Source organism: Pseudonocardia sp. 73-21 (assembly GCF_001899645.1).
Taxonomy (GTDB): Bacteria; Actinomycetota; Actinomycetes; order Mycobacteriales; family Pseudonocardiaceae; genus Pseudonocardia.
Window position 1 is genome coordinate 1 of record NZ_MKVV01000058.1, and the last position, 55398, is coordinate 55398.

General features: G+C 72.3%; 57 protein-coding genes and 1 tRNA gene (1 of these 58 only partly in view). 27 read left to right on the plus strand and 31 right to left on the minus strand.

Annotated features, from left to right (window positions below):
* Positions 1-483: 483 nt before the first annotated feature.
* Together BGP03_RS18835 and BGP03_RS35985 are read left to right on the plus strand one after the other, a co-directional pair.
* The gene (locus tag BGP03_RS18835; RefSeq protein ID WP_299736868.1) at positions 484-933 is read left to right on the plus strand and encodes a hypothetical protein; all 450 of its coding nucleotides are present in this window, start codon (positions 484-486) and stop codon (positions 931-933) included.
* A gap of 932 nt (positions 934-1865) precedes the next feature.
* Positions 1866-2048, plus strand: a complete 183-nt coding sequence (locus tag BGP03_RS35985) for a hypothetical protein (protein WP_363094060.1) — start codon at positions 1866-1868, stop codon at positions 2046-2048.
* A 183-nt stretch (positions 2049-2231) separates the two neighbouring features.
* Here BGP03_RS35985 and BGP03_RS18840 read toward each other — a convergent pair whose 3' ends face one another.
* Complete coding sequence (locus BGP03_RS18840; protein ID WP_296371512.1) at positions 2232-3002, minus strand: isoprenyl transferase; 771 nt, start codon at positions 3000-3002, stop codon at positions 2232-2234.
* A gap of 173 nt (positions 3003-3175) precedes the next feature.
* Here BGP03_RS18840 and BGP03_RS18845 point away from each other — a divergent pair, with 173 nt between their 5' ends.
* Positions 3176-3799, plus strand: a complete 624-nt coding sequence (locus tag BGP03_RS18845; protein ID WP_296371580.1) for a hemolysin III family protein — start codon at positions 3176-3178, stop codon at positions 3797-3799.
* Between the two features lies 1 nt (position 3800).
* Here the strand turns inward: BGP03_RS18845 and BGP03_RS18850 are convergent, their stop codons facing one another.
* From BGP03_RS18850 to mca, 4 genes are all read right to left on the minus strand, one after another.
* Positions 3801-4400 (minus strand): hypothetical protein, encoded by a 600-nt coding sequence (locus BGP03_RS18850; protein WP_296371582.1) that lies wholly within the window; start codon positions 4398-4400, stop codon positions 3801-3803.
* A gap of 311 nt (positions 4401-4711) precedes the next feature.
* Positions 4712-6721 carry a thioredoxin domain-containing protein gene (locus tag BGP03_RS18855; protein WP_298799751.1) on the minus strand — a complete coding sequence of 670 codons (2010 nt, stop codon included), beginning with the start codon at positions 6719-6721 and terminating at the stop codon, positions 4712-4714.
* 13 nt (positions 6722-6734) lie between these two features.
* The gene (locus BGP03_RS18860; protein ID WP_296371516.1) at positions 6735-6983 is read right to left on the minus strand and encodes a hypothetical protein; all 249 of its coding nucleotides are present in this window, start codon (positions 6981-6983) and stop codon (positions 6735-6737) included.
* Between the two features lie 20 nt (positions 6984-7003).
* Entirely contained in the window at positions 7004-7906 is a 903-nt protein-coding gene (gene mca / locus BGP03_RS18865) for a mycothiol conjugate amidase Mca (RefSeq protein WP_296371518.1), read from the minus strand.
* Positions 7907-8406: 500 nt separating this feature from the next.
* Here mca and greA point away from each other — a divergent pair, with 500 nt between their 5' ends.
* Positions 8407-8901: a transcription elongation factor GreA gene (gene greA, locus BGP03_RS18870; protein ID WP_296371520.1), complete on the plus strand. Its 495-nt coding sequence runs from the start codon at positions 8407-8409 to the stop codon at positions 8899-8901.
* Here greA and ilvA read toward each other — a convergent pair.
* Positions 8891-10120, minus strand: coding sequence for a threonine ammonia-lyase (gene ilvA / locus BGP03_RS18875; RefSeq protein ID WP_298799752.1), 1230 nt, complete (start codon positions 10118-10120; stop codon positions 8891-8893). The genes greA and ilvA overlap by 11 nt on opposite strands.
* A gap of 83 nt (positions 10121-10203) precedes the next feature.
* Between ilvA and BGP03_RS18880 the strand changes: the two genes are divergently transcribed.
* A complete protein-coding gene (locus tag BGP03_RS18880) occupies positions 10204-10428 on the plus strand; it encodes a hypothetical protein (protein ID WP_296371522.1) in 225 nt (74 codons plus the stop codon).
* On the opposite strand, the gene BGP03_RS18885 is transcribed toward BGP03_RS18880, so the two are convergent.
* Both BGP03_RS18885 and BGP03_RS18890 read right to left on the minus strand, forming a co-directional pair.
* Positions 10425-11573: a cystathionine gamma-synthase gene (locus tag BGP03_RS18885; RefSeq protein ID WP_296371523.1), complete on the minus strand. Its 1149-nt coding sequence runs from the start codon at positions 11571-11573 to the stop codon at positions 10425-10427. The genes BGP03_RS18880 and BGP03_RS18885 overlap by 4 nt on opposite strands.
* A 45-nt stretch (positions 11574-11618) precedes the next feature.
* Positions 11619-12989, minus strand: coding sequence for a cystathionine beta-synthase (locus BGP03_RS18890; protein WP_298799753.1), 1371 nt, complete (start codon positions 12987-12989; stop codon positions 11619-11621).
* A 79-nt stretch (positions 12990-13068) separates the two neighbouring features.
* Here BGP03_RS18890 and BGP03_RS18895 point away from each other — a divergent pair, with 79 nt between their 5' ends.
* The 4 genes from BGP03_RS18895 (at position 13069) to BGP03_RS18910 (ending at position 16686) form a co-directional block, all read left to right on the plus strand.
* Positions 13069-13488 carry a PGPGW domain-containing protein gene (locus tag BGP03_RS18895; protein ID WP_296371525.1) on the plus strand — a complete coding sequence of 140 codons (420 nt, stop codon included), beginning with the start codon at positions 13069-13071 and terminating at the stop codon, positions 13486-13488.
* Between the two features lie 209 nt (positions 13489-13697).
* A complete protein-coding gene (gene shbA / locus BGP03_RS18900; RefSeq protein WP_296371527.1) occupies positions 13698-14351 on the plus strand; it encodes an RNA polymerase sigma factor ShbA in 654 nt (217 codons plus the stop codon).
* Between the two features lie 36 nt (positions 14352-14387).
* Complete coding sequence (locus tag BGP03_RS18905) at positions 14388-15293, plus strand: HNH endonuclease (protein ID WP_298799754.1); 906 nt, start codon at positions 14388-14390, stop codon at positions 15291-15293.
* 157 nt (positions 15294-15450) lie between these two features.
* Positions 15451-16686: an acetyl-CoA C-acetyltransferase gene (locus tag BGP03_RS18910; protein ID WP_296371531.1), complete on the plus strand. Its 1236-nt coding sequence runs from the start codon at positions 15451-15453 to the stop codon at positions 16684-16686.
* 69 nt (positions 16687-16755) lie between these two features.
* On the opposite strand, the gene BGP03_RS18915 is transcribed toward BGP03_RS18910, so the two are convergent.
* Together BGP03_RS18915 and BGP03_RS18920 are read right to left on the minus strand one after the other, a co-directional pair.
* The gene (locus BGP03_RS18915; RefSeq protein WP_296371532.1) at positions 16756-17565 is read right to left on the minus strand and encodes a Bax inhibitor-1/YccA family protein; all 810 of its coding nucleotides are present in this window, start codon (positions 17563-17565) and stop codon (positions 16756-16758) included.
* A gap of 96 nt (positions 17566-17661) precedes the next feature.
* Complete coding sequence (locus BGP03_RS18920; RefSeq protein WP_296371533.1) at positions 17662-18060, minus strand: hypothetical protein; 399 nt, start codon at positions 18058-18060, stop codon at positions 17662-17664.
* Between the two features lie 187 nt (positions 18061-18247).
* On the opposite strand from BGP03_RS18920, the gene BGP03_RS18925 reads away from it, so the two are divergent.
* Positions 18248-18658, plus strand: coding sequence for a hypothetical protein (locus BGP03_RS18925; RefSeq protein ID WP_296371534.1), 411 nt, complete (start codon positions 18248-18250; stop codon positions 18656-18658).
* On the opposite strand, the gene BGP03_RS18930 is transcribed toward BGP03_RS18925, so the two are convergent.
* Positions 18648-18911, minus strand: a complete 264-nt coding sequence (locus BGP03_RS18930) for a hypothetical protein (RefSeq protein ID WP_298799755.1) — start codon at positions 18909-18911, stop codon at positions 18648-18650. The two genes, BGP03_RS18925 and BGP03_RS18930, sit on opposite strands and share 11 nt — an antisense overlap.
* A 67-nt stretch (positions 18912-18978) precedes the next feature.
* On the opposite strand from BGP03_RS18930, the gene BGP03_RS18935 reads away from it, so the two are divergent.
* From BGP03_RS18935 to BGP03_RS18945, 3 genes are read left to right on the plus strand one after another with little or no spacing between them, the layout of a single operon-like run.
* Complete coding sequence (locus tag BGP03_RS18935) at positions 18979-19221, plus strand: hypothetical protein (RefSeq protein ID WP_296371535.1); 243 nt, start codon at positions 18979-18981, stop codon at positions 19219-19221.
* Positions 19218-19913 (plus strand): alpha/beta hydrolase family protein, encoded by a 696-nt coding sequence (locus tag BGP03_RS18940; protein ID WP_296371537.1) that lies wholly within the window; start codon positions 19218-19220, stop codon positions 19911-19913. Before BGP03_RS18935 ends, BGP03_RS18940 begins: the two co-directional genes overlap by 4 nt.
* 9 nt (positions 19914-19922) lie before the next feature.
* Complete coding sequence (locus BGP03_RS18945; protein ID WP_296371539.1) at positions 19923-20384, plus strand: OsmC family protein; 462 nt, start codon at positions 19923-19925, stop codon at positions 20382-20384.
* Here the strand turns inward: BGP03_RS18945 and BGP03_RS18950 are convergent.
* Complete coding sequence (locus tag BGP03_RS18950) at positions 20374-20937, minus strand: TetR family transcriptional regulator (protein WP_296371541.1); 564 nt, start codon at positions 20935-20937, stop codon at positions 20374-20376. The two genes, BGP03_RS18945 and BGP03_RS18950, sit on opposite strands and share 11 nt — an antisense overlap.
* A gap of 38 nt (positions 20938-20975) precedes the next feature.
* Between BGP03_RS18950 and BGP03_RS18955 the strand changes: the two genes are divergently transcribed.
* The 5 genes from BGP03_RS18955 (at position 20976) to BGP03_RS18975 (ending at position 24989) form a co-directional block, all read left to right on the plus strand.
* On the plus strand, positions 20976-22115 hold the full coding sequence (locus BGP03_RS18955; protein WP_298799757.1) for an acyl-CoA dehydrogenase family protein: 1140 nt from the start codon (positions 20976-20978) through the stop codon (positions 22113-22115).
* Positions 22116-22201: 86 nt separating this feature from the next.
* Complete coding sequence (locus tag BGP03_RS18960) at positions 22202-22960, plus strand: SDR family NAD(P)-dependent oxidoreductase (RefSeq protein WP_296371544.1); 759 nt, start codon at positions 22202-22204, stop codon at positions 22958-22960.
* Positions 22961-22989: 29 nt separating this feature from the next.
* Positions 22990-23808 carry a hypothetical protein gene (locus BGP03_RS18965; RefSeq protein WP_296371546.1) on the plus strand — a complete coding sequence of 273 codons (819 nt, stop codon included), beginning with the start codon at positions 22990-22992 and terminating at the stop codon, positions 23806-23808.
* Positions 23809-23905: 97 nt separating this feature from the next.
* Positions 23906-24091, plus strand: a complete 186-nt coding sequence (locus BGP03_RS18970) for a hypothetical protein (RefSeq protein WP_299736886.1) — start codon at positions 23906-23908, stop codon at positions 24089-24091.
* Between the two features lie 91 nt (positions 24092-24182).
* Entirely contained in the window at positions 24183-24989 is an 807-nt protein-coding gene (locus tag BGP03_RS18975) for a PhzF family phenazine biosynthesis protein (RefSeq protein WP_296371549.1), read from the plus strand.
* A 152-nt stretch (positions 24990-25141) separates the two neighbouring features.
* On the opposite strand, the gene BGP03_RS18980 is transcribed toward BGP03_RS18975, so the two are convergent.
* From BGP03_RS18980 to BGP03_RS18990, 3 genes are all read right to left on the minus strand, one after another.
* Positions 25142-25933, minus strand: coding sequence for a methyltransferase domain-containing protein (locus BGP03_RS18980; protein WP_298799759.1), 792 nt, complete (start codon positions 25931-25933; stop codon positions 25142-25144).
* Between the two features lie 232 nt (positions 25934-26165).
* On the minus strand, positions 26166-26627 hold the full coding sequence (locus BGP03_RS18985; protein ID WP_296371553.1) for a cupin domain-containing protein: 462 nt from the start codon (positions 26625-26627) through the stop codon (positions 26166-26168).
* Between the two features lie 81 nt (positions 26628-26708).
* Complete coding sequence (locus BGP03_RS18990) at positions 26709-27410, minus strand: Crp/Fnr family transcriptional regulator (protein WP_299736891.1); 702 nt, start codon at positions 27408-27410, stop codon at positions 26709-26711.
* Between the two features lie 471 nt (positions 27411-27881).
* Here BGP03_RS18990 and BGP03_RS18995 point away from each other — a divergent pair, with 471 nt between their 5' ends.
* A complete protein-coding gene (locus BGP03_RS18995; protein ID WP_298799760.1) occupies positions 27882-28052 on the plus strand; it encodes a hypothetical protein in 171 nt (56 codons plus the stop codon).
* Positions 28053-28127: 75 nt separating this feature from the next.
* Here the strand turns inward: BGP03_RS18995 and BGP03_RS19000 are convergent.
* Both BGP03_RS19000 and BGP03_RS19005 read right to left on the minus strand, forming a co-directional pair.
* Positions 28128-28201: transfer RNA gene (locus BGP03_RS19000), tRNA-Leu, on the minus strand.
* Between the two features lie 36 nt (positions 28202-28237).
* A complete protein-coding gene (locus BGP03_RS19005) occupies positions 28238-29626 on the minus strand; it encodes an NAD(P)/FAD-dependent oxidoreductase (protein WP_298799761.1) in 1389 nt (462 codons plus the stop codon).
* An 84-nt stretch (positions 29627-29710) separates the two neighbouring features.
* On the opposite strand from BGP03_RS19005, the gene BGP03_RS19010 reads away from it, so the two are divergent.
* On the plus strand, positions 29711-29968 hold the full coding sequence (locus BGP03_RS19010; RefSeq protein ID WP_298799762.1) for an AbrB/MazE/SpoVT family DNA-binding domain-containing protein: 258 nt from the start codon (positions 29711-29713) through the stop codon (positions 29966-29968).
* 7 nt (positions 29969-29975) lie between these two features.
* Here BGP03_RS19010 and BGP03_RS19015 read toward each other — a convergent pair whose 3' ends face one another.
* Together BGP03_RS19015 and BGP03_RS19020 are read right to left on the minus strand one after the other, a co-directional pair.
* Positions 29976-30662: a uracil-DNA glycosylase gene (locus BGP03_RS19015; RefSeq protein ID WP_298799763.1), complete on the minus strand. Its 687-nt coding sequence runs from the start codon at positions 30660-30662 to the stop codon at positions 29976-29978.
* Positions 30659-31612, minus strand: a complete 954-nt coding sequence (locus BGP03_RS19020; RefSeq protein ID WP_296375856.1) for a Ppx/GppA phosphatase family protein — start codon at positions 31610-31612, stop codon at positions 30659-30661. The genes BGP03_RS19015 and BGP03_RS19020 overlap by 4 nt, the downstream gene beginning before the upstream one ends.
* A gap of 73 nt (positions 31613-31685) precedes the next feature.
* Here BGP03_RS19020 and BGP03_RS19025 point away from each other — a divergent pair, with 73 nt between their 5' ends.
* Positions 31686-33473 carry an acyl-CoA dehydrogenase family protein gene (locus tag BGP03_RS19025; RefSeq protein ID WP_296375854.1) on the plus strand — a complete coding sequence of 596 codons (1788 nt, stop codon included), beginning with the start codon at positions 31686-31688 and terminating at the stop codon, positions 33471-33473.
* Positions 33474-33653: 180 nt separating this feature from the next.
* On the opposite strand, the gene BGP03_RS19030 is transcribed toward BGP03_RS19025, so the two are convergent.
* Genes BGP03_RS19030 through eno form a run of 3 tightly spaced genes read right to left on the minus strand, consistent with a single transcriptional unit; the run spans position 33654 to position 35939 of the window.
* The gene (locus BGP03_RS19030; RefSeq protein ID WP_296375852.1) at positions 33654-34151 is read right to left on the minus strand and encodes a DUF501 domain-containing protein; all 498 of its coding nucleotides are present in this window, start codon (positions 34149-34151) and stop codon (positions 33654-33656) included.
* A complete protein-coding gene (locus tag BGP03_RS19035) occupies positions 34148-34642 on the minus strand; it encodes a septum formation initiator family protein (protein WP_296375850.1) in 495 nt (164 codons plus the stop codon). The genes BGP03_RS19030 and BGP03_RS19035 overlap by 4 nt, the downstream gene beginning before the upstream one ends.
* A gap of 4 nt (positions 34643-34646) precedes the next feature.
* The gene (gene eno, locus BGP03_RS19040; RefSeq protein WP_296375870.1) at positions 34647-35939 is read right to left on the minus strand and encodes a phosphopyruvate hydratase; all 1293 of its coding nucleotides are present in this window, start codon (positions 35937-35939) and stop codon (positions 34647-34649) included.
* A gap of 159 nt (positions 35940-36098) precedes the next feature.
* Here eno and BGP03_RS19045 point away from each other — a divergent pair, with 159 nt between their 5' ends.
* The 4 genes from BGP03_RS19045 to efeB all read left to right on the plus strand — a co-directional run bounded on the left by BGP03_RS19045 (position 36099) and on the right by efeB (position 39824).
* Entirely contained in the window at positions 36099-36503 is a 405-nt protein-coding gene (locus tag BGP03_RS19045; protein ID WP_296375848.1) for a tetratricopeptide repeat protein, read from the plus strand.
* A gap of 129 nt (positions 36504-36632) precedes the next feature.
* Positions 36633-37463: an iron uptake transporter permease EfeU gene (gene efeU / locus BGP03_RS19050; protein ID WP_296375845.1), complete on the plus strand. Its 831-nt coding sequence runs from the start codon at positions 36633-36635 to the stop codon at positions 37461-37463.
* Between the two features lie 7 nt (positions 37464-37470).
* Positions 37471-38604: an iron uptake system protein EfeO gene (gene efeO, locus BGP03_RS19055; protein ID WP_298799764.1), complete on the plus strand. Its 1134-nt coding sequence runs from the start codon at positions 37471-37473 to the stop codon at positions 38602-38604.
* Positions 38601-39824, plus strand: coding sequence for an iron uptake transporter deferrochelatase/peroxidase subunit (gene efeB / locus BGP03_RS19060; protein ID WP_296375842.1), 1224 nt, complete (start codon positions 38601-38603; stop codon positions 39822-39824). Before efeO ends, efeB begins: the two co-directional genes overlap by 4 nt.
* A 149-nt stretch (positions 39825-39973) precedes the next feature.
* Here efeB and BGP03_RS19065 read toward each other — a convergent pair whose 3' ends face one another.
* The 6 genes from BGP03_RS19065 to BGP03_RS19090 all read right to left on the minus strand — a co-directional run bounded on the left by BGP03_RS19065 (position 39974) and on the right by BGP03_RS19090 (position 50335).
* The gene (locus tag BGP03_RS19065; protein WP_298799765.1) at positions 39974-40732 is read right to left on the minus strand and encodes a lytic transglycosylase domain-containing protein; all 759 of its coding nucleotides are present in this window, start codon (positions 40730-40732) and stop codon (positions 39974-39976) included.
* 137 nt (positions 40733-40869) lie between these two features.
* Positions 40870-41769 (minus strand): MazG family protein, encoded by a 900-nt coding sequence (locus BGP03_RS19070; protein ID WP_298799783.1) that lies wholly within the window; start codon positions 41767-41769, stop codon positions 40870-40872.
* A gap of 9 nt (positions 41770-41778) precedes the next feature.
* Positions 41779-42672 (minus strand): hypothetical protein, encoded by an 894-nt coding sequence (locus tag BGP03_RS19075; RefSeq protein ID WP_296375838.1) that lies wholly within the window; start codon positions 42670-42672, stop codon positions 41779-41781.
* A gap of 26 nt (positions 42673-42698) precedes the next feature.
* Positions 42699-43145 (minus strand): RDD family protein, encoded by a 447-nt coding sequence (locus BGP03_RS19080; protein WP_298799766.1) that lies wholly within the window; start codon positions 43143-43145, stop codon positions 42699-42701.
* On the minus strand, positions 43142-46693 hold the full coding sequence (gene mfd / locus BGP03_RS19085; protein ID WP_296375867.1) for a transcription-repair coupling factor: 3552 nt from the start codon (positions 46691-46693) through the stop codon (positions 43142-43144). The genes BGP03_RS19080 and mfd overlap by 4 nt, the downstream gene beginning before the upstream one ends.
* Before the next feature lie 378 nt (positions 46694-47071).
* Positions 47072-50335, minus strand: coding sequence for a S41 family peptidase (locus tag BGP03_RS19090; protein WP_298799767.1), 3264 nt, complete (start codon positions 50333-50335; stop codon positions 47072-47074).
* 68 nt (positions 50336-50403) lie between these two features.
* On the opposite strand from BGP03_RS19090, the gene BGP03_RS19095 reads away from it, so the two are divergent.
* Entirely contained in the window at positions 50404-51633 is a 1230-nt protein-coding gene (locus tag BGP03_RS19095; RefSeq protein WP_298799768.1) for a PQQ-dependent sugar dehydrogenase, read from the plus strand.
* Between the two features lie 50 nt (positions 51634-51683).
* On the opposite strand, the gene BGP03_RS19100 is transcribed toward BGP03_RS19095, so the two are convergent.
* From BGP03_RS19100 to BGP03_RS19110, 3 genes are all read right to left on the minus strand, one after another.
* The gene (locus tag BGP03_RS19100) at positions 51684-51956 is read right to left on the minus strand and encodes a DUF2277 domain-containing protein (protein ID WP_296375830.1); all 273 of its coding nucleotides are present in this window, start codon (positions 51954-51956) and stop codon (positions 51684-51686) included.
* Between the two features lie 74 nt (positions 51957-52030).
* On the minus strand, positions 52031-52702 hold the full coding sequence (locus BGP03_RS19105) for a PIG-L family deacetylase (RefSeq protein WP_296375827.1): 672 nt from the start codon (positions 52700-52702) through the stop codon (positions 52031-52033).
* A gap of 140 nt (positions 52703-52842) precedes the next feature.
* Positions 52843-53778, minus strand: coding sequence for an acyl-CoA desaturase (locus BGP03_RS19110; RefSeq protein ID WP_298799769.1), 936 nt, complete (start codon positions 53776-53778; stop codon positions 52843-52845).
* 151 nt (positions 53779-53929) lie between these two features.
* Between BGP03_RS19110 and BGP03_RS19115 the strand changes: the two genes are divergently transcribed.
* Positions 53930-55398: the 5' portion of a penicillin-binding protein 2 gene (locus BGP03_RS19115; protein ID WP_298799770.1), read on the plus strand. The gene runs 1 nt beyond the window's last position; only the first 1469 of its 1470 coding nucleotides appear in the window; the start codon lies at positions 53930-53932; the stop codon is cut by the window's right edge — 2 of its three bases fall inside, at positions 55397-55398.

Genomic DNA, 55398 nt, shown 5'->3' on the forward strand with positions numbered 1-55398 from the left:
GGGGTATTCGTGTGCTACGACCCACTTTCACCAGCGGGGTATTCGTGTGCTACGACCCACTTTCACCAGCGACTATCGGCGGTGGATCCAGGCTCAGCGGTGGCCGACGACCGCACGCCGCCGCGATCCGGCCGGGGACACCCCTACGAGTGATCCACAAGCCACCGACGGATGACGATCTCGTCGAGCCGGCCGGGCGCTGCCGTCGACGACGCCCGTCCACATGGTCACGGAGGGCGGGTGTGCACCCCAACTGAGCGACACGGCCGGAAGATACGTTCCCGTCTGCGTGACCGCATCTGACGTGCAGTAGCCGGAATCCGAGGTATCGCGCGGCACAACCCGTAGGGGTTAAGCCGAACGAGGGAGTAACTCCACGTACAGTATTCGTCACCCGATAGACGTACGGGGTTTGGTCACGCGCAGATCACCGCGCTACTTTCTTCGTGGCCGGTGGGGCTCCCCGTCATTCACCGGCACTGAATGGATGGGACTTCGGTCGATCCGCACGAAAAGCAAGAAACAACTGTGCTGAAGAAGGCTGGAATCATCGTGGCCGTCGCCGCGCCCGGCGTGCTCGCGGTCGCGCCGCTGGCTTTCGCCGGTGACAAGGGCGACTGGGGCCACGGCCACGACGGCCACGACGGCGCCTCCGCCCCCACCTGCACGTTCGCCAACGCTGCCGACAACAGCGGGAACTCGCAGTCCGCGTCGGGCGTCGCCACCCCGCTGCTGGGCATCCTGGACACCGCGGCCAACGCGAACGCCCCGGTCACCCCGCAGACCAACGCGCCCATCGGTAGCTGCGACAACCTCAGCGACCTGGTCGACGTGAATGCGCACGACAACCTGCAGGACAACAGCGAGACCGTCGACAACAGCAAGGACATCACCAAGTCGAAGTCCATCCTGGACTCGCTCAGCCTCGGCTGAGACCGGCCCATGTCGTCCGGGAACTCCTCCCCCGGACGACCACGGTGAGACAGGGGCCCGGGCCGCGACGGCCCGGGCCCCTGATCCGTCCTGACGCCCTGTCGTGGAAGGAAGTCCCGATGAGCACCCTCGGACCGAACTGCCGTCCTCGGCGCCCACCGAACTGCTCACCACCGTCGCACCCGACCCGTCGCGGCCTCCCGTGCCCGTGGTCTACCAGCCGGTCGACTCGACGGACGGCCTGTTCGGCGTCCGCCGCGGCAGCGTCCCGGCCGTCGCCACCCCCGATCTCCAGGGCCTCCCGGTGGCGGAGCAGCTGCCCGGCCTGGAGGTCGTCGGCATGCCCTCGTCGACGACGACCGCCGGCCGTCCCCGTCCGGCAGCGCGCTGTCGAGCTCGACGACAACGCCCTCCTCTCCGACATGGTGGCCTCGGCCCGGCAGTGCTGAACCGACCACTGCGCTCCCCGCGCGCCTCGACCCGGACCGCCCGAACACCGGCGGCCGGGGTCGAGGCGTGCCCGGATCTGACCGGTGGTGACCAACCGCCCGCTCCCGGGCGAAGATCACCAGAGTGACGCGGCTGGCGGCCGACGTCCGGCGGACCCGAGCTCGGACGCCCGCCGGAGGGAATCACGGGAACGCACAGCGACCGTGTCCGGCACGGACGGGAAAAGGTACGCCACAGTCGGGTGATCGCAGGTGACGGAGTGCAGGAATATGCGAATACCACCCGTTCGAACACCAGGGAAGGACCCTCAAGTGGGCGTAACCGAACGTACAATATCGGCCTCACCCGATAGGGGTATCGCATTTGACCGGCCCCCGGGCTATGAGGCCACCTTTGTCGTGGTCGGCGCGGCTCCCAGTCAGGCGTCGACATGATGGGAATCGGTTTCGGCCGGTCCACATGAGCAAATCTGGAGAAGAACTGTGCTGAAGAAGGCTGGAATCATCGTGGCCGCGGCCGCAGCTGGTCTGTTCGCCGTCGCGCCGCTGCCTCCACCTGCTCGTTCGGCAACGCCGCCGACAACAGCGGGAACGAGCTGTCCGCCGCCGGCGTCATCTCGCCGCTGCTGGGCCCGGTCACGCCGCAGACCAACGCACCCGTCCTGAACTGCAACAACGTCAAGGACGTGCTCGACGTCAACCTGCACGACAACGTGCAGGACAACAGCAAGTCGATCGACAACAGCAGGACCGTCGAGTCCTCGAAGTCGGTCTCCAGCCTGGCTGATCTCTGACGAGACCGGAAGGGCCCGAACCGCGTGCGGTTCGGGCCCTTCTGTCGTTCCGGGTTCAGGAACCGAACCGCCGGTGCCGTGCCGCGTAGTCACGCAGGGCGCGGAGGAAGTCGACCTTGCGGAACTCGGGCCAGTAGGCCTCGCAGAACCAGAACTCCGAGTTCGCCGACTGCCACAGCAGGAACCCCGACAGCCGCTGCTCGCCGGAGGTGCGGATGACGAGGTCGGGATCGGGCTGGCCGGACGTGTACAGGTGGGCCGCGATGTGGTCGACGTCGAGCACCTCGGCCAGTTCCTCGATCGACGTGCCCGACTCGGCGTGCTGGAGCAGCAGCTTGCGCACCGCGTCGGCGATCTCCTGCCGGCCGCCGTAGCCGACGGCCACGTTCAGTTCCAGACCCGGCCTCCCGACCGTGCGCTCGGCCGCGGCGGAGAGCCGGTGGGCCAGCGCCGAGGGCAGCAGATCCAACGCCCCCACGATCCGCAGCCGCCAGCGCGCCGTCGGGCCGCTCAGCTCGTCCACGACGTCCGCGATGATCTGCAGGAGCGGGTCGAGCTCGTCCGCGGGGCGGTTGAGGTTGTCGGTGGAGAGCAGGAAGAGCGTGACGACCTCGACGCCGGCCTCCTCGCACCACCCGAGCAGGTCCGCGATCTTCGCGGCGCCGACGCGATGACCGTCGTTGACGTCGGAGAACCCGGCGTCACGCGCCCATCTACGGTTGCCGTCGAGCATCAGGGCGACGTGCTGCGGCCGCTCCGCAACAGCGGTCAACCGTCGACTGATCCGCCGCTCGTACACCGAGTACAGCAGGTCCCGTACGCCCACGCCGCGACACCCTACGCCGACAGCGGCGGCGCACCGGCCGCGCGTCGCAACCGGCCGTGGCGGGGTTCACCCGCAGGACACCCATCGGCGGTGCGGGGTGCCGTAACCTCGAGTGCGTGACTGCCGGGTCCGTCGACTCCTCCGCCGCAGCTCCGCCGCTGGTCAAGCCACGGATGCGGGGCTGGCTCCACCTCTGGTCGTTCGCCGTGTCGATCGCGTCGTGCGCCACGCTGATCGCGGTGGCCGCCGCCCTCGTCGGCGGTGGCGCGGCACTGGCCGTGTCGGTGTACAGCGCCACGATCCTCGCGCTGTTCGGCACCAGTGCGCTCTACCACCGCCGTACCTGGCGCACCGCCCGGTCGCGGGCGATCATGAAGCGGCTCGACCACTCCATGATCTTCCTGTTCATCGCGGGCACCTACACGCCCGTCGCGGCGCTGGCGATGGATCCGGGCACGGCCCGGTGGGTGCTCATCACCGTGTGGACGGGGGCGTTGGCCGGCGTCGTGCTCAAGACCGCCTGGCCGCACGCCCCCGCGTGGGTCGGCGTGCCCATCTACATCGCGCTGGGCTGGGTGGCGGTCTTCGCCATCCCCGCGATGCTCGCCGGCGGTGGCGTCGCGGCGCTGGTGCTGATCCTCGTCGGAGGCGGCCTCTACACCGTGGGCGCGGTCTTCTACGGCACGAAGTGGCCGAACCCGTGGCCCCGCACCTTCGGGTACCACGAGTTCTTCCACGCGGCCACGGTGCTCGCGGCGATCTGCCACCTCGTCGCGATCTGGCTGATCCTCTTCTAGATCACTCGCCCGTCGGACCCTTGGCGCGCAGCTCGTCGACGCGGGCCATGGCCTCGCGCAGCTCGCCGAGCCACTCGTCGGCGTGCTCGCCGACCAGGCGCACGGCCCACGCGAGCGCGTCGGACCGGGAGCGGGCCACGCCGGAGTCCACCAGCGTGTCCAGCACGATCCGCTCGGGCTGCCGCAGCCGCGTCATCACCGGCACCGACGCCACCGTGAACAGCTCCACGGTCTCGCCCAGCTTCGCGCCCCAGGCCACCTTGCGCCCGTAACGGTGCTCGGCCTGGCGGGCGATCTCGATGCGCTCCTCGCGGGTGGTCTCGCGGAAGCGGGAGATCCGGCCCGACTCGGCCGCCGCGCGGTCGGCGCGTCCGGCCTCGGTGTCGGCGAACTCGCCCTCGAGCGCCGGGAGCTCCCCGACGACGAGCACCTCCTCGCGGTCCACCGTGACCTCCGGCGCCCCGACGAACCAGCCGTCGGGCAGCCGGCCCTGGAACCAGGCCGTGGCGTCGTCGACGTCCGGCAGGTCGGCCTGCTGCCACCCTCCGCGCCCGGGCCCGCGACCTCCGCGTCCACCCGGTCCGTGCCATCCCCTGTGCATGCGTCCCGACATGACGACCTCCGTTGCTCGGCCCCCGTGTTCGGAGCCAGTGATTACGAGATTACACAGCAACGGCGAAAGCGGAGCGCGCTCCGCTCACAGCGAACCCACCACCCCGCGAGTCGGCGGTTCCCAGCCCGCGAGTCGGCGGTTCCCAGCCCGCGAGTCGCCCGGATCGAGGGGCCGACTCGACCCGTCCACGACGCCGTCGGCCACCGCGCGCTGCCGGCTGAGGCACGGAAGACCGCCGACTCGCGCACGCGAAAGTGCCGACTCGCGCACGGGAAAGCGCCGACTCGCGGGTGGGTGCGTCAGGGGTGGAGGAGGGAATGGGCCAGCGCGGCCGTCAGGTCCTCCTCCGTCGTGACCGGGCGGTCACACATGAAGCCGCGGCAGACGTAGGCCGCCGGTCCGCCGTCGACCAGGGGGCGGTCGGCCAGGAGGGGGACGCCGGGAGCGTCCGGGACGCCCCCGACCACCACCGAACCGCCCGGAGCGACCTGACGGGCGTGGGCCAGGAGGGGGCCCGGGTCGCCCGCAACCACCACCTGCAGGGGGCCACGCACCATGGCCTCACCCACCGTCAGCCAGTGGCCGGCGAAGCGCGGGTGCTTCTCCGCCAGCGTCCCGGCGCCGCGGACGGCGGCCTCGGCCGCATCGCGGTAGCGACCGCCGTCCGCCGCCAGCACCGACGCCGTGAGCAGCGCGGACGCCAGCGCCGAGCTGCCGCAGGGCGTCGCGTTGTCGGTGAGCTCGCGGGGACGGTGCAGCAGGGCCTCGGCGTCGTCGGCGGTGTCGTAGAACGCGCCGGGCTCGTCCAGCGCGAAGTGCTCCAGCGCGACGTCGAGCAGCGCGGTGGCGGCGTCGAGCCAGCGCGGCTCGCCGGTGGCCTGGTGCAGGGCGAGCAGGCCGTCGGCGAGGCAGCCGTGGTCGTCCAGGACGGCCGCGGCGGCGCCGACCTGCCCGTCCCGCGACGAGCGCCGCAACCGCCCGTCGACGACGTGCAGGTCGAGCAGCAGGTCGGCGGCCGCGGCCGCCACGGTGACCCACGCCGGCCGCCCGAGCGCCGCACCCGCCTCGGCGAGCGCCTGGATTGCCATCCCGTTCCACGCGGTGACGACCTTGTCGTCGCGGCCGGGCTGGGGCCGGGTGTCGCGGGAGGCCAGCAGAGCCTCACGGATCCGGGCCCAGCGGGCCGGCTCGGACGGGTCGGCCCGCAGCTGCAGCGTGGACGCGCCCTCCTCGAACGTGCCCTCGGGCGTGACGGTCAGCAGCGAGGCCGCCCACGCACCGTCCTGGTCGCCGAGCACCGAGCTCAGCTGCGCCGGCGTCCACGCGTAGGTCAACCCCTCGACGCCGTCGGTGTCGGCGTCCAGCGCGGACGCGAACCCGCCCTCGGGGGTGAGCAGGTCGCGCAGCAGGAACCCGGCGGTCTCCTCGGCCACGCGCCGCGGCAGGTCGTCCCCGGTGAGCCGCGCCAGGTGCGCGTACACCCGCAGCAGCAGCGCGTTGTCGTAGAGCATCTTCTCGAAGTGCGGCACCACCCACCCGGCGTCGACGCTGTAGCGGGAGAAGCCGCCGCCGAGCTGGTCGTAGAGGCCGCCGCGGGCCATCCGCTCGCAGGTCAGCGACGCGTGCCGCAACGACTCAGCCGAGCCCGTGCGCTCGTGGTGGCGCAGCAGGAACTCCAGCGCCATGGACGGCGGGAACTTGGGCGCGCCGCCGAACCCGCCGTTGTGCGGGTCGACGCCGGCGCCGAGGGTGGCCGCGGCCCGGTCGAGCGCGTCGGCGTCCACGGCGGCGGGCGGCAGGGACGCGGCGGTGTTGTCCGACAACCGGGCGGCGATCTCCGCGGCGGCCCCGCGCACGCGGTCGCCGTCCTCGGTCCAGGCCTTCGTGACGGCGTCGAGCAGCGTGCGGAAGCCGGGCATCCCCTGCCGCGACGTCGGCGGGTAGTAGGTGCCGCAGTGGAACGGCTCGCCGACGGGCGTCAGGAAGCAGGTCATGGGCCAGCCGCCCTGGCCCGTCATCGCCTGGGTGGCCGCCATGTAGACGGCGTCGATGTCGGGGCGTTCCTCGCGGTCCACCTTGATCGCGACGAAGTCCCGGTTGACCTGCGCCGCGGTGGCCTCGTCCTCGAACGACTCGTGGGCCATGACGTGGCACCAGTGGCACGCGGCGTAGCCGACGGACAGCAGGATCGGCACGTCACGGCGGGCGGCCTCGGCGAAGGCGTCGTCGGACCACGGGTACCAGTCGACGGGGTTGCCGGCGTGCTGGAGGAGGTACGGGCTGGTGGCGGTGGCGAGCCGGTTCGGCATGGCCACCAGCCTGTCAGGAGCGGGTGTCGCCCGCGTCCTCGGAGTCGGGACCGGGCTGGTTGTCGAACGACGCCGGCAGCCGCCGGATGCGCTTGGACATCGACACGATCAGCACCACGAGCGCGAGCCCCATCAGGATGATGACGACGAGCGCGACGGGCGAGGCCTTGCCGAACTCCTCCCCCTGCCCGGGTGGTGGCGCAGGGTCCTGCGCCACCACGGTGACGGTGCTGGTGGGGAGGAACCCGAGGTCGACGAGCATCCGCCCAGGTTACGCGCGCCTCACCCGGCCCGGCGGACGGCCACCCGCTCGTCGACGCCGGCGAACAGGTCGTCCTCCGGATCGGAGGTGTCGACGAGCGACCGGACGAGCTCGTAGTCCTCGGTGGGCCAGATCGCGCGCTGGATGTCGAGCGGTACCAGGAACCACCGGCTGGTGGGGTCGATCTGCGTCTCGTGGGCGAGCAGCGCCTTGTCGCGGACGTCGAACCAGTCGGCGCACTCGACGCGCGTGGTGACGCGCTCGCCGGGATCGGGCCGGTCGTCGGGCCAGTTGGCCAGCCACTCCTCGTAGGGCGACTCCAGGCCGCGCTCCTTGAGCGCCTTGTCGAACGCGATGATGCGCGATTTCGAGAAGCCGTGGGAGTAGTAGAGCTTGAGCGGCTGCCACGGGTCGCCGGCGTCGGGGAAGCGGTCGGGATCGGCCGCCGCGTCGAACGCCGCCATCGAGATCACGTGGGTCTTGATGTGATCCGGGTGCGGGTAGCCGCCGTTCTCGTCGTAGGTGACGAGGACGTGCGGGCGGAACTCGCGGATCAGCTTGACCAGCGGTTCGGTGGCCACCTCGACGTCGACGAGGGCGAAGCAGCCCTCGGGCAGCGGGGGTGTCGGGTCGCCCTCGGGCAGGCCGGAGTCGACGAAGCCGAGCCAGCGGTGCTGGACGCCGAGGATCTCCGCGGCCCGCGCCATCTCGGCGCGCCGGACGTTCGACATGTCGGCGAGGATCTCGGGACGGTCCATCGCCGGGTTGAGGATGCTGCCCGCCTCACCGCCGGTGCAGGTCACGACCATCACCTCGTGGCCCTCGCTGATGTAGCGGGCCGAGCTGGCCGCACCCTTGCTGGACTCGTCGTCGGGGTGGGCGTGCACCGTCATGAGGCGCAACGCGGTGTGCTGCGAAGACATGTGGTCCTTCCTGGCGTTTCGTGTCGCCCGAATCGTGGCAGAGTGCACCGACAAGAGCGCGCGGACCGGTCAACGCCACACCCGTGCTCCTGCTTCCCGGTCACTCTCCGCCACCGTTCCGGCGTCACTCACAGGTGCGTGACACGGGCGACCACGCGCCCGGTCGTACGGTTCGCGCGGGTGGCCGCTGACCGCTACGGTGGGCGGCCGACGTGCGTCCCGTTCGGCGGCAGCACCGCCGCCGCGGGCCGATCACAGCGCTGTGACCAGCGAGTATGACTCAGCCGGGAACTATCCACAGGGGCCAACCGTTCGTCGAAAAGCTGCGACGAGCGGCTGCCATCGTGTTACCGTGAGCTGCACACGGCCCGCAGGCGGGTCGTGTTTTTCCTTACTCGGGGCAATGTCTGCCCCCGGGAACGGGTGGCCCCGGGCGGCTCACCCCGCCCGCGGGCGATGAGGGTCCGTGGATGCATGGACCTGGACAGGCTGGAGGAGAGATGACCGTGACGGACACGCAGGAGAGCTGGCTGACCCAAGAGGCCTACGACCGGCTCAAGGGTGAGTTGGACGGCCTGATCGCCAACCGCCCCGTCATCGCGGCCGAGATCAACGCCCGTCGTGAGGAGGGCGACCTCAAGGAGAACGGCGGCTACCACGCCGCCCGCGAGGAGCAGGGCCAGCAGGAGGGCCGTATCCGCCAGCTGCAGGAGCTGCTGCGCACGGCCAAGGTCGGCGTCGCTCCCACCACCTCCGACACCGCCTCGCCGGGCATGGTCCTCAAGCTGCGCTACGAGGGCGACGACGACACCGAGACGGTGCTGCTGGGTTCCCGCGAGGAGGGCAGCCGGGGCGACCTGGAGGTCATCTCGCCCAACTCCCCGCTCGGCGCCGCGCTGCTCGGCGCGCACACCGGCGACACGCGGGAGTACCCGCTGCCCGACGGCGGCACGATGAAGGTCTCGCTGGTCTCCGCGGAGCCGTTCAGGGCCTGACGGTCTCATCCACGACGTGACCTGCGGCCCGGAGCGCCGCCACCAGCGCGGCGCAGTGCTCCGGACCGCGGGTCTCCAGCGTGACGTCCACGTCGACGTCACCCAGGGGGAGCGCACCCGCGATCCATGAGTGCGCCACGTCCAGCACGTTGGCCCCCTGCTCGCCGATCTGGGCGAGCAGGGTGGCGAGCGCTCCCGGGCGGTCGTCCACCCGCACACGCAGGGCGAGGTAGCGGGCCGCGGCCACCAGGCCGTGCCGGATGACGTGACCCAGCACGAGCGGGTCCACGTTGCCGCCCGACAGCACGGCCACCACCGGGGTCTCGAAGCGGCCGGGGTCGTCGAGCAGGGCGGCCACCGCGGCCGCGCCCGCCGGCTCCACCAGCATCTTCGCCCGTTCCAGGCAGTGCAGCAGCGCCCGGGACAGCGCGTTCTCGTCGACCGTGACGATCTCGTCGACCAGCGCGGCCACCTGCGGGAACGTGATGTCGCCGGGGCGGCCGACCGCGATGCCGTCGGCGATCGTGTGCATCGACGGCAGGGTCTGCGGGCCGCCCGCCGCCAGCGACGGCGCCCACGCCGCCGCGCCCGAGGCCTGCACCCCGACCACCGCAACGTCCGGGCGGGTCTCCTTGACCGCCGCCGCGATGCCGCCCAGCAGCCCGCCGCCGCCCGTGCAGACGAGCACCGTGCGCACGTCGGGCACCTGCTCCAGGATCTCCAGGCCGACGGTGCCCTGGCCGGCGATGATGTCGGCGTGGTCGAACGGGTGCACGAACACCGCACCCGTCCGGTCGGAGAACTCGCGCGCCGCCGCGATGCTGCCCTCGATGGTCTCGCCGACGAGGTGCACCTGCGCGCCGTAGCCACGGGTGGCGCCCACCTTGGGCAGCGCCGCGCGCTCGGGCATGAACACGGTGGCCTCGATGCCCAGCATCTGCGCGGCCAGGGCCACGCCCTGCGCGTGGTTGCCCGCGCTGGCCGCCACCACCCCGCGGGCGCGCTGCGCGTCGTCGAGGCGGGCGATGCGCGTGTACGCCCCGCGGATCTTGAACGAGCCGGTGCGCTGCAGGTTCTCGCACTTCAGCCACACCTTGCCGCCGCACAGCTCGCTCAGTGCGCGGGACCCCGCGATGGGGGTCGGCGTCACCACACCGGCCAGCAGATCGCGGGCGGAGAGCACGTCGGCCAGGCCGACGGGAGGAACGGCGGGCACCATGACCGCATCCTCGCACCGGGCGCCCGGCGCGGCGGACGCCGCACCGGTAGCCTCGACGAGAACGCGTGGTCACGGGAGGTTGCATGACACGGCTGCGAGCCGTCGCCCCGCTGCTGGTGGCAGCGGTGCTCGCGGGCGTCGCCGTCCTCACGGTGCAGCGCGCGGCCTGCGACGATCCCGGTCGCTACGTGGCCTCGCCCGGCGGTTACGTCCTGGTCGGAGGATGCCTCGCGCCCGGTGACATCGTGGTGAAGGCGCCCGTCGCACCGCCCGCCGTCGCCGATGCGGACGCGCCCACCAAGAGCTAGGACACCGTGCCGAGGGCGGTGCGCAGGTCCTCCAGCAGGTCCTCGACGTCCTCGATACCCACCGAGAGGCGGACGAGGTTGTCCGGCACCTCCAGCGCCGATCCGGCGACCGACGCGTGGGTCATGGCACCCGGGTGTTCGATCAGCGACTCGACGCCACCGAGCGACTCGGCGAGGGTGAACAGCTCGGTGGCCGCGCACACCTTCAGCGCCGCGTCCCGCCCACCCACGACGAGGAACGACAGCATGCCGCCGAAGCGGCGCATCTGCTTGGCCGCGATCTCGTGCCCGGGGTGCGTCGGCAGCCCCGGGTAGAGCACCTGCGACACCGCGGGGTGCGCGGCGAGCAGCTCCGACACCCGCTCGGCGTTGTCGCTGTGGCGCTCCATGCGCACGGCCAGGGTCTTGACGCCACGCAGGGTCAGCCACGCGTCGAACGGGCCGGGCACCGAACCGACGGAGTTCTGCGTGAACAGGATCTGCTCGGCCAGCTCGTCGTCGCTGGTGACGAGGGCGCCGCCGACCACGTCGGAGTGGCCACCGACGTACTTGGTCGTCGAATGGAGAACGACGTCGGCGCCCAGGGCGAGCGGGTTCTGCAGGTAGGGCGACGCGAACGTGTTGTCGACGACGAGCCGGGCCCCTCCCTCGTGTGCGACGGAGGCCAGCGCCGCGATGTCGGCGATGCCCAGCAGCGGGTTGGTGGGCGTCTCGCACCACACGACCTTCGTGGTGGGCCGCAGCGCGGCGCGCAACGCGTCGACGTCACCGAGGTCGACGGGTGTGTACTCCACGCCCCACTGCGTGAAGATCTTGTCGACGAGCCGGAACGTGCCGCCGTAGGCGTCGTGCGGGATGACGACATGGTCACCGGGCCGCAGCAGCACCCGCATCAGCACATCGGACGCACCCATCCCGGAGCCGAAGGCGACGGCGTGCCGGCCGCCCTCCAGCGCGGCGAGGCACTCCTGCAATGCGGTGCGCGTGGGGTTGGCCGACCGGGAGTACTCGTAGCCACCCGCCCGGAGCCCGCCGACGCCGTCCTGGGCGAAGGTGGACGACGGGTAGATGGGCGTGATCACCGCGCCCGTCGTGGGATCGGGCTCCTGACCGGCGTGAATGGCGTTCGTCGAGAATCCGCGCATGGCGTGAACGCTACGCAGCCGCTCCGCGCCGTCGGCGCCGGGTGGTCAGGCGCCGCTGCCGAGGAACGCCAGCACGTCCGAGCGCGTGACGACGCCGGCGGGCTTGCCGTCCACCAGCACGAGCGCGGCGTCGGCCGTGGCGAACGCACTCATCGCCGTGTCCAGGGCCTCGCCCGCGCCGATGGTGGGCAGCGGGCGCGACATGTGCTTCTCCAGCCGGTCCGACAGCTGCGCCCGGCCGGTGAACAGCGCGTCGAGCAGGTCGCGCTCGATCACCGAACCCGCCACCTCGGCCGCCATCACCGGGGGCTCGGCGCGCACGACCGGCATCTGCGAGACGTGGAACTCCCGCAGGTAGTGCACCGCGTCAGCGACGGTCTCGTTCGGGTGGGCGTGCACGAGGTCGGGCATCGAGCCGTCCTTGCGGCGCAGCACGTCGCCGACCGTGGAGCCCGCCGACGGCGGCAGGAAGCCGTAGCCCGACATCCAGGCGTCGTTGAAGACCTTGCCGAGGTAGCCGCGGCCGCCGTCGGGCAGCAGGACGACGACGACGGCGTCGGCGGGCAGCCCGGCGGCCAGGCGCAGGGCCGCCACCGTGGCCATCCCGCAGGAGCCGCCGACGAGCAGCGCCTCCTCGCGGGCGAGGCGGCGCGTCATGTCGAAGGAGTCGCCGTCGGAGACCGCGATGATGCGGTCGCAGATGCCCTTGTCGTAGGTGGTGGGCCAGAAGTCCTCGCCCACGCCCTCCACCAGGTACGGACGCCCGGATCCGCCCGAGTACACCGAGCCCTCGGGGTCCGCTCCGACGATCTGGACGCGGCCGCCCGACACCTCCTTGAGGTAGCGCCCGGTGCCGCTGATGGTGCCGCCGGTGCCGATGCCCGCCACGAAGTGCGTGATCTCCCCACCGGTCTGCTCCCAGATCTCGGGGCCGGTGCTCTCGTAGTGCGACTCGGGGTTGTTGACGTTCGCGTACTGGTTGGGCTTCCACGCGCCGTCGATCTCGGAGACGAGACGGTCGGAGGTCCGGTAGTAGGAGTCCGGGTGGTCGGGGTCGACGGCCGTGGGACAGACCACCACGTCGGCGCCGTACGCGCGCAGGACGTTGCGCTTGTCCTCGCTGACCTTGTCCGGGCACACGAACACGCACTTGTACCCCTTGCGCTGCGCGATCATCGCCAGCCCGACACCGGTGTTGCCCGAGGTGGGCTCCACGATGGTGCCGCCGGGACGCAGCTCGCCCGAGGCCTCCGCCGCCTCGATCATGCGCAGGGCGATGCGGTCCTTCACGCTCCCGCCCGGGTTGAAGTACTCCACCTTGGCCAGGACCGTGGCCGAGATCCCCTCGGCGACCGCACCGAGCCGGACGAGGGGGGTGTTCCCGACCAGGTCGGCGACGTGCTCGACATAACGCATGCGTTCATGGTCGCACCCGGCCGGGAACGGGTATTCGAGACCGTACGTTGAGCATCCGACACGGCGAGAGGATCCACCCATGGGGGACGAGAAGCGTTCCAACCCGGCGAAACGCGTCGCCGCTCTGGTGGGGGGCGGACTCGTCCTGCTCGTCGGCATCGCGCTGCTCGTGCTCCCCGGACCGGGTCTGCTGCTGGTCCTGGCCGGGCTCCTCATCCTGGCCAACGAGTTCCCGGCCGTGGAGAAGTACGTCGACCCCGTGCAGGACCGCGCGATGAAGGCGGCCGAGGACAGCGTGTCGTCGCCGCTGCGGATCGCGGGCTCCGTGCTCGCCGGTCTGGCCCTGATCGCCGCCGGCGTGGTCTGGGGACTGTTCCCCGACCTGCCGCTGGGCGGCTGGCCGACCGGTTCGAGCTTGATGCTTTCGGGTGTCGTTCTGCTCGCGCTTCTGGTCTACAGCTACCGCCGCGTGCAGGTCAGACGGGCTGCCGCACGGTAACGAGCTGTACGGACTCGTACGGATCCGTCGCTCAGCGGCCACTTTGGTGCGGCATCGGTTGTCGAGCCACTACCCTTCGCTACCTCAGAACCCTCCTCCGGTCGACGGGCACATCGGCCGGGTGAAGGGGAGGGCTCTATGCAAGCTCCCCGATGTCGCAGGTAGCGCGCGGCGCGGAACCATGAACACACAGCAGGAGGGGCGCGCCGGTGCGAGTTGCCGGGCACGACGACGACGGCGAGGACATCGAACCGGAGGGGGACCGGGACGACGCAACACGAGCAGCCCGCCGGGAGGCGGAGCTCAACGACCTGGCCGGGAAGGCGGCCGGAGGGGACAAGAGGGCGCTCGAGCGCCTGCTCGCACTGATCCGCACGCCGGTCGTGCGGTACTGCCGGGCACGCATGGGTGACGGGATCGGACTGCTGACCGCGGAGGACGTGGCGCAGGACGTGCTGTTCGCCGTCTGCGGGGCGCTGGCCCGGTTCCGGCCGGGCGAGACGGCCGCGATGGCCTTCGTCTACGGGATCGCCCGCAACAAGGTGGTGGACGCGTTCCGGGCGGGCGGGCGCGACCACTCCGAACCGACCGAGGCCGTCCCGGACGAGGTCGACGACAGGCTCGGACCCGAGGCCGTCGCCGTGTTCGGCACGGAGGTGGGCGAGCTGCGCGACCTGCTCACGCGGCTCCCCCCGGCGCACCGCGAGATCCTGGTGCTGCGGGTCGCGTTGCAGTTCAGCGCGGAGGAGACCGCGGCCGCGGTGGGCTCCACACCGGGGGCCGTGCGCGTCACCCAGCACCGCGCACTGACGAAGCTGCGCACGCTGATCGCCGAGCGGATGAAGGGCGACCAGATGTCGTAGCCGCTAGGGTTCCGTCATGTCACCGACGGCCGCCGGATGAACACCGAACTGGACGCCCGGCTGCGCCGGGAAGCCGATCAGTGGCTCACCGTCCGCACCCAGGACGGGACTCGACCCATCCGGTGGGACGAGCTGGAGGAGTTCGAGTTCGACGGGCGGCCGTTCAAGCTCAAGGACCGCCAGCGGGGAATCCGGAAACCCCGCCACTTGACCGCGGCTCTCTCCATCACCACGACCTACACCCCGCCCGGCCGAGCGCCCCGTTACGCCGACGAGATCGGACCGGACGGCCTGGTGCGCTACAAGTGGCGTGATGACGCGCAGGAATCGGACAACAGTGCCCTGCGTGCCGCCCTCGACAAGGGTGTACCGCTGTTCTGGTTCGTCGGGGTCGCTCCCGGTGTCTACGAGCCGCTGTATCCGGTTTTCGTGGTCGCCGAGGAACCCGAGCTCCGCCAGTTCGTGATCGCGCCCGATGCCGTGCGCGGGATCGTCACGCCGGGACAGCAGATCGACGAGAACCTTCGCCGCTACGCGCTCCGGCAGACCCGCCAGCGCCTCCACCAGCCCGTCTTCCGCGCGACGGTCCTGCACGCGTACGAGACCCGCTGCGCCGTCTGCTCGCTACGTCACTCCTCGCTCCTCGACGCCGCCCACATCGTGCCGGACCGCGACGAGGACGGCATCGCCTCCGTCCGCAACGGGTTGGCGATGTGCAAGATCCACCATGCAGCATTCGACGTGGGCGTTCTCGGCATCCGCCCTGACCTGGTGGTCGAGATCCGGGCCGACATCCTCGAGGAGGTGGACGGTCCGATGCTCGAGCACGGTCTCAAGGCCCGGCACGGTCAACGGCTCATGGCGGTCCCCCGCGTCCGCGCCCAGCGGCCGGACACGGATCTCCTCGAGCAGCGGTACGCGGCGTTCCGGAAGGCCGGTTGAGCAGACCCGACGGGGCGATCTCCTCCGAAGGGATCGCGCTGGACGCGACATCAGGCATCGGCTGGCCGAGCGTGACGTTGCACGCGAGTGGGCGCGGGCCCGGTTACCGGTGAGTACCCTCGACCCACCAGCACTTCCCTCACCAAGGAGAACGACGATGCCCGAAGCAGTGATCGTCGCAGCGGCCCGCTCCCCGATCGGCCGCGCGTTCAAGGGGTCGCTGGCCACCATGCGTCCCGACGACCTGACCGTCCAGATGGTCCAGGCCGCGTTGGCCCAGGTGCCCGAGCTCGACCCCACCACCATCGACGACCTGATGCTCGGGTGCGGGCTGCCCGGCGGCGAGCAGGGCTACAACATGGCCCGGGTCGTGGCGGTGCTGGCCGGCTACGACACGCTGCCCGGCACCACCGTCACCCGCTACTGCTCCTCGTCGGTGCAGACCACGCGCATGGCGCTGCACGCGATCAAGGCCGGCGAGGGTGACGTGTTCATCTCCGCGGGCGTCGAGACGGTGTCCCGCTTCGCCAAGGGCAACTCCGACTCGCTGCCCGACACCCAGAACCCCCTGTTCGCCGACGCGGCCGAGCGCACCAAGGCCACCGCGGAGTCCGGCACCGACATCTGGGTGGACCCGCGCACCGAGAACACGATCCCCGACGTCTACATCGCGATGGGGCAGACCGCGGAGAACCTCGCCCGCGCCAAGGGCGTCACCCGCGAGGACATGGACCGCTTCGGCGTCCGCTCGCAGAACCTCGCCGAGAAGGCCATCGCCGACGGCTTCTTCGCCCGCGAGATCACCCCGGTCACGCTGCCCGACGGCACCGTCGTGTCCACCGACGACGGCCCGCGCGCCGGCACGAACTACGAGAGCGTCAGCCAGCTCAAGCCGGTGTTCCGGCCCGACGGCCTGATCACCGCCGGCAACGCGTGCCCGCTCAACGACGGCGCCGCCGCGCTGATCATCATGTCCGACACGAAGGCCGCCGAGCTGGGTCTCACCCCGCTGGCGCGCATCATCTCCACCGGCGTCTCCGGTCTCTCGCCGGAGATCATGGGCCTCGGCCCGGTGGAGGCCTCGAAGAAGGCGCTGAAGCTCGCGGGCATGACCATCGACGACATCGACCTGGTCGAGATCAACGAGGCGTTCGCCGCGCAGGTCATCCCGTCCGCCCGCGACCTGGGCATCGACCCTGAGGATTCTCGTGGCGACAAGCTGAACGTCAACGGCGGCGCGATCGCGCTGGGCCATCCGTTCGGCATGACCGGCGCCCGCATCACCACCACGCTGCTCAACGGCCTGCGCAGCCACGACAAGACCATCGGGCTGGAGACGATGTGCGTCGGCGGCGGCCAGGGCATGGCGATGGTGCTCGAGCGCCTGAGCTGACCCGGATACGCAACGACCCGGTACCCCTCACGAACAGGGTGCCGGGTCGTTTCGCGTCTGCGGCAGAAGCTAGTTCTGACGCAGGTAGCTCAGCAGGCGCAGGATCTCCAGGTAGAGCCACACCAGCGTGGTCATGAGGCCGAAGGCGATGTACCAGGCGAAGGTCGCCGGGGCGCCGCCGCGGACGGCGCGGTCGGCCTGGTCGAAGTCGAGCAGCAGGCTGAACGCCGCCACGCCGATCACGACGAGGCTGAAGATGATGCCCAGCGGGCCGCCCTCGCGCAGGCCCGTGCTGACCCCGAACAGGCTCAGCACGAAGTTGAAGAGCATCAGGACGACGACGCCGACCAGGGCGCCCATCAGCCACTTGGTGAAGCGCGGCGTGACCCGCACGGCACCGGTCTTGTAGACCACCAGCATGCCGACGAACACGCCCGCCGTGCCGACGATGGCCTGCAGCGCGATGCCCGGGTAGATGTTGTTGAACAGGTCGCTGATGCCGCCGAGCGCGATACCCATCATCGCGGAGTACAGCAGCACCAGCGGTGCCTTGGCCCACTGCGACTTGAAGATCAGCACGAGCGATACGACGAACCCGATGAGGAACGCGGGGAGCGTCAGCACGTACAGGTTGAGTACGGCGGTCAGGATGCCCGTGACCAGCGCCGTACCGGCCGCGAAGCCGGTCTTGAGGACGATGTCGTCGACCGTGATCGGGCGCTCCCCCGCCCCGGCACGCCCGTAGCCGACCTGCGCGGCCCGGGAGTCGGTGTAGGCGGCCGCGCCGCCCATCGCACCCCCCTGGCGGTCGAAGGTGGCGTAGCCGCCGGCCTGCCCCTGGGGCAGGTTGCGGAAAGCCGGGTTGCTACTGCTGCGCACCTGGTCCTCCTCGGAAAGTTCTCACGGTGTTCGAGCTGTTCAACGCGCGACCCGAGCCGGACGTTCCCCTCCTGGGTAAAGAAGACTTTGCCGCCTTCATGCCGGATCGAGCGAGACGCCCGCCTCCTCGAGCTCGGCCTCGGTGAGCAGGCGGGCGAAGGCCCGGTCGGAGTCGGTGGCCGAACCCAGTGGGGGGTCGACCCCGACGAAGCCGCAGACCTCGATCAGCGTGTCGTCGTAGGCAGCGTAGAGGGCCAGTCTCCGGACCTGCGTGGGCTGCGCGGCTCCGCGCATCTCCCGCCGCAGCCGACGCAGATTCGCCACCGACGACTCGAGGCACGGACCCGACGGCCGGCGACGGCGGGCGAGCCGGTCGGAGAAGGCCTCCACGGCAGCAGGGATCAGCCGCAGAGCCAGCCAGAACAGCAGAGTCGGCGCGGCCGCGACGAGGAGGTAGAGAAGCAGGCCCAGCAGGACCGGACGGTCACCCGTCACACCTGCGACGATACGCCGTGGACCGCTGAGCCGAACGAGTGAATCCGGGCGTCGGGCTTCGCGGTCGAGGGCACGGAACGGGTGATCCGCGACGGATCCGGCACCCAGATCGCCCGGCTGGTCCCCGGGCCCGGTCACCGGGGCCACCGACCCGGCGCCAACCGTGACCGACGCCGAAGGTGCCGCCATGGGCCCGGCGGCTCCGGCCCCCGCCGGCATGCGGGCCGCCGGTCGTGACGATCTCATCGGCGACCGGCTGCCCGCCGGGTTCGGCGGCGCCACCCGACCGGCGGTCGGCTTCACCGCCGACGGCCGCCGGACGGGCTTTGACGGCACCGGCGGCACCTGGACGGCGAGCCGGGACGCGAGCTTCCTCGACACGTCCGGCACCTCCACCCTGATCGGCTGCGCCGGGGTGGACGTCGGCTCGCAGGTCTCAGGTGCCCGCCGCGCCGCGTTCGAGGGCGACACCCCGGTGATGCTCGACGTCAGCGGGAATGCCACCGGTCACTTCACCCAGAGCGTGAGGCGGGGGCGAGACACGGGGTGGATCCGGACCGCGGCCCACCCCCGTCGGATCACCCGGCTCAGCCGGTGACGAGCGTGCGGCCGGGTCTGCTCCGCGCGGCGGTGGACGCCGGGTCGCCCGCGCGTACGACGAGCGTGCCCGTGGACCGGTCGATCCACGAACCCCACAGCGCACCCGCCACCGCGCCGCCTGATCGTGCGGTCCGGCCCCGCGCCCGCTGAGCCGTCCGGCTCTCGAGCCACGACGGGAGCCGCGACAGCGCGAGCTGACGGCGCTGGCGTCCGGTGGCGGCAACTCGTGGCGGTGCCTCCGGCAGGCGCACGGACGGGGCCCGGTTCTAGGCTCATCGCGCCCGGACGGACGTCCTGGCACGAAAGGGGCTTTCACCGATGTGGGCATTCTTCTCGCGACGGCTGCGCATGTGGCTGGTCCTCGCCGTCGGCGCGCCGATCCTGGCGTGGCTGCTGGGCAAGGTGGGTGACGTGGTGGAGTCGCGCCGCGGCCCCACCACCGTCAGCAAGGTCCTCAAGAAGGGCAGCGGCTACCTGCAGCGCCGCACCAAGGGCCCGCTCGGCGGACGCAGCCCCGCCGACCCGGCCGGCGCCCGGGACGCGGGCGTCCCCACACGATGACCGTCGTTCTCGTGCACGGCGCCTGGGGCGGCTCGTACGGCTTCCGGTCGGTGCGGCGGCTGCTCCAGGCTCAGGGCCACGAGGTGCTGACGCCGGCCCTCACCGGCATCGGCGAGCGCTCCCACCACACCGGGCCGCTGGTGGGGCTCTCGACGCACGTGCTCGACGTCGTCAACGCCGTCCGGTTCGAGGACGTCACCGACCTGGTGCTGCTCGGCTTCTCCTACGGCGGCATGGTCGTCAGCGGGGCGCTGGAGCTGATCGGTGACCGCGTGCGCGAGCTCGTGCTGCTCGACGCGTTCCTCCCCGACGACGGCGACAGCGTCGCGTCCCTCACCGATGGGGCGCTGGGCGGCGGCGGGGACGCCCTGGACACCGCGTGGCTGGTGCCCGCGGCGCCGCGCGAGTTCGAGGACCCGGCGCACGGCACGTGGTCGAACCCGCGGCGCGTGGGTCAGCCGGTGCACACCCTCACCGAGCCGGTGCGGCTGCGGGCTCCTCTCGAGGAGTGGCCGTTCGGCCGCACCTACATCCGGGCGACGCAGGACCCGAACGGCGCGGTGTTCGACGCGTCGGCGGCGCGGGCGCGGGGGTCGGACGCGTGGCGCTACCACGAGATCGCGACCACGCACATGGTGCCGGAGAACCGGCCGGAGGAATTGGCGTCGCTCCTGCTCGCGCTCGCGAGCTAGGTTCCGGGCATGACGTCGACCGTGCACCAGTACGCCGCCACCTGCACCTGGTCGGGCTCCACCGCCGCGGGGTACCGCGACTACGACCGGACGCACGACACGGGTGCGGGCCCGCACACCCTCACGATGTCGTCGGATCCCGCGTTCCTCGGTGATCCGGCCCGCCTCAACCCCGAGCAGCTCGTGGTGATGGCCGCGGCGTCGTGCCAGCTGCTGTCGTTCCTCGCGGTCGCCGCCCGGGCGCGGCTGGACGTCCGGGACTACCGCGACGACGCGACCGCCGGCATGTCGGAGGAGAACCGGCCGATGCGGCTCGACGAGATCGTGCTGCGGCCGCACATCGTCATGGCGTCCGGGCCGTCCGAGGACCGCGTGCGCCATCTCGTGGAGGTGGCCCACAAGGAGTGCTTCATCGCGAACAGCCTCTCCACCCCGGTGCGCGTGGAGCCGACCGTCGAGTTCACGGCGTGAGGCCGCGCACCACCAGCGCCGCGAGCTCCGTGTAGGCGTCGGCGTCCCCGAGGCCCGTGGCCGCGGCCACCTCGCGCTGCTGGATGCGCACCATCGTGGCGCTCAGGACGTCGGCGACGAACGCGACGTTGACGGCCCGGAACGCGCCGCTCGACACCCCCTCGGTGACGATCTGCCCGACGCGACGGGCGGCGGCCCGGGTGTTCTGCTCGTAGACCTCGCGGGCGACCGGTGCGGCGGCCACGTCGTCGAAGAAGGCGGCGGACGCCGGTTCGAGCTGCGCGGCCACCCCGAGCAGGTAGGCCACGATCCGGTCGCGCGGCTCGCCCGCCGCCGCGAGCCCGGCCTCCACCCGTTCGGTGGCGCCGCGGAAGAAGTGGACGACCACGGCGCGGACCAGCTCGTCGCGGGTGCCGGCCAGCGCGTACAGCGTGGTCTTGGAGCAGCGCAGGCGGGCGGCGAGGGCGTCGATGGTGAGGTCGCGGAAGCCCTCGGCGAGGAAGAGTGTGACGAGCTGGTCGAACAGTTCCGACTGGCGGACGGTACGCTGCACAGTACGATCGTATCGTAAATCGTACTCTTGGAGACACCGTGCCCGTCGACCGCCTGCTGCCCACGCAAGAGGCCGAGGACCTGCTCGACCTCGTCCGCGACATCGCCGACAAGGAGCTCGCCACCCGCGTCGACGAGCACGAGAAGGCCGAGACCTACCCCGAGGGCCTGTTCGCCATGCTCGGCCGGGCCGGCCTGCTGGGCCTGCCCTACCCCGAGGAGCACGGCGGCGGCGGGCAGCCCTACGAGGTGTACCTGCAGGTGCTCGAGGAGTTCGCGATGCGCTGGGCCGCGGTCGCGGTCGCCGTCAGCGTCCACGGGCTGTCGTGCCACCCGCTCGCCGCCTTCGGCACGCCCGCGCAGCAGGAGAAGTGGCTGCCGGGGATGCTGGCCGGTGAGGTCATCGGCGGCTACTCGCTGTCCGAGCCGCAGGCCGGGTCCGACGCCGCGGCGCTGACCTGCAGGGCCGAGAAGGTCGACACCGGATACAAGATCACGGGCACCAAGGCGTGGATCACCCACGGCGGCATCGTCGACTTCTACTCGCTGTTCGCCCGCACCGGTGAGGGGTCGCGCGGCGTCTCCTGCTTCCTCGCACCCGGCGCCGTCGAGGGCCTGAGCTTCGGGAAGCCCGAGGAGAAGATGGGGCTGCACGCCATCCCCACCGTCACCGCCAACTGGGACGGCGCCGTGATCGAGCACGACCGGCTCATCGGCACCGAGGGCCAGGGCCTGCCCATCGCGTTCAGCGCGCTCGACTCCGGCCGGCTCGGCATCGCCGCGGTCGCCACCGGTCTCGCGCAGGCCGCCCTCGACGCCGCCGTCGACTACGCCCACGAGCGCAGCGCGTTCGGCAAGAAGATCATCGACCACCAGGGGCTGGGCTTCCTGCTCGCCGACATGGCCGCGGCCGTCGACTCGGCGCGCGCCACCTACCTCGACGCCGCGCGGCGCCGCGACGCCGACCGCGACTACTCCCGTCAGGCCAGCGTCGCGAAGCTGGTCGCCACCGACGCGGCCATGAAGGTCACCACCGACGCCGTGCAGGTGTTCGGCGGCTACGGCTACACCCGCGACTTCCCCGTCGAGCGCTACATGCGCGAAGCGAAGATCACCCAGATCTTCGAGGGGACCAACCAGATCCAGCGCCTGGTGATCAGCCGGCAACTGCAGCGCTGACGCGCCCGTGCGCGGATAACGGTGTTCCCGCACTGATTTCCGCGCACGACCCCAGCCACGTCACGACCGATCGAGGAGACCTGCCCATGGAGATCACCGGAACCGCCGCACTCGTGACGGGCGCCGCGTCGGGGCTGGGCGCGGCCACCGCCGCCGCCCTCGCCGCCCGGGGCGCCACCGTCTACGGCGTCGACCTGGAGAAGGGCGTCGCCGGCGCCACCCCGCCCGACGGCGTCACCCTGCTCGCGGCCGACGTCACCGAGGAGGCCCCGGTCCGCGAGGTGCTGGCCCGCATCGCGGACGACGGTGCCGAGCTGCGCACCGTCGTCAACTGCGCGGGGATCGGTCCGTCGGCCCGCATCCTGGGCCGGAAGGGCCCGCACGACCTGGAGCTTTTCCACACGGTGCTCAAGGTCAACCTGCTCGGCACGTTCAACGTCATGCGACTCGGCGCCGAGGCCATCGCGAAGCTCGACGCCGACGGCAACGGTCAGCGCGGCGTCGTGGTCAACACCGCGTCGATCGCCGCGTTCGAGGGCCAGGTCGGGCAGATCGCCTACAGCGCATCCAAGGCCGGCGTCGCGGGCATGACGATCACGGCGGCCCGCGATCTCGCCCAGGTCGGAATCCGCGTCATGACCATCGCCCCGGGCACCGTCGAGACCCCGATGCTCGCCACCATCAGCGACGAGTTCCGCGCCGCGCTGAGCGCCGGGGTGCCGTTCCCGCACCGCCTCGCGCAGCCCGAGGAGTTCGCCCGCCTCGTGACGATGATCGTGGATCACGACTACCTCAACGGCGAGACGATCCGCATGGACGGCGCACTGCGGATGGCGCCCCGGTAACACCTGGCCGCCCCGTGCGAACCTGAGGCGTGACCGACAACTCCCCGGCGGGTCTCACCCTGCTCGCCCCCGACCGCACGGTCGTCGGCACCCGCGGAGAGTTCCACCGGTCCGCCCGGCAGGCCTACGCACCCCTGGCCGACGGCAGGCCGCGGAACGTCGTGGTGGAGCTCGCCTTCACCCCGATCGAGGCGGAACACCAGCGCGGACGGCGGGGCATCGAGATCCGGCTCGACGGCGAGCGCGTCGGCGAGCTCACCGCGCCGACGGCGGCGCTCTACGGCCCGCTCCTGGAGGACGTGCTGTTCGTCGGCGGGCGCCCGGCGTGCATCGCGACGGTGGTGAACGGCCCGCAGGGGGCCGAGGTGGAGCTGCGGCTGCCGGTGGTCCCGGTGGGCGCCGCCGTTCCGCCCGAGTTGCCCCTACCGGTGTCGGCCGGCGCTTTCCCGGTCGCCGCCGGGCGGCGTACGCCGGTCCTGATCGGTGCGGGCGTCGCCGCCCTGCTGATCGTCATCGGGGTGGGCATCGGGCGCGGCGGCGACGGCGCGGTGGAGACGGCGGACGGTGGCCCGGACGCGGTGGCCACCACGACCACCGCTCCGGCTCCCCCGAGCACGGCATCCGCCACCACGGTGCGGCGGGCCCCTGCGGCGGCGCCCCCCGAGCGCGCCCCCGCGCCTACCCCGCAACCGGCGTCGGAGGCCGGGCCCGACCCGTCCGACGGTTGCGACACGAACCACGCCGACTGCCTCCCCGACGGCGCCGACTGCGACGACGAGAGCGGAGAGATCACCGGCACGGACGTTCACGACCTCGATCCCGACGACGAGGGAACTGGTTGCGACTGATTGCCGCGGCGCGATGAGTTCCCCGCCCGCCCCGGGTCTGTACTGCGTGTTCCGTCGACGCGAAGTGGTCATCCCGGCCGGTGACCAGCTTCCGTACGTGGACGAGGACTGGGCCGACGCGCTCGTCGTCGTCGCGAGCGGGGAGGTCGACCTGTGCTGCTCACGGGGCGGGAGCCGCCGGTTCGGCCCCGGCTCGCTCCTGTTCTTCGTCGGGCTGGGGCTGGTGGCTCTGCGCAACCCCGGGCTCGGCCCGACGGTGCTGGTCGCCCACAGCCGCAGCTGACGCACAGCCGTCGTCCCGGTCCCGCGGGTGCGGTCCACCGGTCGCGGACTGGCCATGGGCCGCTGCACCCCGCCGGACCTACCGTGGTGCCATGCGCATCCGCACCATCGACGCCTTCACCGACCGCCCGTTCGCCGGCAACCCGGCCGGGGTCGTCCTCCTCGACGGGCCCGGCTGGCCGTCCGAGGACTGGATGCAGCAGGTGGCGGCCGAGATGAACCTCGCCGAGACCGCGTTCGCCCACCCCCTCCCCGAGGGCGGTGACGCCGACTGGGCGTTGCGCTGGTTCACCCCCGCGCTGGAGGTCAACCTCTGCGGTCACGCCACGTTGGCCACCACGCACGCCCTGCACTCCGACGGCCTCCTGCACGGCACCGTCCGGTTCACCACCAGATCCGGGGTACTGCGGGCCGGCGTCGACGGCGGCCGGATCACCCTGGACTTCCCCATCGCCACGCTCTCCGCGATCCCGGAGCCGGAGGGGCTGGCCGACGCCGTGGGTGCGGCGGTGGTCGGCGTCCACAACACGGGATCGCTGGGCGACCTGCTCGTCGAGGTCGCCGACGAGAAGGCCGTCCGTGCCGCCGATCCGGACCTCCCCGCGATCCTCCGGATGCCGTGGCGCGGCGTGATCGTCACCGCGGCCGGCGACGGGGACCACGACTACGTGTCCCGCTTCTTCGCGCCCGGGGCCGGCATCGCGGAGGACCCGGTCACCGGCAGCGCCCACACCGCGCTGGCCCCGTTCTGGTCGACGCGCCTGGGTCGGCCGGAGCTCGTCGGCCTGCAGGCGTCGCGACGCAGCGGGCTGGTGCACACGACCGTCGCCGGTGACCGGGTGCTGCTCGCCGGCGAGGCCGTCACGGTGCTGGACGGGAACCTGCTGATCGAGGCCTGACGCCCGCCCACGGGCAGCCGAGTCGATCAAGGCGTCGCTGTCGTTCAGGTAGATCAACGAGCGACACCTGCGCGTTGATCAGCGCGGTGTGGGGGCAGTGGGCTCAGCGGCGCCGTCCTGCGCCACTTCCGCGGACGGGTGTCGCGCGCCGGTCAGCCGCTGCGGCCGGCGGCAGACACGAGAGGTCCGGTCGCCAGGTCCAGCCGGCCGGCACCGATCAGAGCCAGGTAGGCGTCGACCTCCGTGTCGGTGACGAAGCCTCGTCCAACCAGCCCGTCCCGGACCTGCACGATGTTCGCCCGCTCCAACGCGCCGACCGCGGGCATCGCCAGGGGGAAGTAGGCGTCAGCGGACACGTCCAGAAGACCCACCTGGCGCAGAAGCCGGGGCAACCGCCGCCCGAACTCCGCATCGACACCCCGCTCGGACAGCAACGAACGGAACCCGTCCTTGACCTTGTTCGCCAACAGTTGATCAGGACCGTGGGCATCGGGACAGATCATCGTCTGCAAGCTGATGTCGTAGTCCTCGACCAGCAGCCATCCCCCGGGCCGCAACGCCGCCGCCATCCGCCGCAACGCCTTCTCGCGCTCGGGCACGTGGAGGAGGACGAGCCGGGCGTGGACGAGATCGAATCCATCGCCTGGCGGTGCATCACGAACCACGTCATGCCGAGCCACCTCGACTCCCGCCCCCACCCGGTCGGCCAACCACCCGATCTCGATGTCGGTGGCCACGACCTGACCGGTAGACCCCACTCGGGCGGCAAGGCCGTCAGGAACGGACGGCCCGCCCGCCCCGACCTCCCAACATCTCCAGCCGGGCGCGATCCCCAGTGCGTCGACGTGTCGGAACGTCACCGGATCGAAGATCACCGAGAGTGCATCGAAGCGCCCGCCCGCTTCCGCCGCGCGGTTGTCCAACAGGTACTCCTCCGAGCCCATGACCTCACCTCCGATCAGGCAGGCTGCACTCTCCCGCAGCGCAAGCCAGCACAGTAGATCCGGACGGGCGAGGACTTCGTGGACGGGACTCCGATCGCGAGGAACTCCAGTGGACTGTCTACCTGGCCGTGACCTACGGCGATGTCGCGTCTGCACCCGCCGCGTCCGTGCATGGTCCGCGCGCCCTGTTCTTGCCCGTCACCGATCACGGGTCGGCTCGGCTGATCGGGCCTCATCCGGCGCGAAGCGTGGATATCTGCTCGGTGTCGTAACGGGCCCGGACGGCGGCGATGGCGTCGGCGTCGGGTGGGCCGTCCACGGCCAGCACCTCGGCGAGGTCCCGGAAGTAGCGCTCATGACCGGGCGGGGAGGTGAAGAAGACGAAGGTGGCAGGCGCGGGGCCGCGGTTGGCGATCGAGTGGGCCACGCCCTTGGGCACGAACACGAAGGTGCCCGGGCCGCCGACGACGGTGCGCTCTCCCGCCCTGGCCTCGATCTCCCCGTCGACGACGTAGAAGTACTCCTCGATGCTGCTGTGGCGATGGGCTCCGGTGTCGAAGCCGGGAGCGGCGCGCATCTCGAAGGCCGAGCCGCCGTCGGCATCCTCGGCCCCGCTGAGAAACAACACCTGTGTCCCGCGCAGCCATACACCGTCGGCCTCGCCCGGTTGGCGGATGATTCCCTCGCCGGCCATCTGAACTCCTCCCGTCGGACAGTGGCCCCAGCTTCCGCCCCCGTGGTGGCGCTGTCGCGCGTCGCGGCGACGCTCTGAGTGTCACGGTGGTGACAGAGAGCCTCCCGGAGCGTGTGCCGCTGCCCAGGCGAGCGCCTCGGGGTCCGCGACGAAGACGGCTGATCGTCGACGCTCGACGATGTTCGCTTCCTCGAGCCCCTTGAGAACCTTGCTGACGCTCGCTCTGGAGGTTCCCGCCAGACCGGCGAGTCCCTCCTGGGTGAGCGGGATGACCGTGCCGGCCTCACCCCGGCCGTAGAGGTGAGCCAGGGCAGTCAGCCGGCGCAGCACCCGGACCTCGACAGGCACGAAGAGCGCTTCGACCAGCGCCGCGGCGAAGGCCCGGACCTCGGTGGCGAGCAGGTCGATCAGGACTTGCCCCATCGCCGCGTTACCCAGACACCGCGACCTCAGGTGCTCGGCGTCGATCACCAGAGTCACCACCTCGTCCAGGGCGATGGTGGTCCCGTACCGGCGGGCCACACCAGACTGCAGCGCGAGGAGCCCGAAGGTGTCGCCCGGGCCGAACACCCGGTACGTGACGGTCTCACCGGTCTCGATGAACGCGCAGGAGGCGACATGGCCGCGCTCGATCAGATGGACTGAATCGGCCCGGTCAGCCTCGTGGAAGATCACCTCATCACGCCGGTACCGGCGACGGCGTCCCATCCCGAGCAGCTCGTCCCGGTCGTGCTCGGTGAGCCCCCGGATCAGCGGCCAGACGGGAACATCTCGGTCATCCACGTGCTGTCTCCCAGATTCGCGAAGGCCACCGGCCACATCGTCGTCGCCCGGTCCGACTCCTGGACCAGGACGGCACACGGAAACCAACCCATGTCGGCGAGGAATGTCCAGCGCGAACGAGGTGGACGGTGCACACGGTGAGGTGATCGTCGGACCGGACGCGACTGCGGCACAGCCGGCCCGCGCCGCCCGGGGTGGCGCCTTGACCCGGGAGGAGCAGTGCCGGCCGCGTTCGGACAAGGCGCGCCGGCTGTGGATGGTGCCCGGCCGCCAAGCCCGACGGGGACGAGGAGACGTGCGAGGAGATCCGTGACGTCGTGGACGAGCCGGCCGCCGAGATCCGCATGCTCGGCGCGCGCGGCGTCCACCCCCGGATCCGGGCCTTCGTGGGCCGACAGCGGCCGCCGGCGCGAGGAGCGGCAGCGCACGCATCGGGCCCGGGGCGAGACCCGGGTCGTTCCGTCGCCACCGGTGCTGACTCCACTGCTGCACGCCCATCTGGAGCGCTACGGCACCGGTGGAGACGGGCTGCTGTTCCGGGGTGTGGGTGGCGGCCAGCTCGCGGAGAGCACGTACGGCCGGAGCAGTGGGCGCCGCAGCGCACCGACGCAGCACCCGATGAGCCGGAACGTGGACACGTAGTCGACACGGACAGCAAGATCGCCCGTTGACCGCGTAGCCGCTGGTCAGCCGGCGATTCTGCGAGCTGCGACGGGGTGCCCCCGGTGGGATTCGAACCCACACTGGGACCCTTTTAAGGGGCCTGCCTCTGCCGGTTGGGCTACGGGGGCGGCCCGCTCAGGGTACGGGCCACCCCGCGATCTCCGTCAGGAGACCGCGCGCCCCACCGGCACCGGGTCGCTCGGCACACCGCTCGGGGCCGGCTGGGCCTGGCCCGCCGGACGCGGACCACCGCCCGCCACGCGGTCGAAGTCGGCCTTCGGGTCGTTGATCTGGCCCAGCGACACGACCTCGCGGCCGAGGAACAGGGCGCCCGTCCAGTCGAAGACGATGCGGACGCGGCGGTTCCAGGTGGGCATCCGGCTGACGTGGTACGTGCGGTGCATGAACCACGCGATGATGCCGCGCAGCTTGATGCCGTAGATCTCCGCGACGCCCTTGTAGAGGCCGAGGCTGGCCACCGAGCCGGCGTAGGAGTGCTTGTACTGCTTGAGCTTCTTGTTGCGGACGTGGGCCACGATGTTGTCGGCGAGGACCTTGGCCTGGCGCACCGCGTGCTGGGCCGACGGGCTGGTCTTGGCCTCGGGGTCGTCCTTCGACAGGTCGGGCACCGACGCGCAGTCGCCCGCGCTGAAGACGCCGGGCATGCCGTTGACCTCGAGCTCGGCGCTGCACTCGATGCGACCACGGGCGTCGCGGGGGAGGTCGGTGTGCTCCAGCATCGGGTTGGGCTTGACGCCGGCGGTCCAGATGATGGTGTCGGTGTCGAAGGACTGGCCGTCGTCGAGCTCGACGTGGCCGCCGACCATCGTCTTCACGCGGGTGTCGAGGTTGACCTCGATGTCGGCGTCGAGCAGGCGCTCGACGGTGTAGCGACCCATCTTCGGGCCGACCTCGGGCATGATCCGGTTGGCCGCCTCGACGAGCACCCAGCGGATGTCCTCGCGGTTGATGTTCTCGTAGTAGCGGCTGGCGTAGCGGGCCATGTCGGCGAGCTCGGCGAGCGCTTCGATGCCGGCGTACCCGCCGCCGACGACGAGGAACGTGAGCAGGCGGCGGCGCAGCGCGGGGTCGAGAGTCGTGGCGGCCGCGTCCAGGCGCGAGAGCACGTGGTTGCGCAGGTAGATGGCCTCGCCGACGGTCTTGAACGCGATGCCCTGCTCCGCGAGACCGGGGACGGGCAGCGTGCGCGCCACCGAACCGGGAGCGACGACGAGCACGTCGTAGCCCAGCGTGGTGGTGTGCCCGGCGGCCAGCTCGACCGTGACCTCCCGGTCGGCGTGGCTGATGGCCGTGACCCGGCCGGTGAGGTGCTGGCACTTCTGCAGGACCTTGCGCAGCGGGACCACCACGTGGCGCGGCTCGATCGAGCCGGCCGCCGCCTCCGGGAGGAAGGGCTGGTAGGTCATGTGGGGCTGCGGGTCGATCACGGTGACCTCGGCCTCGCCCTTACGCAGCTTCTTCTGCAGCCGGAGGGCGGTGTACATGCCAACGTAGCCGCCGCCGACCACGACGATCCTGGTGTTGCGAGCCATGACCCCATGGTCTCACCCTCACGGAGGTTTCACTCGCTTCCGGAGAGTGATACCTGTGACGATTCAGTGCCGTCGCCTTCACCCATGACTGCAGAAGTAGAGCGCGAGCGGACGACGACGGTGAGCAGCAAGAACCAGATCAAGCTGCCCGTTGCTGCTCTGCGTGAGGCCGGTGTCGCTCCCGGCGACCGGCACCGGGTGGAGGTCGTGTCCGACGGGGTGTTCCGGCTCGTCCGCGAGCGGGACCCGTGGTGGGACCCGTTCGAGAAACTCGCAGGCTTCGATCTGGGGGTCACCACGGCCGAAGCAGGTGGCGTGGCATCGGCCCGAGGATCCAGGTGATCGGCGACTAGAGCCCCGCCGCCTGCGCGGCAGCCCGCAGCACGTCCTGCAGCATCGTGGGCGTGAGCCGTCCGGTAAACGTGTTCTGCTGCGAGACGTGGTAGCTGCCGAACAGGTGCAACGGCCCCCGCTCCCCGGCCAGCTCCACGTGAGCTCCGTGCCCGAACTTCGGACGCGGCCGCGGCACCGTCCACCCCGCTCCCGCGAGCACCGGCAGCAGCGCCTGCCAGCCGAACCCGCCGAGCACGACGACGGCCCGCGGCGACAGGAGGGCGAGCTCCGCACGCAACCATCGGGCGCAGGTGTCGCGCTCCGACGGTGTCGGCTTGTTGTCGGGCGGCGCGCAGTGCACGGGCGCGGTGATGCGGGTGCCGCGCAGCTCCAGCCCGTCACCGGCGTGGACGGCGGTGGGCTGGTTCGCCAGCCCGACGGCGTGCAGTGCGGCGTACAGGACGTCGCCGGAGCGGTCGCCGGTGAACATCCGCCCCGTGCGGTTGGCACCGTGCGCGGCCGGCGCGAGGCCGACGATCAGCAGCGACGCGTCGGCCGGACCCAACCCGGGCACCGGGCGTCCCCAGTACTCCTCGTCCCGGAACGCGGCCCGCTTCTCCCGCGCCACCTTCTCGCGCCAGTCGACGAGCCGCGGGCAGGCGCGGCAGTCGACGAGCGCGGCGTCGAGCTCGGCGAGCGTCACGCGATGGAGCGCGCGATGCCGTCGAGGATGTCGTGCTCGCTCACGACAAGCTCCGTGACGCCGGCGCGCGCGTGCAGCTCCTGCGCCAGCACGTCGACGATCAGCGCACCGCCGCCGATGACGTCGATGCGGCCCGGGTCGATCGCCGGGTGGGTGCCCCGCTCCGCCCGCGACTGGCCGAGCAGCTCGTCGGCCACCGTGTGCAGCTCGTCGACCGACAGCCGCGAGAGGTGCACGGCGGCGGAGTCGTACGTCGCCAGGCGCTGGTGGTAGGCCGAGAGCGTGGTGATCGTGCCCGCGACGCCCACCCAGGTGCGCACGCCCTCCACGGGCACGGCCGCGAACGCCGCGTCGAGGATGCCGGCGGCCAGCTCGCGGGCGTCCGCGATCTCGGCGGCCGTGGGCGGGTCGCCGGCGAGGCAGCGCTCGGTGATGCGGACGCTGCCGATGTCGGCCGAGTAGGCGTTCCGCACCAGCGCCTTGCCGTCGGTCAGCTCCCCGACGACGAGCTCGGTGGAGCCGCCGCCGGTGTCGACGACGACGAACGGGCCGTCGTCGGGGTCGAGATCGCCCACCGCGCCGACGAACGACAGCGTCGCCTCCTCCTCGCCGGAGATGACCTCGGCGTCCACGCCGAGCGTGTCGCGGACCATGCCGAAGAAGTCGTCGCGGTTGCGGGCGTCGCGGGTGGCGCTGGTGGCCACCATCCGCACCCGCTCGACGCCCTTGCGGCGCAACGCGACCGTGTAGTCGGCCAGCGCGACGCGGGTGCGCTCCAGCGCGGCGGGATCGAGCACGCCGGTGGCGTCCACGCCCTTGCCCAGCCGGACGACCCGCTGCTCCCGGTGCAGGTCGCGCAGGGCGAGCGTGCCGTCGAAGCTCGTCGTGACGTCGGCGACGAGCAGGCGGATCGAGTTCGTCCCGCAGTCGATGGCGGCCACCCGTGACATGCGCAGTCCTCCGCGGGGTCGGGATCGTGTGGAAGTCACGGTACGCGGGCCCACCTGCGGCTACCCTCGGGCCGTGGCGGATCCGAGCAAGCAGCACACCGAGGACGTCCACATGCCGACGAGCCGACTGGATGCGCGGGAGCTCCTACCCCGGCGCGCCCCGTCCGCGCCCCCTCCTGCGGTCACTCCGCCGCCGCGCGCGGAGGCCCGTCCTCCGGAACCGCCGTTGCGCGACGGCGACGGCCGCACCCACCTCGTGGCGAACCAGCCGCCGTCGATCGCCGGGTACGACGCCCTGAGCTGCGATCCCGCACTCACCGACGCCGTCACGCGGGAGGGCGCCGCAGAGGCCCTGCCAGCTCTGGGCACGCTCGCGCGGCTCGTCGCGTCGGAGGAGGCCCGGGAGCACGCGCGGCTCGCCGACACCCACTCCCCCGTGCTGCGCACCCACGACCGCTACGGCCACCGCGTCGACGAGGTGGAGTTCCACCCGTCGTGGCACTGGCTGATGCGCACGTCCGTGGGGTGGGGGCTGCACGGCGCGCCGTGGGAGGCCGAGACCGGCACCGGGGCCCACGTCGCCCGCGCGGCGGGGTTCTACCTGATGGGGCAGCTGGAGTCGGGGCACTGCTGCCCGATCTCGATGACCTACGCGTCCGTCCCCGCGCTCCGTCGCAGCCCCGAGCTGGCCGCGGCCTACGAGCCGGGGCTGCTGTCCACCACCTACGACTTCGGGCTCACCGAGCCGTCGACCAAGGCCGGGCTGCTGGCCGGGATGTCGATGACGGAGAAGCAGGGCGGGTCCGACGTCCGGTCCGGCACCACCGACGCCCGCCCGCAGCCCGACGGCACCTACCGGCTCACGGGCCACAAGTGGTTCACCTCGGCGCCGATGAACGACGTGTTCCTCACGCTGGCCCAGGCGCCGGGCGGGCTCACGTGCTTCGTGCTCCCGCGCGTCCTGCCCGACGGCACGCGCAACGCGATCCGGCTGCAGCGGCTCAAGGACAAGCTGGGCAACCGGTCCAACGCCTCGGCCGAGATCGAGTACACCGGCGCCGTGGGCTGGCGGCTCGGCGACGAGGGACGCGGGGTCGCCACGATCATCGACATGGTGTCGATGACCAGGCTCGACTGCGTCCTCGGCTCGGCCGCCATCACCCGCGCCGCGCTCACGGAGGCCGCCCACCACGTCCAGCACCGCAGCGCGTTCGGCTCCCGGCTGGCCGACTCACCGCTCATGCAGACCGTGCTCGCCGATCTCGCGCTGGAGTCCGAGGCAGCCACCGCGCTCGCCATGCGACTGGCCGGGGCCGTCGACCGCGGCGAGAAGGCGCTGCTGCGCCTGGCGCTGCCCGCGTCGAAGTACCTGGTGTGCAAGCGCGCCCCCGCCGTGGTGGCCGAGGCGCTGGAATGCCTGGGCGGCAACGGGTACGTCGAGGAGTCGGGGATGCCGCGGCTCTACCGCGAGGCCCCGCTCAACTCGATCTGGGAGGGCTCGGGCAACGTCACCGCGCTCGACGTGCTGCGGGCCGTCACGCGCGAACCCGAGTCCGTCGAGGCCGTGCTGGCCGAGATCGACGCCGCCGCGGGCGTCGACACGTGGTACGACCGCGGGGTCCGCGAGCTGCGCACCGAGCTGCGCAGCCGCGAGGAGCGCCGGGCCCGGCGGCTCGCCGAGATGCTGGCTCTGTGCCTGCAGGGCAGCCTGCTGCTGCGGTTCGCGCCGGAGGAGGTGTCGTCGGCGTTCGTCAGCGCCCGGTTCCTCCCCGACGGCCCGTGGCGCACGGCCGGCACCCTCCCCGCGGAGGCGCACATCGAGGCCCTCCTCGCGCGCGTCACCCCCCACCCGGCCGGCTGACCCCGCCACCCCGCGAGTCGGGGCGTCGATGCGCGCGAGTCGCGGTCTCCGTGCGACCGAGTCGCTCTCTCGGTGCGTCCAGGACCCTCAGCCCCCCGCACCGACGTCGCACTCATCCCGCAACTCGGTCGCACTCACACCCCGACTCGCGCGCGCTCAGACCCCGACTCGCGGAGTGGGTTACGGGGTGGCGCAGGGGCCTGTTGTCCACCACTCGCCGATCTCGGCCAGGGCCTCGTCGCCGAACGGGTTGACGCCGGGGCCGGCCGCCAGGGAGTGGGCGACGTGGACGTGCAGGCACTTGACGCGGTCGGGCATGCCACCCGCACTGACCTTCGTGCCCAGCGACTCGATGGCGTCCCGTTCGGCCAGGTAGGACTCGTGGGCGCGCTCGTAGGCGGCCGCGAGATCCGGGTCCTCGGCCAGCCGCGCCTGCATCTCCTTCATCCGGCCCTCCCCCTCGAGGGTGCCGATGCGGGAGGCCAGCCGGGAGCAGGTCAGGTAGTACATCGTGGGGAACGGGGTGCCGTCGTCGAGGCGCGGCGCGGTCTGCACCACCGACGGCAGGCCGCACGGGCACCGGTGGGCCACCTCGCGCACGGCGCGCGGCGGCCGGCCGAGCTGCGCGGTGACCGCCGCGGCGTCCGCCGCGTCGATCCCCGCCGGCTCGACGCTCACGGCGAGCCCGCCGTGACCTCGCGCCACAGCGACCGGTACCAGGGCGCACCCGATCCGGCGGCCGTCTCGGGGGCCACCGGGGCCTGCGGGAACTGCACGACGTAGGGCACCTCCCCGGGCAGGGCGTAGCCGATCCGCGACCGGGCCTGAGCCTCGATCTCGGCGGGATCCTGCAGCTTGGCCTTCTGCTCCGTCAGCGAGGCGACGTCCGCGGCGAGCGTCTGCTGCTGTTCGGTGACGGCGGCGAGCTCCTGGCGCTGGGCGACGTAGTTGCGCAACGGCACCACGACGGTCAGCGCGATCGCGCAGACCACGAGGGCCAGCACGGCCGCCCGCCGCGTGGACGAGAGGCCGAGCAGGCCCGTGGTGGTCGCGACCACGCCGCGGGGCCGGGTGCGGGTCAGCTTCGGCTCGCGCCCGCGACGGCGCGCGGCACCCGTGCCGCTGCCGCGCGGACGGGGCGTCCGCCGAACCCGCACCTTCTCGGCCATCAGGTCAGGCCGTCTCCGCCACCGTGAAGCGCGGGAACGCGAGGTCGCCGGCGTAGCGGGCGGCGTCGCCGAGGGCCTCCTCGATGCGCAGCAGCTGGTTGTACTTGGCGACGCGGTCCGATCGGGCCGGGGCGCCGGTCTTGATCTGCCCGCAGCCCGTGGCGACGGCGAGGTCGGCGATGGTGGTGTCCTCGGTCTCGCCCGAGCGGTGGCTCATCATGCAGCGGTAGCCCGAGGTGTGGGCGAGCGTGACCGCGTCGAGGGTCTCCGACAGCGTGCCGATCTGGTTGACCTTCACCAGCAGCGCGTTGGCCGCCCCGCGGGCGATGCCCTCGTCGAGGCGCTCGGGGTTGGTGACGAACAGATCGTCGCCCACGATCTGGACCTTGTCGCCGATCGACGACGTGAGCTCCACCCAGCCGTCCCAGTCGTCCTCCGACAGGGGGTCCTCGACGGAGATCAGCGGGTAGGCCCCGACGAGCTCGGCGTAGACGGCCGAGAGCTCCGACGACGTGAGCTTCCTGCCCTCGTAGGAGTAGACGCCGTCGGTGTGGAACTCGGTGGCGGCGACGTCGAGCGCGAGCCCGATGTCGCGGCCGACCACGAAGCCCGCACCCTCGACGGCCTCGGCGATGAGGTCCAGCGCCGCCTTCGTGCCGGGCAGGTCGGGGGCGAACCCGCCCTCGTCGCCCAGGCCCGTGGCGAGGCCCTTCTTCTTGAGGACCGACTTGAGCGAGTGGTAGACCTCGGCGCCCCAGCGCAGCGCCTCGCGGAACGAGTCGGCGCCGATCGGGGCGATCATGAACTCCTGCACGTCGACGGACGTGTCGGCGTGCGCGCCGCCGTTGATGATGTTCATCATCGGCACGGGGAGGACGTGGGCGTTGGGGCCGCCGACGTAGCGGAACAGCTCCAGCCCGGACGACTCCGCGGCCGCCTTCGCCACCGCCAGCGAGACACCCAGCAGTGCGTTGGCGCCGAGCGCCGACTTGTCGGGCGTGCCGTCGAGATCGACGAGCCGCTGGTCGATGAGCCGCTGGTCGACGGCCTCCATGCCGGTCAGCTCCGGGCCGATGGTGTCCAGCACCGCCGCGACGGCCTTCTCGACGCCCTTGCCGCCGTAGCGCTTCGGGTCGCCGTCGCGCAGCTCGACCGCCTCGTGCTCACCCGTCGACGCGCCGGAGGGCACGGCTGCGCGAGCCAGCGTCCCGTCGTCCAGCGCGACCTCGACCTCGACCGTCGGGTTGCCCCGGGAGTCGAGGATTTCGCGTGCGCCGACCTGCTCGATGACCGCCACCAGTACTCCCGTCACGACGATGTCCCGCTTGCGGCCGCCAGCCTAACGGGCGACCTGGACCGATCCCGGGAGGACGCTCCAGATCACCCGGAGGGCACCGGCCGTTCGTCCTGTCAACCCTCGCAGATCGCGGCGAAGACATTTACCGTAGGAGGGACCATGACGAGCCAGCCAGCATCCGACGGCCTGTTCGAGTCGTACCGTCGTGCCGAGATGTTGATCGCCCGCCGCCGTCCGCTCGACGCGCTGCAGGCTCTGACCCCCGTGCTGGAGAGCCAACCCGACGACGTCTCGGTGCAGCTGCTCGCCGGCCGTGCGTACCTCAACTCCGCCCAGCTGAAACGGGCCGAGGAGGCCTTCGTCCGCGTCCTGGACCTCGACCCCGCCGACGACTACGCGCGCTTCGCCCTGGGCAAGGCCCTGCACCGCCAGGGCCGCCTGGCCGAAGCCCACGCGCAGCTGAAGATGGCGGCGGCGATGGACCCACGGCCCGAGTACCAGGAGGCCCTGGGCGAGGTACGGGCCCGGATGGCCGTCGAGGGCGCGTCCAACGAAACGGACTGAACACCCCAAACGTCCAGACCTGTGAGAATGTGTCGAAACGCGGCCTTCCGCCTCCTCGCCGCGCAAGATAGCCTGCCCCAGGTAATGATGAGGCTGTCCTAAGACAGAGACATAACCCGGGGAGCGGCGGTGCTCGGCAATTTCCTGATCGGACTGCGCGAAGGTCTGGAGGCCTCGCTGGTCGTCAGCATCCTGGTCGCGTTCCTGGTGCGCACGGACAGGCGGTCGGTGCTACCCAAGGTGTGGGTCGGCGTCGGCATCGCCGTGGCGATCAGCGTGGGCGTGACGTTCGCCCTCACCATCACGCAGCAGGCGCTCACGTTCACCGCCCAGGAGGCGTTCGGGGGTTCGCTGTCGATCATCGCAGTCGGCTTCGTCACCTGGATGATCTTCTGGATGCGCCGCACGGCGCGGAGCATCTCCGGCGACCTGCGTGGTCGCCTGGAGGACGCGATCCAGATGGGCACCGCCGCCGTCGTGCTGATGGCCGCGCTGGCCGTCGGGCGCGAGGGCCTCGAGACCGCCCTGTTCTTCTTCACCGCCGCGCAGGCGGCCGGCCAGACCACCGACCCGCTGATCGGGTTCCTGCTGGGCATCGCACTGGCGGTACTGCTGGCCTACTTCATCTACCGCGGCGCCGTGAAGATCAATATGGGGAAGTTCTTCTCCGTCACCGGCGTGCTGCTGATCTTCGTGGCCGCCGGGATCCTCGCCTACGGCGTGCACGACCTGCAGGAGGCGGGGATCCTGCCCGGCCTGAACGCCCTCGCGTTCGACGTCAGCGCCGCCGTGCCCCCCGACTCCTGGTACGGCGTGCTGCTCAAGGGCGTCTTCAACTTCTCCCCCCAGACGACGTGGCTGGAGGCGACCGTCTGGGTCGTCTACGTGGCCGTCGTCCTCGCGCTGTTCCTGCGGCCGCAGCGCGTCCACCAGCCCACCACGCCCGTCACCGCCTCCTAGGAGCACCATGTCCCGCCGGTCCCTTGCCGTCATCGGCATCGCCGCCACCGCCGCCCTCGCCGGCTGCACGAGCACCGCAGCCCCGTCGGGGGGCACGAGCGGCGGCCCGATCACCGTCAACGCCGCCGACACCACGTGCGAGATCGGGGCCACGGAGGCTCCGGCCGGCACGATCAGCTTCGCGATCAACAACACCGGCACCAAGGTCACCGAGTTCTACCTCTACGGCGCGGGCGACCGGATCATGGGCGAGGCCGAGAACATCGGCCCGGGCCTGAGCCGCCAGATGATCGTCGAGGTCCCCGAGGGCGGGGTCTACACGACGGCCTGCAAGCCCGGCATGGTCGGCGACGGCATCCGCAGCCCGTTCACCGTCACGGGCACCGCCACGCGCTCGGTCGACGACAACGCGAAGCTCGCCGAGGCCACCGCCGGCTACAAGCGCTACACCACCTCGCAGATCGAGGCGCTCGTACCGAAGACGCAGGAGTTCGCCGACGCCGTCAAGAAGGGCGACGTGGCCGGCGCCAAGGCACTGTTCCCCGTCTCGCGCACCTACTGGGAGCGCATCGAGCCCGTCGCGGAGTCGTTCGGCGACATCGACCCCAGGACCGACGGCCGCGAGGACGACGAGCGCGACCCCGGCGTCGCGTTCACCGGCTACCACCGTCTGGAGAAGGACCTGTGGGTCACGGGCCTGCAGCCCGACTCCGGTGCGATGGCCGACCAGCTCGTCGCGGACATGAAGGACCTCCAGAACCGCGTGAAGACCCTCGAGCTCACCCCGGTGCAGTTGGCCAACGGCGCGAAGGAACTGCTCGACGAGGTGGCCACCGGCAAGATCACCGGTGAGGAGGACCGCTACTCCCACACCGACCTCTGGGACTTCAAGGCCAACGTCGAGGGCTCGCAGGCGGCCGTCTCCGCCCTGCGCCCGGTGATCGACGAGAAGCAGCCCGCCCTGGGCAAGACCCTCGACGAGCGGTTCGCCGCCGTCGACACCCTGCTGGAGAGCTACCGCGTCGGCGACGGGTTCACGCTCTACACCGCGCTGACCCCAGACGACATCAATAAGATGGCCGCGGCCGTCGACGCACTCGGGGAGCCGGTGAGCCAGGTGGCGGGCGTCGTGAGCTCATGATCAGGCTTTCTCGGCGACGGTTCTTCGGCGCAGGAGCAGCGGTCGCCGGCACCGGGCTCGTCGCGGGCTGCTCGACCGCGCAGGGAGCACCGCCGGCCCAGGACGTCGTGCCGTTCCGCGGCGAGCACCAGGCCGGCATCGTCACGCCGGCCCAGGACCGCCTGCACTTCGTCGCGCTCGACCTCACCACCGCCGACCGTGCGCAGGTCGTCGACCTCCTGCAGCGGTGGACGGCCGCGGCCGAGCGCATGACGGCAGGTGCCGAGGCCGCGCCCGGCGGGGCCGTGAACCGCAACCCGGAGACCCCACCCACCGACACCGGTGAGGCGCTGGGGCTGCCCGCGTCCAACCTGACGCTGACGTTCGGGATGGGGGCGAGCTTCTTCGACAAGCTCGGCCTCGCCGCGCAGAAGCCCACCGCGCTGGCCGACCTGCCGAGGTTCACCGGTGACCAGGTCGATCCGGCGATCTCGGGCGGCGACCTGTGCATCCAGGCGTGCGCCGACGATCCGCAGGTGGCCGTGCACGCCGTGCGCAACCTCGTCCGGATGGGGTTCGGCACCACCACCGTGAAGTGGTCGCAGCTCGGGTTCGGGCGCACGTCGTCGACGTCCACGGCGCAGGCGACGCCGCGCAACCTGTTCGGCTTCAAGGACGGCACCAACAACCTCAAGGCCGAGGACCCGGACGCACTGCGCGACCAGCTCTGGGTGCAGCCGGGCGACGGCCCGGCGTGGCACGACGGCGGCACGTTCCTCGTGGCGCGGCGGATCCGGATGCACATCGAGATCTGGGACCGCACGTCGCTCACCGAGCAGGAGCGGGTGTTCGGCCGGACGAAGGGCCAGGGCGCTCCGATCGGCAGGCCCGCCGAGTTCGACGCGGCCGACTTCTCCGCGCAGGGCGCCGACGGCAAGCCCCTGATCGACGCACGGGCCCATATCCGGCTGGCCTCGGCGCAGTCCCTGGGCGGGGTGCAGATCCTGCGCCGCGGCTACAACTTCGTCGACGGCAGCGACGGGCAGGGCCACCTCAACGCGGGCCTGTTCTTCCTCGCCTACATGCGCGACCCGCAGAAGCAGTTCGTGCCGATGCAGCGGGCCCTGGCACAGAAGGACGTGCTGATGGAGTACATCGAGCACACGAGCTCGGCGGTCTTCGCCATCCCGGCCGGCCTGGCCGACGGCACGTTCTGGGGCCAGAAACTGCTGCAAACCTAGGCACGGAGCCCCAGCTCGGTCGCACGCAGACCCCGACTCGCGGCCACACCCCGCGAGTCGGCGGTTTCGCGTGCGCGAGTCGGTGGTTTCGCGTGCGCGAGTCGGTGGTTTCGCGTGCGCGAGTCGGTGGTCTCGCGGGCGCGCCGGCGTCAGGGGGCGGTCGCGTAGCGGTCGGCGGCCGCCCAGACCAGGCGGGCGTACTCGACCGAGCGGTTGTAGGTGAGCACCCCGTCCCACCAGCCCTCGCCGCTGGCCGTGTCGCGGCCGCTCGCACACAGGTACGCGGCGGCAGCGGCCGCGGCGTCGTCGAGCTGGTGGGGGTCGCGCACGCCGTCGCCGTTGCCGTCGCGGCCGTACTGCGCCCACGTGGTGGGCAGGAACTGCATGGGCCCGACGGCGCGGTCGTAGTCGACGTCGCCGTCGAGCAGGCCGTCGTCGGTGTCGCGGATCTCCTGGGTGGTGCGCGTGCCGTCCAGCGCGATCCCGATGATCGACGGGCGGACGACGCCGTCCGCGTCGAGGTCGGCGCGCCCGAGCCGGCCGTGGTCGGACTCGACGCGGCCGATGCCCGCCAGCGTCGTCCATGACAGCCGGCAGTCGGGGGTCACCGTGCGCTGGGCCAGCTCGGCAGCCGCGTAGGCCTGCAGGGCGCGGGCCGGCACACCCGTGCGGGCGGCGATGCCCGGGGCCCACGCGGCGACGTCGGTGCCGGTGGCGAGCGCGGGCGGGCGGGGCACCGGCGTGTCCCGGGCCACGTCGGCGGCCACCAGACCGTCACCGCGAGGCGCGGTGCGCTGCCCCCGCTCGGGCGCAGCCACCACGACGGCGGCCACGACCGCAGCGACCGATGCAGCCCCCAGCACGACGAGGACGTTCCTGCGGGCTGGTCGTCCGGCCGTTCCGCTCACCCGATCAGGGTAGCCCGACGATCATCGTCGGCGTCGGGCGCGCACCGGAGACCGCCGACTCGCGCACGCGAAACCGCCGACTCGCGCGCGGGAAACCGCCGACTCGCGCACGCGAAACCGCCGACTCGCGGGTGGCGTCACGTCGGCCAGTGCCTCGCCCAGGCCGCTGCGTCGAGGGCGTGGGGGTCCTCCCCTGCCTCCTTGGCCGCACGCTCCACCGACCGGATCATATCGGCGAAGCGGCGGGCCGCCCCGCGCAGCTCGGCCTCCGGGTCGATACCGGCGAGCTTGGCCGCCGCGGCCAGGGCGAACAGATGCTCGCCGACACCCGGTCCGACCGGGAGAAGCGAGGCAGGCAGGCCGGCCTTCGCGGTGCGGCTGGTGAGCTTCGCCGCGAGCGCGACGGCGGGCTGGCCGAGCGGCACCCCGTCGACGCTGGACTCCCGCTGCTTCTCGGCGCGCTTGAGCTCGTCCCAGCGGTTCTCCTGGCGCTCCGCGGTGTCGATCTTCTCGGTGCCCGCGAACACGTGGGGGTGCCGGGAGACCAGCTTGGTGACGAGGTCGGCCGCCACCTCGTCGATGTCGAACGAGTCCTCGGCCGCGACCCGCGCGTGGAACAGCACCTGGAGCAGGACGTCGCCCAGCTCCTCGCGCATGTCGTTCCGGTCGCCGTCCTCGATCGCCTGGTAGAGCTCGTAGCACTCCTCGACGAGGTAGGGCAGCAGCGAGGTGTGGGTCTGCTCGGCGTCCCAGGGGCAGCCGCCGGGTGAGCGCAGTCTGTCCATCACGGCGACCGCGTCGAGCAGGGCGGAACCGGCGGGCGCGGTGATCACCCGGTCCCCCGTCACGTGGGGGTCGGTGGTGAACAGCACCGCGTCACCGGCGAGATCGCCGGCCGCGGACGTCGCGCCGATCTCCGCGACGACCGCCGCCGGGACCGTGTCGTCCGCGTAGACGCCCTGCGCCGCACGGAGCAGGGGCACGGCCGACGCCGGCACGACCCCGGTCCACCGCGCCGGCAGGACGACGACGGTCAGCGACACCGCTCAGCCCGCGGCGGCGGGCAGCACGCCGCCCGACACCTGGTCGGCGGCGACGACGCGCAGCGCGATCGGGTCCCACACGCCGTAACGCGGGTTGACGCGGATGCCCATCTGGTCGGCGATCGGCTGCAGGGTGCGCTGGCCGATGGCGGTGAGCTGGTCCTGGCTGATCTGGCTCAGAGCGGCGGGGTCGGACCGGGCGTCGGTGCGCTTGCCGGTGACCTTGAAGACGATCCAGGTGGCCTGCTGCGGGCTGGGCTGGAAGTAGACGGTGTCGCCCACCGGGGTGCCGAACACGACGGTGCCGGCGACGCCGGGCGTGGTGGCTCCGGTGTAGACGATGCCGCGCTGCGACGTCTGGGGGTCCTTGAACAGCTCGGCCGCGCCCGCGCCGCCCGCCGCCAGCTTCTGCGCGTAGGACACCGCCTGGTCCCTGCTGGTGGCGGCGACGAGGTCGGCCGTGACCTGCAGGCCGCCCACGACCCGCTTGCCCAGCCCGGCGGCGAGGAGGTTGTCGCGCACCTGCTCGCGCAGGCCGGGCTCGTCGAGGATGGAGTTCTGCAGCAGCGCCTGGGTGCCGCCCTGCCGCGCGACGAACGCGTCGACGTCGGCGTCGGTGACCGTGACGCCGGCCTGGGCGGCCTGCTGCTGGACGAGCCCGTGCAGCACGTCCTTGGTGATGATGTCGCGGGCGACCTGCGCGCCGGTGTCCTGCTGCTTCTGCTCGGCCGGGACGCGCGCCAGCGCCGCCGCCAGCTCGGTCTGCACCGACTCGAGCGGCACCGCCGTGTCACCGACGATCACCGCCGACCCGGCCTGGTCCGGCCCGCCGCACCCGCTGACCACTGCACCGACGACCAGTACCGCGGCCGCGACCCGACCCATCTGCATCCGCACGGGCACACCTTCTCACGTGCCTGATCTCACGCCTCGACGCGTACCACGATCGTCGCGCACGCCTTGTCGGCGAACGTCTGGCGCCGCTCGTCCCACAGCGGCCAGAGGTAGCCGACATAGAGCGGCAGGGCGTCGAGCAGGTGCGCGATCTGACGGACGAGGGCGCGCCCGACCCCGACCGGCGCCCCGCTGCGCTCCCCGACCAACCGGATCCCCATGGCCCACTTGCCGAGCGACTGGCCGGTGGCGCCCTGCCGGACCAGGGTGTTCCACACCGCGAACACGGCGATGACGAGCACGCCCAGCCCGGCCAGCGCGATCGGCACCACGGAGTGGTGGAAGCGGTTCAGGAGCCGCGCGATCACCAGCAGCGCGAACACGGGCACCCCGGCGTCGATGAGGTGGGCCCCCACCCGGTGGCCGAACGACGCGTGCTCCGCCGTCACGACGGACGGGGCGGGCTCGGCGATCACACCGCCGCCGGCGCCCGGACAGGGGTGAGCAGGTCGCGCAACAGCTTCGTGCACCAGTCCAGCAGCGCGACGTCGCGCAGCTCCGCGCCGCCGATCCGCCCGCCCTCGACGGGCTTCGGCACCAGCACCACCCGCGCCGCGGGCTTGTAGGACGACTTGGGGTGCAGGCGCTTGAGCCGCATCTGCGCCGAGTCGGGCAGCTCCAGCGGGCCGAGCCGGATCCCGTTGCCCGCCACCGTCACCTCGGCGACGCCGAGCGCCCGGCAGGTCTGCCGGAACCGGGCCACGGCCAGCAGGTTGTGCACCGGCGCGGGCGGCTCGCCGTAGCGGTCGCCCAGCTCCTCGACGATCGCGGTGAGCGCCGCCTCGTCGCCCGCCTCGGCGATCTTGCGGTAGACCTCGAGGCGCAGCCGCTCCCCCGTCACGTAGTCGTGGGGGACGTGGGCGTCGATGGGCAGGTCGACGCGGACGTCGGTGAGCTGCTCCTCGGTCTCGCCCTCGCCGGCCCCGGCCTGCTGCCGGAACGCCGCGACGGCCTCGCCGACGAGCCGGATGTAGAGGTCGAACCCGACTCCCGCGATGTGGCCGGACTGCTCGGCGCCCAGGATGTTGCCCGCGCCGCGGATCTCCAGGTCCTTCATCGCGACGGCCGCGCCCGCGCCCAGCTCGGAGTGCTGCGCGATGGTGGCGAGCCGGTCGTGCGCGGTCTCGGTGAGCGGGTGCTCCGGGGGGAACAGGAAGTAGGCGTAACCGCGCTCGCGCCCACGCCCGACGCGACCGCGCAGCTGGTGCAGCTGCGAGAGCCCGAGCGTGTCCGAGCGCTCGACGATCAGCGTGTTGGCGTTGGAGATGTCGAGGCCGTTCTCGACGATCGTGGTGCACACCAGCACGTCGAACTCATTGTGCCAGAAGCCGTTCACGGTGCGCTCGAGCAGGTCCTCGTTCATCTGCCCGTGCGCGATCGCGACGCGCGCCTCGGGCACCAGCGCCCGGATCCTGCCCGCGGCCCGGTCGATCGTGGACACCCGGTTGTGCACGTAGAACACCTGGCCGTCGCGCAGCAGCTCGCGCCGGATCGCCGCCGCCACCTGCTTGTCGTCGTAGGCGCCGACGTAGGTGAGCGTGGGGTGGCGGTCCTCGGGCGGGGTGGTGATCGTCGAGAGCTCGCGGATGCCGGCGAGGCTCATCTCCAGGGTGCGCGGGATCGGTGTGGCCGACAGCGTCAGCACGTCGACGTGCGTGCGGAGCGCCGTGATGTGCTCCTTGTGCTCGACGCCGAAGCGCTGCTCCTCGTCGACGATGACGAGCCCGAGGTCCTTCCACCGGATGTTCGACTGCAGCAACCGGTGCGTGCCCACGACGACGTCGACGGTGCCGTCGGCGAGGCCGGCGACGGTCTCCCTGGCCTCGGCGGCGTCGGTGAACCGCGAGAGCCCACGGACGGTGACGGGGAACGCGCGCATCCGCTCGGTGAACGTGTCCAGGTGCTGGGTGGCCAGCAGCGTCGTCGGGACGAGCACCACCACCTGCTTGCCGTCCTGCACCGCCTTGAAGGCCGCGCGCACCGCGATCTCGGTCTTGCCGAAGCCGACGTCGCCGGAGATCACGCGGTCCATCGGGACCGGGCGCTCCATGTCGGCCTTGACCTCGTCGATCGCGGAGAGCTGGTCGGGCGTCTCCGTGTAGGGGAAGGCGTCCTCCATCTCGCGCTGCCACGGCGTGTCCTTCGCGAACGCGTGGCCGGGCGCGGACTGTCGCGCCGCGTAGAGCTGCACGAGCTGCGCCGCGATCTGCCGGACGGCCTTGCGCGCGCGGCCCTTCGTCTTGGCCCAGTCGCCGCCGCCGAGCTTGTTGAGCGTGGGCAGCTCGCCGCCGACGTAGCGGCTGATCTCGTCCAGCGCGTCGGTGGGGACGAACAGCCGGTCGGCCGGCTGGCCCCGCTTGGACGACGCGTACTCCAGCACCAGGTACTCGCGGGTGGCCCCGGAGACCGTGCGCTCCTTCATCTCCACGAACTTGCCGATGCCGTGCTGGGAGTGCACGACGTGGTCGCCGGGCTTGAGCGTCACCAGGTCGACGGTGTTCTTGCGACGCGTCGGCATCTTGCGGGTCTCGGTCAGCCCCGCGCGGTTGCCGGTGAGGTCGGCCTCGCTCAGCACCACCAGCCGGCCGGCCGTGAAACCCTCGGCGATGCGCCCGCAGGTGACCGTGACCAGGCCCTTCTCGGGCTCGTCGGTCAGCTCCTCGACGAGCGCGGCCGGGACCTCGGCCTCCTTGAGCTGCTCCAGCGACCGCTGCGCGGTGCCCGAACCGCCGACGACGAGCACGCCGGTGCCGCCGGTGGCGACGTGGGCGCGCAGGTCGGTGAGCGCCCGGTCGGTGTCGCCGCGGTAGGACTCCACCTCGTGCACGGCCGGGGCGAGCACGTCGTCACGGCCCGACAGCAGCGGGCTGAGCGTGACGACGGGGTGGCCGGTGGCGGTGGCGTGCTCCAGCACCTCGCCGAGGCTGCGGTAGGCGGAGCTGCCCACGTCGATCGGGGCGTCGGCGCCGCTCGACGCGGCGAACCAGGACGCCTCCAGGAACTCCTGCCCGGTGCGGACCAGGTCTCCGCTGCGGGTGCGGATGCGCTCGGGATCGGCGATCAGCACGAGCGCGTTCGGCGGCAGCAGGTCCGACAGCAGCTGCAGCTCACCCCCGACCAGCACCGGGATGAGCGACTCCATGCCCTCGGCGGGGATGCCCTGGGAGAGGTGGTCGAGCAGCTCGCGCAGCGGTGGGTTGTTCTCGTGGGTCCTCGCCAGCGCGGCGGCACGGGCCCGGACGGGCTCGGTGAGCAGCAGCTCCCGGCAGCCCGGCGCCAGCAGCTCCTCGATCGGGGCGACGGAGCGCTGGTCGGCCACGGAGAACGACCGCAGCTCGCTGACCTCGTCGCCCCAGAACTCGACGCGGACGGGCTGGTCGGCGGTGGGCGCGAAGACGTCGACGATGCCACCGCGCACGGCGAACTCGCCGCGGGCGGTGACCATCTCGACGCGCGTGTACGCCAGCTCGACGAGCCGTTCCAGCAGGGCGTCGAAGTCGTGGGTGTCGCCGACGCGCAGGCGGACGGGATCGAGCGAGCCCAGCCCGGGCGCGATCGGCTGGATGAGGCTGCGGGCGGCGGAGACGAGCACCCGCGGCGCGGTGGCGGCCGAGGCGAGGCTGCGGAAGATCGACAGGCGGCGGCCGACGGTGTCCGGGCGCGGCGAGAGCCGCTCGTGGGGCAGCGTCTCCCAGCTCGGGAGCACGGCCACGGCGTCCGCGCCGATCAGCTCGGCGGCGGCCGCGGAAAGGTCCTCGGCCTCGCGGTCGGTGGCGGTCACGGCCAGCACGGTGCGGCCGTCGGCCAGGCCCGCGGACAGGAACGGGCGCAGGGCCGCGGGCCCCTCGATGCGCAGGGCCGGGGTCTCGACGGGACGGAGATCACGCGCGGCGTCGACCACCGCGCCGAGCTCGGGATCGGAGAGAGTGGAGCGGAGCAGACCAGACAGCTTGGCCACGATCAGGGGTACCCCTCGCAGAGGTGAACGCACGCGGAACAGACCCCTACCCGGGACAGATGCCCGGTCGGGGTCTCGCGGCCCAGCGTACGCGGGCACGGGCACGCGGGTCGGCGCACCCGCCGGAGTCGTGCATCACCTGCGTCTGCGCAACGAATGCGCCCCCGTGGGGCAGATCGACCAGCGGTGAGGGCGCCGAGGTCCACGGGGAAGATCGGCGCCGCGCCGAGCGGCGGGGTGCGGACGACCACTGCGACCGCGGGGGCCGTGTGCGTCCGAGTCGGGATCTCCGTGCGTCCGGCGGTGACACGGAGAGCCCGACTCGAGCCCACGGAGAGCCCGACTCGCGCGCATCCACACCCCGACTCGCGGGGTGGGGAGCGGTTACGCGCGGGGTGGGAGGGCGGGCCGGCGCCGGCTGGGGCGGGTGGCCACGTCGGGGGGTGTCGCTGCCGGGCGTGCCTCCAGGGCCTCCAGGGCCATGTCCACCGCGCGTTCGAGCTGGGGGTCGCGGCCGGCGGCCCAGTCCTCCGGCGTGACCACCACCTCGACGTCCGGGTCGACGCCGTGGTTCTCGACGTCCCACGCCACGTCGTCGAACCAGAACGCGTAGCGGGGCTGGGTGACCCGCGTGCCGTCGACGAGGCCGTAGCGGCTGTCGATACCGATCACCCCACCCCACGTCCGCGTGCCCACCACCGGCGCCAGGCCCAGACGCTTGATCGCGGCGGTGACGATGTCGCCGTCGGAGCCGGAGAACTCGTCCGCGAGCGCCACGATGGGGCCGCGCGGCGCGTCCTCGGGGTAGGTGACGGGCTGCTTGTGGCGCACCACGTCCCAGCCGATCACCTTGCGCGCCAGCTTCTCCACCACCAGCTGCGACGTGTGGCCGCCGCCGTTGCCGCGGACGTCGAGCACCAGCCCCTCGCGGGCCGTCTCGCGGGAGAGGTCGCGGTGCAGCTGCGCCCAGCCCGGCGCCATCATGTCCGGCACGTGCAGGTAGCCCAGCCGCCCGTCCGAACGCTCGGCGACGAACGCGCGACGGTTCGCCACCCAGTCCTGGTAGCGCAGCGCCCCCTCCGACCGCAGCGGCCGGACCACGACGCGCCGTACCTCCTCCTCCCGGCGGACGGTCAGCTCCACCAGGTCGTCCCCGCGGGAGACGAGCAGCGGGGCGGGGCCGAGCACCGGGTCCACCGGCTGCCCGGCCACCTCGAGGATCACGTCACCGGCCCGGACGTCCACGCCGGGGCTCGACAGCGGGCTGCGCGCCGCGGGGGCCGAGCTCTCGGGCGGCAGCACGCGGTCGACGCGCCACCCGTCCGACGCCGGGGAGAGGTCGGCGCCGAGCAGGCCGGGCCGCCCGTCGCGGCCGCCCCCACCCCAGGCCGTGACGTACGCATGCGACGTGCCGAGCTCGCCGTGCAGCTCCCACAGCAGGTCCACGAGGTCGTCGTGGCTGCCGACGGCGTCGACGAGGGGTCGGTAGCGGGCGGTCTCGGCGGCCCAGTCGACGCCGGCCATGTCCTCGACCCAGAAGTGGTCGCGCTGCAACCGGGACACCTCGTCGAACATCTGCCGCCACTCCGCGGCCGGGTCGACCGTGACGACGATGCGGTGGGTGTCGATCTCGTACTCGTCGGCATCCGAGTCGGAGGGCGTCGACGAGCCCGACCGGTCGGTCCGCAGCACCCGCACCGTGTGGCCGTCCCGGACGACGAGCCGCGTCCCGTCCCCGCTGACGGAGAACCCGGACGACGGGTCGGCGATCACGTCGAGCTTGCGGCGGATCAGGTCGAAGCGCTCCAGCACGGGCCGCTCGGCCTTCTCGTCGGTGCCGGCGCGGCCGTCGCCGAGCATCCCGTTGACCGGCAGCCGGTGCCAGAGCAGGCAGTCCTTCGCCGCGGTCATCCGGCTGTAGCGGCCCTCGACCACCGGGATCGGCACCACCCGCGCGGCCAGCCCCTCGATGTCGACCACCACCTCGGGCGGGTCGTCGTCCCGCGCCTTCTTCTTCTCGTCCTCGGTCGGCTCCTCCTCGGCGGGCGGGTCCTCGGGCCCCTCGTCGGACGCCGAGACGGGCCGCCCGTCCGGGCTCGCCCCGAACGGTGACGGCGTGCGCGCCGCCAGCGGCACGAGGAACGGGCGCCAGGAGGCGGGGAAGGTGAGGTCGAAGGAGTGCTGGTCGTAGATCGGGTCGAAGCTGCGGCGCGACAGGAACGCGAGGTACTTCCCGTCGGAGGTGAACACGGGATCGGCGTCGGTGAAGCGCGGCTCGGTGACGGCCACGAGCGTGTCGTCGGCCAGCCGGGCGATCATCACCCGCGTCAGCCCGGCCTCCACCGGCTCGCAGTAGGCGAGCCACGCACTGTCCGGGGACCACGCCAGCCCCTCGATCTCGCCGTCCGTGCCGCGCGCGAGCTCGCGCAGCTCCCCGTCGGGTTCCGACGTGTCCAGCACGAGCAGGCGGCCGTCGTGGGTGGTCAGCGCGACCGCGTTGCCGTCGGGCGAGGACACCAGCGACAGCACGCGGCCCAGCTCGTCGGCGCCGACGCGCCGCGGAGCCCCGGTCCGCGGGTCGAGCGGTGCGACGCACACCGCGTCCTCGCCGAGCGCGTCGTCGACCCACACGGCGCGGGTGTCGTCCAGCGGCCGCGCCAGCCGGGCCCGCACCCCCGGCTCGGCCAGCAGCGTGCGCGCGGGCCCGTCGCGGTGGGTCAACCGGTGCACCGTGCCGCGGACGACGGTGACGCTCGTGCGGCCCGTCCTGTCCGGACGCGCGGACGTCAGCCACTCCGACGCGTGCACGCGGTAGGGCTCGCGGGCGGTGCGGGGCCCACCCAGCTGCACGTCGAGCCGGCGCGGCGCGGCGTCGAGCGAGTCGAGGACCCACAGCTCCCCCGCCGACTCGTAGACCACCCGCTCGCCGTCGGTGCTCGCGTGCCGCACGTAGAACGCGGGCGCGGCGTCGCCGCCGTGGTCGGTGTGGCGCCGCAGACCCGTGCCGTCGAGCCCGACGGAGTAGAGGTTGCCCCAGCCCTCGTGGTCGGACAGGAACGCGATGCGCCCGCCCACCAGCATCGGCGAGTCGAGGTTGCCGTCGAGGTCGGGGAGCAGCCGCACGAACTCGCCCGAGCCGTTCCACCAGAGCTTGCCCGCGGTGCCACCGCGGTAACGCTTCCACCACGCCATCTCGCGCGACATGGTGGTGGACTGCAGCACGGAACCGCCGTCGCCGAGCGCGAGGTCCGACACCGGGCCCAGCTCCAACCGCCGCGGCGTGCCCTCCCCCAACGCATAGGCCCAGCTGCGCCGCGCCGACGCCTGCCCCACCGCGCTGACCGCGAGCACCTCCCCGTCGGAGGTCCAGCCGGCGGTGCGGGTGAGCCCGTCGCCCCAGTACGACAGCCGCCGCGCACCCCCGCCGTCGAGATCGGTGACGAACACCTCCGGCGCCCCCTCCCGCCAGGACGTCCAGGCCACGCGCGTGCCGTCGGGGGACAGCCGCGGGCGCGCCACCGGCACGTCGTCGGCGGTGAGGCGGTAGGCGCGGCCACCGGCCAGCGGCGCGGTCCACACGTCGTCCTCGGCGACGAGGACCAGGGTGTCGCCGTGCAGGTGCGGGAAGCGGAGATAGCTGCGGGGCATGAGGAGTGACCGTAGGCGATCGGGAGCCGCACACGGCACTCTCACGGCGGCGCCAGCAGGATGTGCCCATGACGTCGCAAACGCCGCGAATCGCCGGACTGCTGGCCGCCGTGGGACTGGTCCTCTCCGGCTGTTCCGCGGAGCCGACGTCGGTGGAGGCGGGCGGCGCCGGCAACGCTCCGGCCGCCACCGTGTCCACTCCGACGCGGACCGGCACACCGGACCTGGAGGTCGACGTCGTCGCGTCCGGCCTGGCGGACGTGTGGGACATGGGCTTCCTGCCCGACGGACGGGTGCTGATCAGCGAGCGCAGCGGCCGGCTGTCGCTGTTGTCGGGCACCGGGCCGGGGGCCGCGGTCACGCCGGTGCGCGCCGAGCTGGGCGACGTCTACGCGCGCGGCGAGGGCGGCCTCATGGGCCTCGCGCTCCACCCCGACTTCGCGCAGTCCCGGAAGTTCGTCACCTGCTCCACCCACGCCGAGGCCGGCACCCCCACCGACATCCGCCTGGTCACCTGGACGCTCTCGGCCGACGGCACGTCCGCCACCCGCGTGAAGGACCCGCTGCTGGGCGGCCTGCCGATCAACCCCTCGGGCCGCCACTCCGGCTGCCGTCCGACGTTCGCGGCCGACGGTGCGCTGCTGGTGGGCACCGGCGACACCGCCCGCGGCACGCTCCCGCAGGACCTCACGTCGTTGGGCGGCAAGGTGCTGCGCCTCGACGCCGCCACCGGTGGCCCCGCTCCCGGCAACCCCTACGCCGACGCCGCGAACCCGGCCCAGCGCCTCGTCCACGACTACGGCCACCGCAACGTGCAGGGCGTCGCGGTGCAGCCGGGCACCGGCAAGGCGTACTCCGCCGAGCACGGTCCGAGCACCGACGACGAGGTGAACCTGCTCAGGCCGGGCGCGAACTACGGCTGGGACCCCGGCCAGGGCGGCACCGTCGGCGGTTACGACGAGTCGGTGCCGATGACCGACCTCACCCGCTTCCCCGACGCCACGAAGGCCGCGTGGAGCTCCGGCAGCCCGGTGGAGGCGGTGTCCGGAGCCGCGTTCCTGTCCGGGCCGCAGTGGGGTGCGCTCGACGGCGTGCTGGCCGTCGGGGCGCTGCGCGGTCAGAAACTGATGCTGATGACGCTCGGCGCGGACGGCGCGGTGGCGAGCGTGTCGGTCCCCCAGCCGCTGGACGGCACGTTCGGGCGGCTGCGCGCGGTGCGCCTGGCCCCGGACGGCACGCTGTTCGTCTCGACGTCGAACGGGACCGACGACAAGATCCTGCGGGTCAGCCCCGCTTAGGGCGGACGCGGCGGTCAGCGCGACGACCCGGTCCTCGTCGTTCGTCAGGGTCAAGCCCGACCGAAGCGCGCGATCGACCGCTCCTTGGCCTTCGCCGCCTCCACCTCGCGGTTCTTCGGGGGCGCGGTGGTCACGAGCGACTCGACCAGCTCACGGGTGGCCAGCTCGACGGCCTCGACGGCCCGCGCGAACACCTCCGCGTTGGCCTGCGACGGCGTCGCCGCCCCGCTGATCTTCCGCACGTACTGCAACGCGGCGCCGTGCACCTCGTCGCGGGTGGCGGGGGGCTCGAAGTTGGACAGGGTCCGAATGTTGCGGCACACCCTTGCCACGGTAGCCAGCCCCGTCGAGCGTGTCAGGAGCGTCGTCCGAACCGCACCGACGACACGCTCGACGGTCAGTCGATGGGATCCAGGCCCGTCAGGGGCGCGACCCCGAGCACGAGTTTCGCGACGTGGAACGCCTCCGCGTAGCGGGCGTGGCACTGCACCCCGCGGATCCGGGCGAGCCCGCCGAACGCCTCGGCGTCGAACCAGCTGCGGTCGCGCTGCGAGCCGTAGTGCTCGTGCAGCTTGGTGATCTTCTCGCGCAGCACCGGCTCGGCCAGCGGCAGGAACACCGATGGCTGGCAGAGGTCGCCCTCCCACTTGAGGATCTCGTAACCCAGCGTCAGGTGGTCGCGGAACACCGTCGGCACCAGCGAGGCCAGCGTGCGGTGGTCCTGGTGGGCGTCGTGCGGCGACGGGGCGAAGATCAGGTCCGGCTCGCCCAGGCTGCGCAGCTCCTCCAACGCGCCCTTGGCCCGCTCCCACCGGGTGGGCACGCGGCCGTCGGGCAGGTCGAGCACCGCCATCTCCAGGCGCGCCCCGGGGCAGAACGCGGCCAGCGCGGCCCGTTCCTCCTCCTCGCGCAGCGATCCGCCGCCCGTCAGCACCAGCGCGGAGACCGTGACGCCGGGGTAGGCCCGGCACAGCTCCAGCAGGGTCCCCCCGGCGCCGATCGTGATGTCGTCGCAGTGGGAGCCCAGCAGCAGGATCCGGTCGAGCCGCTCCGGCAACAGGCTCAACATGCGCGTACAGCCGAGTCCGTCGTCACCTGGGAAACCCCCGTTCGAGTGCGGAGCGCACGTCGAGATGCTCGCGCACGGGCGTCAGTGTTCCACGGATGGAGGAACAACCGCCCCTTTACTCGCTCCGACGGGAGCGGATGTCACCCTCGGGCGCTCAGCTTCTCCAACCGGCGGGTGGTGGGCCAGCGCACGTCGTACGCCCAGCCGAACCGCTCGAAGATCCAGATCAGCCGCGCGGAGATGTCGATCTGCCCGGGCAGCACGCCGTGCCGGGCGCACGTCGGGTCGGCGTGGTGGAGGTTGTGCCAGGACTCGCCCATCGACAGGACCGCGAGCGGCCAGAAGTTGCGGGAGCGGTCGCGCGACCGGAACGGCCGCCTCCCCACCATGTGGCAGATCGAGTTGATCGACCACGTGACGTGGTTGGAGATCGCCAGGCGCACGAGACCGCCCCAGAAGAACCCGGTGACGATCCCGGCCCAGGACCACGTGATGAGGCCGCCGAGCACGGCGGGCAGCAGCAGGCTGACGGCCACCCACAGCCCGAACAACCGGCTCACCCGCATGACGGCGCGGTCGGCGAGCAGGTCGGGGATGAACCGGCGGTGGTTGGTCTCGTCGCGGTCGAAGAACCACGTCATGTGCGCGTGCAGGAAGCCCTTGGCCACCGCGGCGGGCGACGTGCCGTGCAGCCACGGCGAGTGCGGGTCACCCTCGCGGTCGGAGAAGGCGTGGTGCCGGCGGTGGTCGGCCACCCAGTTCAGCACGTTGCCCTGCACCGCCAGCGATCCGGCGATCGCCATCGTCACCCGCAGCCACGGGCGCGCCTTGAACGACGCGTGCGTGAAGTGCCGGTGGAAACCGACGGTGATGCCCAGCACGGCCAGTGTGTAGAACACCGCCAACAGGCCGAGGTCGTGCCAGCCGACCCCCCATCCCCACGCCAGCGGCACCGCCGCGACCAGCGCCACCATCGGTCCGGCGACGAAGACGTAGATCATCGAGTGCTGGAAGGCGGTGCGCCGCCCGTCGATGACGGGCTCGGGACCACCGGCAGCGGCGACGGCAGCGGACATGGATCTCCTCGGGTCTGGGGACCGGTCCCGGCCCCTCCCGAGGCTAGGTGACACACGCGGGTACCCACACCTGTGCCCTCACGAACTTCCGGCGAACCGGCTGAGACGAGGGCAAAACCCCTGCGTGCCGGCGGGTGCGAGGATGCAGGCGATGAACAACCCGATCCGCCGGGTGGGTGTCTTCGGGATGATCCTGATCCTGGCGCTGCTGGCCAACCTGACCTACGTGCAGGTGGTGGAGGCCCCCGACCTGCGCGGCGATCCCCGCAACCCCCGCGTGCTCATCGAGGAGTACTCGACCCCGCGGGGCCGGATCAGTGCCGACGGCCGGTTGCTCGCCGCGAGCGTCCCCACGTCCGACCGGCTGAAGTTCCTGCGCCAGTACCCGAACGGTGCGGAGTACGCGCCGGTCACGGGCTACTTCTCCCAGATCTACGGCACGTCCGGCCTCGAGCGCGCCGCCGGGTCCGTCCTCGACGGGTCCGACGACCGGCTGCTGTTCCACCGGCTCACCGACCTCGTCTCCGGCCGCACCCCCACGCCCGGCAACGTCGTGACCACGATCGACCCGCACATGCAGGACGTCGCCTACCAGGACATGACACGCCAGGGCTACGCCGGTGCCGTCGTCGCGATCCAGCCGTCCACCGGGGCGATCCTCGCGATGGTGTCCACGCCGTCGTTCGACCCGAACCCGCTGGCGTCCCACGACGCCGCGACCCAGAAGAAGGCGTGGGCGGCCGACGCCCCCGCCCTCCTCGACCGCGCGATCTCCCAGACCTACCCGCCCGGCTCCACGTTCAAGCTGGTGGACCTCGCCGCCGCCCTGCAGGACGGCTACACCCCCGACACCCCGGTGACCGCGGAGAACCGCATCACGCTGCCCGGCACGTCGACCACGCTGGAGAACTACGCCGGCGAGCACTGCGGCCCGGGCGACGGCCCCACCGTCACGCTCGCCGTGGCGCTGGCGCGCTCCTGCAACACCGCGTTCGCGACGGTGGCCGACCAGGTGGGTGCGGACAAACTGCGCAGCGCCGCCCGGGCCTTCGGCATCGACGGGCCGGAGCTCGACATCCCGATGCCCGTCACCGGCTCGCACCTGGGCGACCTCGCCGACGCCGCGTCGCTCGCGCAGTCCGGGATCGGGCAGCGCGACGTGCGCCTCACGCCACTCCAGAACGCCATGATCGTCGCGACCATCGCGAACGGCGGCGTGCGGATGGCTCCGCACCTGGTCAAGGAGATCGTCGGGCCGGACCTGTCGGTCATCGACACCACGTCACCCGACGACCTGGGCCGCGCGATCCCCTCCGGCGTGGCCGCCACGATCAACACCATGATGCAGGGCTCCGAGCAGTTCACCACCGGCCACGGAGCGATCCCCGGAGTCACGATCGCGTCCAAGACCGGCACGGCCGAGCACGGCGTCGACTCCAAGAACACGCCCCCGCACACCTGGTACAGCGCGTTCGCCCCCGCCGACCGGCCCGACGTGGCCGTGTCGGTGATCGTCGAGGACGGCGGGCACCTCGGCGACGCCGCCACCGGCGGGTCCGTGGCCTCCCCCATCGGCCGGGACGTGATCGCCGCCGCGCTGCAGGACGGCGTAACCGGCTG

What these genes read in the sequence shown, in the direction of transcription:
- BGP03_RS18975 (WP_296371549.1), top strand. Translation starts at nt 24,183, where the DNA reads ATGCGCATCCGCACCATCGACGCCTTCACCGACCGCCCGTTCGCCGGC.
- BGP03_RS18940 (WP_296371537.1), top strand. Translation starts at nt 19,218, where the DNA reads ATGACCGTCGTTCTCGTGCACGGCGCCTGGGGCGGCTCGTACGGCTTC.
- BGP03_RS18985 (WP_296371553.1), bottom strand. Translation starts at nt 26,627, where the DNA reads ATGGCCGGCGAGGGAATCATCCGCCAACCGGGCGAGGCCGACGGTGTA.
- efeO (WP_298799764.1), top strand. Translation starts at nt 37,471, where the DNA reads ATGTCCCGCCGGTCCCTTGCCGTCATCGGCATCGCCGCCACCGCCGCC.
- BGP03_RS18845 (WP_296371580.1), top strand. Translation starts at nt 3,176, where the DNA reads ATGCGGGGCTGGCTCCACCTCTGGTCGTTCGCCGTGTCGATCGCGTCG.
- BGP03_RS19020 (WP_296375856.1), bottom strand. Translation starts at nt 31,612, where the DNA reads ATGTCACGGGTGGCCGCCATCGACTGCGGGACGAACTCGATCCGCCTG.
- BGP03_RS19095 (WP_298799768.1), top strand. Translation starts at nt 50,404, where the DNA reads ATGACGTCGCAAACGCCGCGAATCGCCGGACTGCTGGCCGCCGTGGGA.
- BGP03_RS19105 (WP_296375827.1), bottom strand. Translation starts at nt 52,702, where the DNA reads ATGTTGAGCCTGTTGCCGGAGCGGCTCGACCGGATCCTGCTGCTGGGC.
- mca (WP_296371518.1), bottom strand. Translation starts at nt 7,906, where the DNA reads ATGTCTTCGCAGCACACCGCGTTGCGCCTCATGACGGTGCACGCCCAC.
- BGP03_RS19090 (WP_298799767.1), bottom strand. Translation starts at nt 50,335, where the DNA reads ATGCCCCGCAGCTATCTCCGCTTCCCGCACCTGCACGGCGACACCCTG.
- BGP03_RS18910 (WP_296371531.1), top strand. Translation starts at nt 15,451, where the DNA reads ATGCCCGAAGCAGTGATCGTCGCAGCGGCCCGCTCCCCGATCGGCCGC.
- BGP03_RS18980 (WP_298799759.1), bottom strand. Translation starts at nt 25,933, where the DNA reads ATGGGCTCGGAGGAGTACCTGTTGGACAACCGCGCGGCGGAAGCGGGC.
- BGP03_RS18835 (WP_299736868.1), top strand. Translation starts at nt 484, where the DNA reads ATGGATGGGACTTCGGTCGATCCGCACGAAAAGCAAGAAACAACTGTG.
- BGP03_RS19045 (WP_296375848.1), top strand. Translation starts at nt 36,099, where the DNA reads ATGACGAGCCAGCCAGCATCCGACGGCCTGTTCGAGTCGTACCGTCGT.
- BGP03_RS19005 (WP_298799761.1), bottom strand. Translation starts at nt 29,626, where the DNA reads ATGGCTCGCAACACCAGGATCGTCGTGGTCGGCGGCGGCTACGTTGGC.
- BGP03_RS18935 (WP_296371535.1), top strand. Translation starts at nt 18,979, where the DNA reads ATGTGGGCATTCTTCTCGCGACGGCTGCGCATGTGGCTGGTCCTCGCC.
- greA (WP_296371520.1), top strand. Translation starts at nt 8,407, where the DNA reads ATGACCGTGACGGACACGCAGGAGAGCTGGCTGACCCAAGAGGCCTAC.
- BGP03_RS18945 (WP_296371539.1), top strand. Translation starts at nt 19,923, where the DNA reads ATGACGTCGACCGTGCACCAGTACGCCGCCACCTGCACCTGGTCGGGC.
- BGP03_RS18905 (WP_298799754.1), top strand. Translation starts at nt 14,388, where the DNA reads ATGAACACCGAACTGGACGCCCGGCTGCGCCGGGAAGCCGATCAGTGG.
- BGP03_RS18925 (WP_296371534.1), top strand. Translation starts at nt 18,248, where the DNA reads ATGGGCCCGGCGGCTCCGGCCCCCGCCGGCATGCGGGCCGCCGGTCGT.
- BGP03_RS19010 (WP_298799762.1), top strand. Translation starts at nt 29,711, where the DNA reads ATGACTGCAGAAGTAGAGCGCGAGCGGACGACGACGGTGAGCAGCAAG.
- ilvA (WP_298799752.1), bottom strand. Translation starts at nt 10,120, where the DNA reads ATGGTGCCCGCCGTTCCTCCCGTCGGCCTGGCCGACGTGCTCTCCGCC.
- BGP03_RS18885 (WP_296371523.1), bottom strand. Translation starts at nt 11,573, where the DNA reads ATGCGCGGATTCTCGACGAACGCCATTCACGCCGGTCAGGAGCCCGAT.
- efeB (WP_296375842.1), top strand. Translation starts at nt 38,601, where the DNA reads ATGATCAGGCTTTCTCGGCGACGGTTCTTCGGCGCAGGAGCAGCGGTC.
- BGP03_RS18880 (WP_296371522.1), top strand. Translation starts at nt 10,204, where the DNA reads ATGACACGGCTGCGAGCCGTCGCCCCGCTGCTGGTGGCAGCGGTGCTC.
- BGP03_RS18895 (WP_296371525.1), top strand. Translation starts at nt 13,069, where the DNA reads ATGGGGGACGAGAAGCGTTCCAACCCGGCGAAACGCGTCGCCGCTCTG.
- BGP03_RS18960 (WP_296371544.1), top strand. Translation starts at nt 22,202, where the DNA reads ATGGAGATCACCGGAACCGCCGCACTCGTGACGGGCGCCGCGTCGGGG.
- BGP03_RS18850 (WP_296371582.1), bottom strand. Translation starts at nt 4,400, where the DNA reads ATGCACAGGGGATGGCACGGACCGGGTGGACGCGGAGGTCGCGGGCCC.
- BGP03_RS18860 (WP_296371516.1), bottom strand. Translation starts at nt 6,983, where the DNA reads ATGCTCGTCGACCTCGGGTTCCTCCCCACCAGCACCGTCACCGTGGTG.
- BGP03_RS19110 (WP_298799769.1), bottom strand. Translation starts at nt 53,778, where the DNA reads ATGTCCGCTGCCGTCGCCGCTGCCGGTGGTCCCGAGCCCGTCATCGAC.
- BGP03_RS18855 (WP_298799751.1), bottom strand. Translation starts at nt 6,721, where the DNA reads ATGCCGAACCGGCTCGCCACCGCCACCAGCCCGTACCTCCTCCAGCAC.
- BGP03_RS19035 (WP_296375850.1), bottom strand. Translation starts at nt 34,642, where the DNA reads ATGGCCGAGAAGGTGCGGGTTCGGCGGACGCCCCGTCCGCGCGGCAGC.
- BGP03_RS18890 (WP_298799753.1), bottom strand. Translation starts at nt 12,989, where the DNA reads ATGCGTTATGTCGAGCACGTCGCCGACCTGGTCGGGAACACCCCCCTC.